The 55,063-nt window shown below is 61.8% G+C and carries 58 protein-coding genes, 5 tRNA genes and 1 pseudogene (2 of these 64 cut by a window edge); 18 read left to right on the top strand and 46 right to left on the bottom strand.

The features are described 5' to 3' along the window. The 24 genes and pseudogenes from HWV67_RS32135 to HWV67_RS16545 all read right to left on the bottom strand — a co-directional run. On the bottom strand, nt 1-505 hold the 5' portion of the coding sequence (locus HWV67_RS32135) for a methyl-accepting chemotaxis protein (protein WP_371929316.1). The gene continues 359 nt to the left of window position 1, outside the view; 505 of the gene's 864 nt are visible here — the first part of the coding sequence; the start codon lies at nt 503-505; its stop codon lies off the left edge, out of view. After that, nucleotides 500-1,264, bottom strand: a pseudogene (locus HWV67_RS32130) (MCP four helix bundle domain-containing protein); the annotation flags it as partial. The pseudogene HWV67_RS32130 and the gene HWV67_RS32135, both read right to left, overlap by 6 nt. A 164-nt stretch (nt 1,265-1,428) precedes the next feature. Continuing rightward, complete coding sequence (locus HWV67_RS16650) at nt 1,429-1,971, bottom strand: cytochrome b (RefSeq protein WP_175652045.1); 543 nt, start codon at nt 1,969-1,971, stop codon at nt 1,429-1,431. Nucleotides 1,972-2,022: 51 nt separating this feature from the next. Next, on the bottom strand, nt 2,023-3,417 hold the full coding sequence (locus HWV67_RS16645; protein ID WP_175652044.1) for a sensor histidine kinase: 1,395 nt from the start codon (nt 3,415-3,417) through the stop codon (nt 2,023-2,025). Then, nucleotides 3,414-4,076: a response regulator gene (locus HWV67_RS16640; RefSeq protein WP_110969620.1), complete on the bottom strand. Its 663-nt coding sequence runs from the start codon at nt 4,074-4,076 to the stop codon at nt 3,414-3,416. Before HWV67_RS16640 ends, HWV67_RS16645 begins: the two co-directional genes overlap by 4 nt. A 2-nt stretch (nt 4,077-4,078) precedes the next feature. Continuing rightward, complete coding sequence (locus HWV67_RS16635; RefSeq protein WP_175652043.1) at nt 4,079-4,720, bottom strand: tetratricopeptide repeat protein; 642 nt, start codon at nt 4,718-4,720, stop codon at nt 4,079-4,081. Continuing rightward, nucleotides 4,717-5,523 carry an SDR family oxidoreductase gene (locus tag HWV67_RS16630; protein ID WP_110969618.1) on the bottom strand — a complete coding sequence of 269 codons (807 nt, stop codon included), beginning with the start codon at nt 5,521-5,523 and terminating at the stop codon, nt 4,717-4,719. Before HWV67_RS16630 ends, HWV67_RS16635 begins: the two co-directional genes overlap by 4 nt. Continuing rightward, nucleotides 5,510-6,190 (bottom strand): TenA family transcriptional regulator, encoded by a 681-nt coding sequence (locus tag HWV67_RS16625; protein ID WP_175652042.1) that lies wholly within the window; start codon nt 6,188-6,190, stop codon nt 5,510-5,512. The genes HWV67_RS16630 and HWV67_RS16625 overlap by 14 nt, the downstream gene beginning before the upstream one ends. A gap of 8 nt (nt 6,191-6,198) precedes the next feature. Continuing rightward, complete coding sequence (locus HWV67_RS16620; protein WP_110969616.1) at nt 6,199-7,662, bottom strand: AMP-binding protein; 1,464 nt, start codon at nt 7,660-7,662, stop codon at nt 6,199-6,201. Then, the gene (locus tag HWV67_RS16615) at nt 7,652-8,329 is read right to left on the bottom strand and encodes a thermostable hemolysin (protein ID WP_110969615.1); all 678 of its coding nucleotides are present in this window, start codon (nt 8,327-8,329) and stop codon (nt 7,652-7,654) included. Before HWV67_RS16615 ends, HWV67_RS16620 begins: the two co-directional genes overlap by 11 nt. Before the next feature lie 401 nt (nt 8,330-8,730). Then, nucleotides 8,731-9,279 (bottom strand): arsinothricin resistance N-acetyltransferase ArsN1 family B, encoded by a 549-nt coding sequence (locus HWV67_RS16610; protein WP_110969614.1) that lies wholly within the window; start codon nt 9,277-9,279, stop codon nt 8,731-8,733. Then, entirely contained in the window at nt 9,272-10,354 is a 1,083-nt protein-coding gene (locus tag HWV67_RS16605) for an ArsO family NAD(P)H-dependent flavin-containing monooxygenase (protein ID WP_110969613.1), read from the bottom strand. Before HWV67_RS16605 ends, HWV67_RS16610 begins: the two co-directional genes overlap by 8 nt. 25 nt (nt 10,355-10,379) lie before the next feature. Then, entirely contained in the window at nt 10,380-10,883 is a 504-nt protein-coding gene (locus HWV67_RS16600) for a phosphatase domain-containing putative toxin (RefSeq protein ID WP_110969612.1), read from the bottom strand. A 4-nt stretch (nt 10,884-10,887) separates the two neighbouring features. Continuing rightward, nucleotides 10,888-11,601 (bottom strand): arsenical resistance protein ArsH, encoded by a 714-nt coding sequence (gene arsH, locus HWV67_RS16595; RefSeq protein WP_110969611.1) that lies wholly within the window; start codon nt 11,599-11,601, stop codon nt 10,888-10,890. A gap of 23 nt (nt 11,602-11,624) precedes the next feature. Beyond that, complete coding sequence (locus tag HWV67_RS16590) at nt 11,625-12,095, bottom strand: arsenate reductase ArsC (protein ID WP_175652041.1); 471 nt, start codon at nt 12,093-12,095, stop codon at nt 11,625-11,627. Nucleotides 12,096-12,109: 14 nt separating this feature from the next. Further along, complete coding sequence (locus HWV67_RS16585; RefSeq protein WP_175652040.1) at nt 12,110-13,393, bottom strand: arsenic transporter; 1,284 nt, start codon at nt 13,391-13,393, stop codon at nt 12,110-12,112. Between the two features lie 29 nt (nt 13,394-13,422). Further along, entirely contained in the window at nt 13,423-13,779 is a 357-nt protein-coding gene (locus tag HWV67_RS16580) for a metalloregulator ArsR/SmtB family transcription factor (RefSeq protein ID WP_110969608.1), read from the bottom strand. 108 nt (nt 13,780-13,887) lie between these two features. Continuing rightward, a complete protein-coding gene (locus HWV67_RS16575) occupies nt 13,888-15,132 on the bottom strand; it encodes a hypothetical protein (protein WP_175652039.1) in 1,245 nt (414 codons plus the stop codon). Between the two features lie 9 nt (nt 15,133-15,141). Further along, nucleotides 15,142-18,273, bottom strand: a complete 3,132-nt coding sequence (locus HWV67_RS16570) for an outer membrane lipoprotein-sorting protein (protein ID WP_175652038.1) — start codon at nt 18,271-18,273, stop codon at nt 15,142-15,144. A gap of 84 nt (nt 18,274-18,357) precedes the next feature. Next, on the bottom strand, nt 18,358-19,926 hold the full coding sequence (locus tag HWV67_RS16565) for an AMP-binding protein (protein ID WP_175652037.1): 1,569 nt from the start codon (nt 19,924-19,926) through the stop codon (nt 18,358-18,360). Between the two features lie 80 nt (nt 19,927-20,006). Continuing rightward, on the bottom strand, nt 20,007-20,858 hold the full coding sequence (locus tag HWV67_RS16560) for a phosphate ABC transporter ATP-binding protein (protein ID WP_175652036.1): 852 nt from the start codon (nt 20,856-20,858) through the stop codon (nt 20,007-20,009). Nucleotides 20,859-20,860: 2 nt separating this feature from the next. Then, on the bottom strand, nt 20,861-21,730 hold the full coding sequence (gene pstA, locus HWV67_RS16555; RefSeq protein ID WP_110969603.1) for a phosphate ABC transporter permease PstA: 870 nt from the start codon (nt 21,728-21,730) through the stop codon (nt 20,861-20,863). Beyond that, nucleotides 21,727-22,620 carry a phosphate ABC transporter permease subunit PstC gene (pstC, locus tag HWV67_RS16550; RefSeq protein ID WP_218585609.1) on the bottom strand — a complete coding sequence of 298 codons (894 nt, stop codon included), beginning with the start codon at nt 22,618-22,620 and terminating at the stop codon, nt 21,727-21,729. Before pstC ends, pstA begins: the two co-directional genes overlap by 4 nt. A 29-nt stretch (nt 22,621-22,649) precedes the next feature. Further along, nucleotides 22,650-23,510, bottom strand: a complete 861-nt coding sequence (locus HWV67_RS16545; RefSeq protein ID WP_110969601.1) for a phosphate ABC transporter substrate-binding protein — start codon at nt 23,508-23,510, stop codon at nt 22,650-22,652. A 181-nt stretch (nt 23,511-23,691) separates the two neighbouring features. Here HWV67_RS16545 and HWV67_RS16540 point away from each other — a divergent pair, with 181 nt between their 5' ends. The 8 genes from HWV67_RS16540 to HWV67_RS16505 all read left to right on the top strand — a co-directional run bounded on the left by HWV67_RS16540 (nt 23,692) and on the right by HWV67_RS16505 (nt 30,057). Next, nucleotides 23,692-24,540, top strand: coding sequence for a ferritin-like fold-containing protein (locus HWV67_RS16540; RefSeq protein WP_157969679.1), 849 nt, complete (start codon nt 23,692-23,694; stop codon nt 24,538-24,540). Nucleotides 24,541-24,580: 40 nt separating this feature from the next. Beyond that, nucleotides 24,581-25,510 (top strand): permease, encoded by a 930-nt coding sequence (locus tag HWV67_RS16535; RefSeq protein ID WP_110969599.1) that lies wholly within the window; start codon nt 24,581-24,583, stop codon nt 25,508-25,510. 24 nt (nt 25,511-25,534) lie between these two features. Continuing rightward, nucleotides 25,535-25,963 (top strand): hypothetical protein, encoded by a 429-nt coding sequence (locus tag HWV67_RS16530; RefSeq protein WP_110969598.1) that lies wholly within the window; start codon nt 25,535-25,537, stop codon nt 25,961-25,963. After that, nucleotides 25,960-26,841: an SDR family oxidoreductase gene (locus HWV67_RS16525; RefSeq protein ID WP_175652035.1), complete on the top strand. Its 882-nt coding sequence runs from the start codon at nt 25,960-25,962 to the stop codon at nt 26,839-26,841. The genes HWV67_RS16530 and HWV67_RS16525 overlap by 4 nt, the downstream gene beginning before the upstream one ends. After that, complete coding sequence (locus HWV67_RS16520; RefSeq protein WP_175652034.1) at nt 26,790-27,164, top strand: hypothetical protein; 375 nt, start codon at nt 26,790-26,792, stop codon at nt 27,162-27,164. The genes HWV67_RS16525 and HWV67_RS16520 overlap by 52 nt, the downstream gene beginning before the upstream one ends. Then, entirely contained in the window at nt 27,151-28,215 is a 1,065-nt protein-coding gene (locus tag HWV67_RS16515; RefSeq protein WP_157969678.1) for a hypothetical protein, read from the top strand. Before HWV67_RS16520 ends, HWV67_RS16515 begins: the two co-directional genes overlap by 14 nt. 116 nt (nt 28,216-28,331) lie before the next feature. Continuing rightward, entirely contained in the window at nt 28,332-29,015 is a 684-nt protein-coding gene (locus HWV67_RS16510) for a response regulator transcription factor (RefSeq protein ID WP_175652033.1), read from the top strand. A 490-nt stretch (nt 29,016-29,505) separates the two neighbouring features. Further along, nucleotides 29,506-30,057: a Panacea domain-containing protein gene (locus HWV67_RS16505; protein ID WP_110969594.1), complete on the top strand. Its 552-nt coding sequence runs from the start codon at nt 29,506-29,508 to the stop codon at nt 30,055-30,057. A gap of 519 nt (nt 30,058-30,576) precedes the next feature. Here HWV67_RS16505 and HWV67_RS16500 read toward each other — a convergent pair. The 4 genes from HWV67_RS16500 to HWV67_RS16485 all read right to left on the bottom strand — a co-directional run bounded on the left by HWV67_RS16500 (nt 30,577) and on the right by HWV67_RS16485 (nt 33,288). Then, entirely contained in the window at nt 30,577-31,689 is a 1,113-nt protein-coding gene (locus HWV67_RS16500; protein ID WP_075804446.1) for a helix-turn-helix domain-containing protein, read from the bottom strand. Beyond that, on the bottom strand, nt 31,686-32,348 hold the full coding sequence (locus tag HWV67_RS16495) for a hypothetical protein (RefSeq protein ID WP_110969593.1): 663 nt from the start codon (nt 32,346-32,348) through the stop codon (nt 31,686-31,688). Before HWV67_RS16495 ends, HWV67_RS16500 begins: the two co-directional genes overlap by 4 nt. Nucleotides 32,349-32,740: 392 nt before the next feature. Next, nucleotides 32,741-32,816 (bottom strand) — tRNA-Thr (locus HWV67_RS16490). 55 nt (nt 32,817-32,871) lie between these two features. After that, the gene (locus tag HWV67_RS16485; protein WP_175652032.1) at nt 32,872-33,288 is read right to left on the bottom strand and encodes a pilin; all 417 of its coding nucleotides are present in this window, start codon (nt 33,286-33,288) and stop codon (nt 32,872-32,874) included. Nucleotides 33,289-33,500: 212 nt separating this feature from the next. Between HWV67_RS16485 and HWV67_RS16480 the strand changes: the two genes are divergently transcribed. Genes HWV67_RS16480 through yacG form a run of 4 tightly spaced genes read left to right on the top strand, consistent with a single transcriptional unit; the run spans nt 33,501 to nt 36,401 of the window. After that, nucleotides 33,501-34,706 (top strand): type II secretion system F family protein, encoded by a 1,206-nt coding sequence (locus tag HWV67_RS16480; protein ID WP_175652031.1) that lies wholly within the window; start codon nt 33,501-33,503, stop codon nt 34,704-34,706. A gap of 2 nt (nt 34,707-34,708) precedes the next feature. Continuing rightward, nucleotides 34,709-35,575: a prepilin peptidase gene (locus HWV67_RS16475; protein ID WP_175652030.1), complete on the top strand. Its 867-nt coding sequence runs from the start codon at nt 34,709-34,711 to the stop codon at nt 35,573-35,575. Beyond that, entirely contained in the window at nt 35,575-36,198 is a 624-nt protein-coding gene (gene coaE, locus HWV67_RS16470) for a dephospho-CoA kinase (protein WP_095154418.1), read from the top strand. Before HWV67_RS16475 ends, coaE begins: the two co-directional genes overlap by 1 nt. Next, the gene (gene yacG, locus HWV67_RS16465; RefSeq protein WP_095154416.1) at nt 36,195-36,401 is read left to right on the top strand and encodes a DNA gyrase inhibitor YacG; all 207 of its coding nucleotides are present in this window, start codon (nt 36,195-36,197) and stop codon (nt 36,399-36,401) included. Before coaE ends, yacG begins: the two co-directional genes overlap by 4 nt. Here yacG and HWV67_RS16460 read toward each other — a convergent pair. Beyond that, nucleotides 36,398-37,087 carry an energy-coupling factor ABC transporter permease gene (locus HWV67_RS16460; protein ID WP_175652029.1) on the bottom strand — a complete coding sequence of 230 codons (690 nt, stop codon included), beginning with the start codon at nt 37,085-37,087 and terminating at the stop codon, nt 36,398-36,400. The two genes, yacG and HWV67_RS16460, sit on opposite strands and share 4 nt — an antisense overlap. Nucleotides 37,088-37,226: 139 nt before the next feature. Between HWV67_RS16460 and HWV67_RS16455 the strand changes: the two genes are divergently transcribed. The 3 genes from HWV67_RS16455 to HWV67_RS16445 all read left to right on the top strand — a co-directional run bounded on the left by HWV67_RS16455 (nt 37,227) and on the right by HWV67_RS16445 (nt 39,577). Then, nucleotides 37,227-37,856: a DUF1780 domain-containing protein gene (locus HWV67_RS16455; RefSeq protein ID WP_095154412.1), complete on the top strand. Its 630-nt coding sequence runs from the start codon at nt 37,227-37,229 to the stop codon at nt 37,854-37,856. A gap of 167 nt (nt 37,857-38,023) precedes the next feature. Continuing rightward, a complete protein-coding gene (locus tag HWV67_RS16450; RefSeq protein WP_175652028.1) occupies nt 38,024-38,197 on the top strand; it encodes a DUF3094 family protein in 174 nt (57 codons plus the stop codon). A gap of 84 nt (nt 38,198-38,281) precedes the next feature. Then, a complete protein-coding gene (locus HWV67_RS16445; protein WP_175652027.1) occupies nt 38,282-39,577 on the top strand; it encodes an NAD(P)/FAD-dependent oxidoreductase in 1,296 nt (431 codons plus the stop codon). 43 nt (nt 39,578-39,620) lie between these two features. Here the strand turns inward: HWV67_RS16445 and HWV67_RS16440 are convergent, their stop codons facing one another. The 8 genes from HWV67_RS16440 to rluD all read right to left on the bottom strand — a co-directional run bounded on the left by HWV67_RS16440 (nt 39,621) and on the right by rluD (nt 47,005). Then, the gene (locus HWV67_RS16440) at nt 39,621-41,660 is read right to left on the bottom strand and encodes a multicopper oxidase family protein (protein ID WP_256680140.1); all 2,040 of its coding nucleotides are present in this window, start codon (nt 41,658-41,660) and stop codon (nt 39,621-39,623) included. Nucleotides 41,661-41,903: 243 nt separating this feature from the next. Then, a tRNA-Pro gene (locus HWV67_RS16435) sits at nt 41,904-41,980 on the bottom strand. A 98-nt stretch (nt 41,981-42,078) separates the two neighbouring features. Beyond that, nucleotides 42,079-42,154: transfer RNA gene (locus tag HWV67_RS16430), tRNA-Lys, on the bottom strand. A gap of 5 nt (nt 42,155-42,159) precedes the next feature. Further along, a tRNA-Pro gene (locus HWV67_RS16425) sits at nt 42,160-42,236 on the bottom strand. A 10-nt stretch (nt 42,237-42,246) separates the two neighbouring features. Then, nucleotides 42,247-42,322, bottom strand: a tRNA-Asn gene (locus tag HWV67_RS16420). A 293-nt stretch (nt 42,323-42,615) separates the two neighbouring features. Further along, on the bottom strand, nt 42,616-45,180 hold the full coding sequence (clpB, locus tag HWV67_RS16415) for an ATP-dependent chaperone ClpB (protein ID WP_175652026.1): 2,565 nt from the start codon (nt 45,178-45,180) through the stop codon (nt 42,616-42,618). A 125-nt stretch (nt 45,181-45,305) separates the two neighbouring features. Further along, complete coding sequence (pgeF, locus tag HWV67_RS16410) at nt 45,306-46,046, bottom strand: peptidoglycan editing factor PgeF (RefSeq protein WP_175652025.1); 741 nt, start codon at nt 46,044-46,046, stop codon at nt 45,306-45,308. Then, entirely contained in the window at nt 46,043-47,005 is a 963-nt protein-coding gene (rluD, locus tag HWV67_RS16405) for a 23S rRNA pseudouridine(1911/1915/1917) synthase RluD (RefSeq protein ID WP_095154402.1), read from the bottom strand. The genes pgeF and rluD overlap by 4 nt, the downstream gene beginning before the upstream one ends. A 149-nt stretch (nt 47,006-47,154) precedes the next feature. Here rluD and HWV67_RS16400 point away from each other — a divergent pair, with 149 nt between their 5' ends. Both HWV67_RS16400 and HWV67_RS16395 read left to right on the top strand, forming a co-directional pair. Next, nucleotides 47,155-48,171, top strand: coding sequence for an outer membrane protein assembly factor BamD (locus tag HWV67_RS16400; RefSeq protein ID WP_095154400.1), 1,017 nt, complete (start codon nt 47,155-47,157; stop codon nt 48,169-48,171). Nucleotides 48,172-48,274: 103 nt separating this feature from the next. Further along, entirely contained in the window at nt 48,275-48,505 is a 231-nt protein-coding gene (locus tag HWV67_RS16395; protein WP_175652024.1) for a PP0621 family protein, read from the top strand. A gap of 19 nt (nt 48,506-48,524) precedes the next feature. Here the strand turns inward: HWV67_RS16395 and thiO are convergent, their stop codons facing one another. From thiO to pilV, 5 genes are read right to left on the bottom strand one after another with little or no spacing between them, the layout of a single operon-like run. Continuing rightward, the gene (thiO, locus tag HWV67_RS16390) at nt 48,525-49,628 is read right to left on the bottom strand and encodes a glycine oxidase ThiO (RefSeq protein WP_175652023.1); all 1,104 of its coding nucleotides are present in this window, start codon (nt 49,626-49,628) and stop codon (nt 48,525-48,527) included. A 56-nt stretch (nt 49,629-49,684) separates the two neighbouring features. Beyond that, nucleotides 49,685-50,095 (bottom strand): type IV pilin protein, encoded by a 411-nt coding sequence (locus HWV67_RS16385; RefSeq protein ID WP_175652022.1) that lies wholly within the window; start codon nt 50,093-50,095, stop codon nt 49,685-49,687. A gap of 8 nt (nt 50,096-50,103) precedes the next feature. Beyond that, nucleotides 50,104-50,619, bottom strand: coding sequence for a pilus assembly PilX family protein (locus tag HWV67_RS16380; protein WP_175652021.1), 516 nt, complete (start codon nt 50,617-50,619; stop codon nt 50,104-50,106). After that, on the bottom strand, nt 50,619-51,266 hold the full coding sequence (locus HWV67_RS16375; RefSeq protein WP_175652020.1) for a PilW family protein: 648 nt from the start codon (nt 51,264-51,266) through the stop codon (nt 50,619-50,621). Before HWV67_RS16375 ends, HWV67_RS16380 begins: the two co-directional genes overlap by 1 nt. After that, nucleotides 51,263-51,625, bottom strand: a complete 363-nt coding sequence (gene pilV, locus HWV67_RS16370) for a type IV pilus modification protein PilV (RefSeq protein ID WP_256680139.1) — start codon at nt 51,623-51,625, stop codon at nt 51,263-51,265. Before pilV ends, HWV67_RS16375 begins: the two co-directional genes overlap by 4 nt. Before the next feature lie 106 nt (nt 51,626-51,731). On the opposite strand from pilV, the gene HWV67_RS16365 reads away from it, so the two are divergent. Further along, the gene (locus HWV67_RS16365) at nt 51,732-52,223 is read left to right on the top strand and encodes a GspH/FimT family pseudopilin (RefSeq protein ID WP_175652018.1); all 492 of its coding nucleotides are present in this window, start codon (nt 51,732-51,734) and stop codon (nt 52,221-52,223) included. 7 nt (nt 52,224-52,230) lie between these two features. Here the strand turns inward: HWV67_RS16365 and ispH are convergent, their stop codons facing one another. The 4 genes in view from ispH to ileS are tightly spaced (at most 14 nt apart) and all read right to left on the bottom strand, a layout consistent with a single transcriptional unit that may run on beyond the window. Further along, nucleotides 52,231-53,178, bottom strand: a complete 948-nt coding sequence (ispH, locus tag HWV67_RS16360; RefSeq protein ID WP_175652017.1) for a 4-hydroxy-3-methylbut-2-enyl diphosphate reductase — start codon at nt 53,176-53,178, stop codon at nt 52,231-52,233. Nucleotides 53,179-53,192: 14 nt separating this feature from the next. Further along, complete coding sequence (gene fkpB / locus HWV67_RS16355; protein ID WP_110969577.1) at nt 53,193-53,630, bottom strand: FKBP-type peptidyl-prolyl cis-trans isomerase; 438 nt, start codon at nt 53,628-53,630, stop codon at nt 53,193-53,195. Further along, the gene (gene lspA, locus HWV67_RS16350; protein ID WP_095154383.1) at nt 53,623-54,138 is read right to left on the bottom strand and encodes a signal peptidase II; all 516 of its coding nucleotides are present in this window, start codon (nt 54,136-54,138) and stop codon (nt 53,623-53,625) included. Before lspA ends, fkpB begins: the two co-directional genes overlap by 8 nt. Further along, nucleotides 54,131-55,063, bottom strand: the end of a protein-coding gene (gene ileS / locus HWV67_RS16345; protein ID WP_175652016.1) for an isoleucine--tRNA ligase. Its footprint extends 1,899 nt past the window's final position; the window shows 933 of its 2,832 coding nt (coding positions 1,900-2,832); its start codon lies beyond the right edge, outside the window; it ends in the stop codon at nt 54,131-54,133. The genes lspA and ileS overlap by 8 nt, the downstream gene beginning before the upstream one ends.

The raw sequence follows: 55,063 nt of genomic DNA, 5'->3' as shown, positions 1-55,063 counted from the left end.
ATTGCTGGGTACGGTGCGCCAGTGCCCTTACCTCATCGGCCACCACCGCAAAGCCGCGTCCCTGCTCTCCGGCGCGAGCCGCTTCGATAGCAGCGTTGAGCGCCAACAGATTGGTCTGTTCGGCAATGGCACGAATGACCGAGAGCACCTGGCTGATGTCACGTACATGATTGGCCAGATGCTCGACACTGCCGGAAGTCTGCGTGACGTCCTCGGCCAGCCGAACAATGGAACTTACCGTCTGGCCAACCTGCTCACGACCATTGCGTGACGTCTGGTCGGCCTGGCGCGAGGCTTCCGAGGTGCTCACGGCATTGCGCGCCACCTCCTCGACGGCGCTGGTCATCTCGTTCACAGCGGTGGCTGCCTGCTCGATTTCCGCATTCTGTTGGTGCAGGCCACGGGTCGAGTCCTCGGTGACCGAATGCAACTGTTCGGAGGCAGAGGCCAACTGGTTGGCGGAGTCGGCAATATGCTGGATGGTGCCACGCAGGCTAACCTGCATGTCCTGCAGGGCACTCAGCAACTGTGCCGGCTCGTCCTTACCCACGATCTCGACATGTCGGGTCAGATCGCCGGACGCCACTACCCGGGCTTGTTCCACCGCTTGCGCGAGGGGGAGGACCAGGCTTCGGGTGAAAGTCATGGCAAGCGCGGCGGTCAACAGCACGGCCACCAGCATGATGAAGATCACCATCTTCATCGAGTCGTTGAACGCGGTATCGCTGGCGGCTGCAGCGCGTTTGGCGCCTTCGTCGTTGACCCGGGTCAATTCGTCTAGAGCCCTGGCAACGTTTTCGGCATAGTCGCCGAGCTTCTGCGCCACCAACTTGCGGGTCGCCTCCAGATCGCCGGAGCGACTGAGTGAAACGGTCAACCTGGACTGCTCCATATAGAGTGCTTTGGCGGATTTGTAAGTCTCGTACAGGGCACGTTCTTCCTTGGACGAAATCAGCGATTCATAAAGGCGCTCGCTCGTTTCCAGGTCGCGTTCGGCCTTTTCCAGGCTAGCCAAGGTACTGTCCCTGGCACTCCCCTCCACCAGCGCATAGCGCAAGGTCATGGCGCGAATGCGCGAACTGGCCGCACTCATGTCGTTGACCGTCATGATCGATGGCAACCAGTTGTCATTGACCTCGTCGCTGTGGCCATCCATCTGGTTCATCTGATAGAGCGAGATAAGCCCCAGCACGATCAACAGAAGCCCTAACGACGAAAATGCCAAGGTCGAGCGCAGGCCAATCCGTATTTGTCTAAACCACATGATGAGTTCCCGAATAGCTACAACAGGTTGATGGGCAACGCACGCCAGGGTTTTGTGGCCCGATCGGCAGACGCCGTCGAGATCATTATTCTATTCAGTGCAAAGGCGGGATTGATGTAGAACAAGGCATGCAGCGGCAGTTGCCACAAGGCATGCTCCTTCGCTCAACGACCAGGCAGCATGCGCCTGAGGGTGTTGTCCTTGAACCAGTAGTGGTGAACAAGACCAGCCAGCGCATGCATGCCGATCAGCCAATAACCAGCGCTACCCAACCATTCATGCCATCCCTTGAGTTGCCGGGCCAAGGCGGGATCGAGAGCGATCAGCGATGGCAGCGAGATATCCCAGTACGGTAGCGGTTTGCCTGCGGCGCTCAACATTAGCCAGGCCAACAAAGGCGTAACGATCATCAGGCCATACAGCGCCAGGTGCATAAGTTTCGCCACCGCGTTCTGCCAAGCCGGTGGTTGCGGCCGTATCGGCGGACGGGGAGGCAGACGGCCCAGCAGGCGAACCCAGACCAGCGCGAAGACTGCCAGGCCCAGCAGACCATGGACGCCCAGCAGTGGTCCCTTCAGGGCATGCCCTTTGGGCAGGGCACCACGCAACTCGATACAGGCATATGTTCCAATGAACAGGATCACCATGCTCCAGTGCATGATGATGGACAGGCGACCGTAACGGTCAGTGCTTGATTCGTGCTTCATATCCTTGGCCCCTCGGAGTGGAACAGACGATGCCAAGGTGCCATCTGAAGCTTAAGGAAGTCTGAAGTCCGTAGCGACCGTGCGCTCGAGCGGGATCGACAGGGTCGCGGCAAGTCCGCCGCCCGATCGGTTTTCAAGCCGCACCTGCCCCCCCATGCGCTCAACGATGGTGGCGACGATAGAGAGTCCGAGGCCGGCGCCATTGGGGCTGTTCCGGCTGTAGAAGCGCTCGAAGACCCGCGACAGGCTGGCCTCGTCGATACCCGGACCTTCGTCTTCGACGGTTAACACGGCCTCACCGTCCAACTGCCTGAGCGACACCGTGACACGCCCTCCCGCCGGCGAGTGCTCCACCGCGTTCGCCACCAGGTTCTGCAAGGCGATGCCCAGCACGCCGGGATCGACAGCCAGATGGTGATCACCCTCGCCGATGTCCAGCGACGGTTCCAGGCCACGGTCGAGAATCCAGGGGGTCAACTCCGCCAGCGTATCGGTGACCACCTGCGCAAGATCGACCGGGGGGCTCGCACGTTGTCCCAGGCGCGGCTCCAGGCGGGCCAGGGTCAACAGCTGGTTGACCACCCGAGCCAGGCGATCGACGCCGCCGATCAGGAAAGTCAGAGCTTTATGCCGCTCGTCCTCGGTGGTGGCCGCCTGGGCGTTCTGCGCATGCAGGCGCAGGATCGCCAGTGGGGTGCGCATCTCATGGGCTGCGTCGGCGATGAAGCGATGCTCGCGACGCAACAGGTCTTCGATCTGCGCCAGTAGACGATTGATCGCCGCCTGCATGGGCTCCAGCTCCGATGGCAATGGCACCAATTGCAACGGCTCCAGGGAGTCGGCATGCCGGGCGCGTATGACATTGGCCATGTTCTGCAAGGGTTGCAGCCCCCACCCGATCGCGGCCCAGACCAGCAGGGCCAGGGCAAGGCTACCGACCAGGAAAGGAAACAAGGTGTGGCGGACAATCCGGTCGATCAGGTCGTATCGGACATCCTCGCGTTCGCCGACCCAGATGACCCAATGCCGTTGCAGCACGGGGAGGACGAAACCACGCCACTGTTCACCATTAACCGGAAAGTCGGCAAAGCCCGAAGAGACTGGAAGCGCCCCCAGGGCCGGGGCGCTGGGGGTGTGAACCAACAGCTTGCCGGTATCATCCCAGACCTGAAAGGCCAGCTTGCTTTCATAGGGATGGCCAACCCTATGCCGTCCAGCTTTGCCCAAGGCGTCGTTGAAGGCCCGGTACAGCTCCTCACGGCTACCGTCCTGCACCGGTATGCTCATTACGCCCTCTAGCAGGCGGGCATTCTGCGCAAGATGGGCATCATAGACTTCGGTGATTTCGCGGCGGCTGTCGTGGTAGTTGTACAGCGCCAACAGGCTGGTCCCCAGCACCAGCAAAAGCATCCCCCGCCATAGCGTCCTCTGGCGCAGCGAGCTCATGCCTTGCCCTCGACCAGATAGCCGATACCACGCACGGTGCGGATCAGGCCGTTGAACAGTTTTTTGCGCAGGTGATAGATGTTCACTTCCAGCGTGTTGCTTTCCGGTTCTTCGTCCCAGCCATAGAGCAGTTGGGTCAGGCGCTCGCGGGTGAAGACCTTGCCCGGCTGGGCCAGCAGTTCGTGTAGCAACACGTATTCCTTGGGCGTGAGTACCACGGGCTCGCCGTTGTAGTGCACTTGCTGGGTGGCTGGGTCAAGGCTGACGCCAGCGTGTTCGATCAGCACCTTGGCCCGCCCCGCACTGCGTCGCAGCAAGGCACGCAGGCGGGCTTTGAGTTCGTTAAGATCGAAGGGTTTGACCAGGTAATCGTCTGCTCCGGCATCGAGGCCGGTGATGCGGTCTTCGGTAGCATCCCGGGCGGTGAGAATGAGCACCGGCAGGCTGTCACCGCCGGCCCTCACCCGCCTCAGCAGTTCGATGCCATCCAGGCGCGGCAGCCCCAGATCGAGGATCGCCAGGTCAAAGGCCTCATGCTGCAACGCATGCAATCCGCTCACACCGTCGCGTAACCAGTCGAGGGTATAGCCCTCCTGGCGCAGACCATCGCAGATCCCCTCGCCCAGCGCGGTATCGTCCTCAACCAGCAGCAGCCGCATAGTCAGTCCTGTTTGTCCTTGATCGCCTTGAGTAAAGCATCGATATCACTACGCCTGCCCTGGTCGGCCAGTTCACGCCCCGGTCGCGGCGGTGCCTGCAAGGCTTTCTCCAGCGCCAGACGGGCTTCGCCATAGCGTTTTTGCCGGAACAGATGATCGGCCCAGAAGTAATTGCTGTCGAAACCGTTGGGGTTGATCTGCAACGCCTTGCGCAACAACGTCTCGGCCTTGTCGCTGTCACCGAAGCCGATCGGCCAGCCGGGCACCTGGTCGTACAGGGTGCCCAGGCTAGTGTAGGCCGAGCCCTGCAGCGCATTGGCATCCAGTTTCAGGGCCTGCTCAAGGCTGGCCTTCGCCGCCTTGACCTTGCCCAGTGCGCCCAACCCACCGATAGCCCCCGCCCAGCTGCTATTGATGATGCCGTCCCAGATCAGCGGCTCGGCCTTGCCGGGATATTGCTGAACGAAGCTGGCGGCATCACCGGCCAGTTTCTCGAAGGCATCGGCACGCTGGTCCTTGGGTGTCTGGTACTGGATCTGTGCCCAGCGTTGCTGCAACTCACCCAGGTGCTGCAGGCCAGCCTGGTCCAGCGCCCAGGTCAGGGGGCTGAATGCCAGCAGGCAGGCTACGAAAAGACGTTTCATTTGATCGACTCCTTGGAGTGACTGCCAATGTGCCGGCGGATCAAGGGTAATTGCTTGCGCAGCGCTCGATCGACCACCCCCGGCAGCATGCCGTTAAGGCGTACGAAGAGCTTTTCCGGCCAGCCCAGGTAAAGCTCGCTGCGCTCGGACTGCACGGCTTCGAGCACCGCCCTAGCAACGTCCGCTGGATCGTCCATACCGACCTTGAGGGCCTGATTAAGGGCGATAGCGGCGCTGCTGTTCATGCTCGTGCGCGTGGCCCTGGGTGCGGCGTACAACACATCAACGTTGGTATCCGCCAGTTCCCGGCGCAGTGCTTCGGAAAATCCGCGCAGGGCAAACTTGCTGGCGCAGTAAGTGGCGTACCCCGGATAGCCGATCGAGCCGTAGGTCGAGCCGACGTTGACCACCAGTGCCCGAGCCTGCGCTCGTAACAAGGGCAGGCAAGCTCGGGTCAATTGCAGCGGCGCCTTAAGGTTGATATCCAGCAACTCGTCGAGCGCATGCTCGTCCAACTGGTCGAGCAAAGCGAAGCGATTGACACCTGCGGCATTGATCAGCACGTTGACCCCGCCGATTTCCCGGGCCCGACCAACTACCAGCTCACGGCCTTCGGCAGTGCGCAGGTCGGCGCTCTGCCAATACAGCCGCTGCGGGTAGCGCTTCAACAGACTGCTCAGTTCGCCCATCTGCCGGCTGACCGCCAGGACCCTGGCGCCGGCGGCACAGAGTTGCTCGGCCAGTTCAAGGCCGATGCCACCACTGGCGCCGGTCAGGATCACCACGGAATCAGACAAGCGCATGGCGCACCTCAGACTGCCCCACCCGTGGCAGGCTCTCGAACATCCCGGTGTACAGGCGGTACACCACCTTGGCGGCATGGATCACGGCCTGCTGGTCTGCCTGGTCGTCCAGGCGATCCATCAGATTGCGATAGGTGACCATGTGGTCCTGGTCCAGGGCGCCGTGGGAACTGAGGTAGCTGAAAGCCTTGTCCGGCAGCTCCAGGGTGCTCTGGATGGTGCCGGCCGCCTGGGTTGCCAGGGCGATGCTGGTTCCCTCGAGCACGTTGACCATGCCGAACAGCCCGACCGGATTGCCACGGGCGATGAGGTCGTAGAGGTAAGCCACCATCAGTTCGATGGGCAATGCCGGCCGGCCGTCCCGCACGCCCTCCCAGTCGCCGCCACAGGCCTTGATGTCGTTGAGAATCCACTGCTCGTGGCCGTACTCCTCCTCGATGTATTCGCAGACCGCGCCGCGCAGCCACTCCAGGCGCGATGGCAGGCGTGCGCCGCAGGCCATCATCAGTGGCACGGTGTGGCGGACATGGTGGTAGGCCTGGCTCAGGAACGCGATGTAGCTGTCCAGGCTGACCTGGCCGGCCAGCGCCTCGCGGATCACCGGAACGGCGAATAGCGCCTGGCGTTCCTGGGCGGTTTGCATTTGCAGGGTGTCGAAAAAGGACATGGTGAACCTCACAACGGAATGTCGGATAACAGGGTGTGGTAACGCTTCAGGATCGCCTCGCGGCGCGGACGACCATTGGCAGTCAGGGTTTCATCACGGCTATCGAGGGGCATTGGCAGGCGCCGCCAGGCATGTACCCTGGCGTAATCCGGCAAGCGTGCGTTGCACTGCTGAACGGCCTGCTCGATGGTGTCGTCACTGGCATTCGGGTCGAGCGGCCAGAGCAAGGCACTGTTGCGCGGCAGGCCCTCGCCATGGACGAAGGCCTGGGCCAGGACTCCGCCCTGGGTCAGTTCGGCTTCCACCCATTCAGGGTTGACGTTGCGTCCAAAGCTGGTGATGAACTGGTGCTTCTTGCGTCCGTTCAGGTACAGGTAGCCCTGCTCGTCGAAGTAGCCAAGATCGCCGGTAGCCCACCACTGTCCATGGAATACTGGCTCCTCCAGGTAACCCAGCAGGGTCGATCCGGCCACCATGACTTCGCCGTCCTCGGCGATGCGGACCTGCACGTGCGGCAACGGCTTGCCGACGCTCCCAGGCCGCACGGCGCCTGGCCGGTTCAAGGCCACCACCGACGCGCACTCGGACAAGCCATAGCCCTCGAATACCGGCAGGCCGACAGCTTCGGCGCGGGCCAACAGGTCAGGGGAAACCCGGGCACCACCAACGGCGACGAAGCGTAGAGGGCCGACCGGCATCAGTCCGCGCTCAATGGCAGTCACCAGCCCCATCAACAGTTGCGGCACCAGAATCAGGCTGTGCGCACCGCTCAGGGCAACGGCACCGAGCAGACGCTTGAAATCCACCTGGCTGGCACCGCCGATGCCCAGTTGCGCCTGCGGATAGAGCAGCACGCAGGCACCGGCCATCAACGCGGCATAGACGCCGAGGTTTTCCAGCAGCACCCCCAGCGGCAGTACCGCCAGGTAGCGCTGGGGAGCGGTTGCCCGACTGGCCGTTTCCAGTTCCCGAGCCACCCGCAGCAGGGTGTCGGCACTCAGGCACACACCTTTGGGTCGGCCAGTGCTACCGGAGGTGTAGGTGATCTTCGCCGTGCCGCCGGGCAGCGCCACCGGCGCCGCGACGGCCCGTCGCCAGAATCCGTCCTGCTGGTTGAAACCCTGCTCGGCGAAGTGATCGCTCCATTGCGCTTCGGCCAACGCCAGCGTGGCACCGCTCTGCTGCAGGCAGTGTTCGAACTGAGCAGCACTGAAAAACGACGGAATGAACACGCACGGCCGCTCGGCGAACAGCGCTGCCAGATCCCAAAGCAACGCCTCGGGGCCGTTGTCCATGGCCAGAACCAGGGCGCCCGGGGCCTGCTGGCGCAAGACCTGGGCACGCCCCTTGATCTCGACGAACAGCTCCATCCAGCTCAAGCGCCGACTGGCCCCCTGTATTGCGATGGCGTCCCCCCGGTCACGGGCATTGATCGTCAGTACCTGCTGAAAACGTTCCAGTTCATGCGGCATGACCGGTCCCCTGGGAGAGCGCCGGCAAGCCAAGGCGCTGGAATACCCCGGCCTGGGTCAAGGCCTCGAAGCCGTAGCCGATGTTGCCGGCAAAGACCTGGGGACGCTGGGCGTAGTAGGTCCCCCACTGGTCCTGCTCGCCGTCCAGGCGCTCAGGATCGGCCACCGCCAGTAAGCTGGGCTGCAGCCCCAGGCGCTGGAAGCTGTTGATCAAGGAAGCTGCACCGGTGAAGGCCACCCATTTCAGGCCGCGAATGGCCAGCAACCAGGTAACCACGATGATGATGATCCGGGCACTGCCGGCGCTCAGCGACGCCAGGTTACCCACCTCGACCAGGCAATCACGCCCCAGCGGACCGCCTGCCAGTCGCGAAACCGCAACCTCGAGGGGTTCGTCCAGATAACGTTCCAGAAACAGCGGACCGGTCTGGGCCGGACGTACCCCGGCCGCTGCGATCATCCTCCCGTTGCGGTCATGCAGGGCCAGCAGTTCCGGCAGATAGTGCTGGACATCGGCCTGGTGCATGCTGGCGAAACACTGATGGATGAACTGCTCCAGTTCCCCGCGACCGCTGTCGTGAGGAAGGTGAAGGGATAGCTGTGCGTGATGCTCGGCATGACTGCCGACAGACAATGGGAGCAGGCTGCTCCATTCAAGCTGGGTCATGAAACTCCCCCCGATTGGGCTCGACGGGGGTGAGTATCTGCGTCGAATCTGAAGGGAGTCTGAAGGACCTGACAAACCCCGGCTTACTGACCTGAGCTGAGAGGTGCGAGCGTGCCCATGCCCTCTAGCTCTACGCAGGTCGGCTTCACGAACAAGGCGTCAGGACCTTGCCCGCTTCTTTCGGGCTGGGGCGGGCTAAAAAGATCGTGGTCGTTTCCGGAGCTGGAACAGAACCTACGAGCAACCATCACGGCCTATCAGATTCGGAGCTAAGCAGAAGGATCAGTAACCGGATAACCCTCTATGAAGCAGTCACTTTCTGAGGCCATCGCAGAAATGGACCAACAGCAAGTTACATCTGAAGCGTCTAAATTCGCCCACCGCAAGCATGACGCCGCGCTTCAGCAGATTGCTTGAACGCGCGCGGGATCAGCAGGACTAAGACCGTCGCCCCCCAGATCAAACCTCCAGTACCCCACGTCATGCCAAGCATCGAGCTTGAACCCGACCTGGGGAAACGTCCCGATGTGCTGGAAACCGAGTCGCTCATGCAGCCCGACACTCCCTTCATTCGGCAAGGCAATGCCGGCATACGCCGAGCGATAGCCCAGACACTTCAGAACCCGCAGCAGCACGTCATAAAGCTGCCGACCAACCCCACTGCGGCGCTGGCCCTCGGCGACATACACCGTCACATCCACCGCCCAGCGATACGCCGCACGCGCCCGGTGCTGACTGGCGTAGGCATAGCCGACTACCCGTCCCTTCTGCACCGCCACCAGATACGGGTAGGTTTGCAGCGTCGTGGCGATCCTCTCCCGCATTTGCTCCACGCTCGGCACTGCCTCTTCGAATGAGATGGCCGTGTTGAGCACGATGGGCGCGTAGATAGCCTGGATCTCTTCTACATCCTCTGATCTGGCAACACGAATCTCGATTCCGCTACGCATCCGGCTGCTCCAAGCTGTTCAGGTATTCGACTACTTCGTTGACGGTGCTGCGCGCGGTACGGGTGACGCCGATCAGCGTCGCCGAGGCCAGGCCGGTCCAGTCGCCATATCCGACCAGCCAGAGGCGAGGCTCACGAATAGAACGCGAACCGTCCACCTCGACCCTGCCGTTGTCATCCAGCATGCCCAGCGCCTGCAAGTGATCCAGCGCCGGCCGGAAGCCGGTACACCAGATCACGGCATCGACCTGAGTTTTCTCACCGTTGGGCCAAGCGACCCCATCCGGCGTGAATGAAGCGAAAGGCCTTACAGCAAGAAGAGCCCCGCGCTCGCGAGCACGAACCACCGAGGGCACCATGACGATATCGCCAAGCCCGCCGACCGGTGCGTCGATAACACGGCCTTCCTGTTGAGCCTTGAGGCGCTCGGTAGCGCGTTCGAACAGCACCCGCCCATCAACGTCATCTGGCAGAAACGCCGGCTCCTCCGTGGTAACCCACGTTGCGTCGGCGACCTCGGATAACTCCGCATAGATTTGCGCCCCCGAGTTGCCACCACCAACGACCAGCACACGCTTTCCTTGGAAAGCCTCTGGCGACTGGTAATGGGCGGAGTGAATCTGCTGCCCTTGGAACAGCTCTATCCCCGGATAGGCCGGAACATAGGGCTTGCTCCAGGTCCCCGTCGCGCTGATGACGGCACGGGCTTCCCAGTCGCGGTCCTTCGAGCGAACACGAAGGCCACGCCCGGTTCGCTCCACCGCCGTGACGCTGACGGGGCGAACGATAGGAAACCCGTAACGTGCCTCGTACTGCTCCAGATAGCTGACCACGTGATCCCTATCGGGATTACCTTCGGTGACTGGCGGCATCGGCCAGCCTGCGATCGAACTCCATGCGGAGGGCGAGAACAGCGTCAGCGAGTCCCAGCCATGGCGCCACGCTCCGCCCGCAGCCTCTTCGGCGTCGAACAGCAGGAACGACAGCTTGGCCCGCTTGAGAAAATAGGCCACCGTCAGCGCGGACTGCCCGCCGCCAATCACGATGACATCGAGTAGTTCGCCTTCGGTGGCCATGGTTTCTCCTGCCTGGCTGCAGCGCTCAGCCTTCGCCGAACAGGTTGATGTAGTTGATGTGCGCCGGCTTCTGAATCGCACGTGGGCGCAGCTCATGCACCCATGCGATCGCCTCGCGGCGCGGCATTCCGGATTCGATCAGCAGACGAGCAGCGAACAGCCCGGTGCGGCCGGAGCCGCCCTTGCAGTGGATTGCCAAGGCCTTGTTGGAAGCGAGCAAAGCGTCCAACTGGTGGCGAATCTCTCCCAACCGAGCCTCGAAGCTTTGATCAGGAGCCTGATCATCCTCGATCGGCAGCTGGTACCACTCCAAGCCATGCTGCCTGGCCGCGACGCCAAGCTCGGCAACGCCGTTTTCCTGAAGTTCTGTATCCGACATCAGTGTCACCAGCGCCACGGCGCCAGCCTGCTTCAGCGTCTCCAGGCTTTCAGCGAGATCGCTGGCCTGGGTACCCGGGCAGGGTGTGAAAATCAGCGCACCCGGGGCATGGGGCAGCGATTTCATCGAGTAGGGATGCGACATGCTCATGACCTCAAATGGACCGCAGATTGACTCGCTTGGACAGCTCTTCCGCCGACTCCTTGCGCTCGGAGTAGCGGTCCACCAGGTAATCCTGGCGATCGCGCAGCAGCAGGGTGAACTTGATCAGCTCTTCCATCACATCGACCAGGCGATCGTAGAAGGAGGACGGTTTCATCCGCCCGGCATCGTCGAACTCCAGGAATGCCTTGGGTACCGAGGACTGGTTGGGGATGGTGAACATCCGCATCCAGCGGCCCAGCACGCGCAATTGGTTCACCACGTTGAACGACTGCGAACCACCGCAGACCTGCAGCACAGCAAGGGTCTTGCCCTGGGTGGGGCGAACGGCGCCCATGGCCAGCGGTACCCAGTCAATCTGCGCCTTGAACACGGCGCTCATCGAGCCATGACGCTCGGGCGAGCACCACACCTGGCCTTCGGACCATTGCATCAGTTCGCGCAGCTCCAGCACCTTCTCGTGGGAGTCCGGAGCGTCATCCGGCAGCGGCAAGCCGGAAGGATCGAAGATACGGGTTTCGGCGCCGAACTCTTCCAGCAGGCGTGCAGCCTCCTGGACCATCAAGCGGCTGAACGAGCGCTCGCGGGTCGATCCGTACAGCAGCAGGATGCGCGGTTTATGCGTGGAAGGATCCTTAGGTTCCAGCCGCTCCAGCGACGGCAGATCAAGCAGTTCTGGCTGGACGTTTGGTAGATGGTCGTTCATTTCGGTCTCCATTGATCCAGGTCCTACAGCGCGCCGATGCGAGCAAGCTCGGCTTTCAGCTGGTCCTGGCTCAGTTGCGGGAAAGGCAGCGCAATGAAGGCGCGCACGCGCTCATCGATCTTCGCCAGCGTGGTCTGGAAGGCTTCTTCGATCTCCGCCTCGCTCCCGCTGACTGCCGAAGGGTCGGCCAGGCCCCAGTGGGCTTTGAGCGATGGGCCGAAGAAGATCGGGCAGGCTTCGCCGGCAGCGCGGTCGCACACGGTGACGACGATGTCGGGAGGAGAGCTCTCGAAGGCGTCCGAGGCCTTGCTCGAAAGGCCAGCGGTGGAGATACCGGCGGCTTCCAGGGTCTTCAGTGCCCGCTCATTGACCTTGCCGCTGGGGAAGCTGCCCGAGCTCACAGCTTCCATGCCCTCGGGGGCCAGGTGATTGAACAGCGCCTCGGACAGGATGCTGCGGCAGCTGTTGTGGGTGCACATGAACAAGACTTTCATCAGGTATCTCCGGTTCAAAAGCTCAGGCGGATGGCCAATGCGGCCAGGGTGGCAAGCAGGATCGGCAGCGTCAGGACGATGCCGGTGCGGAAGTAGTAGCCCCAGGTGATGACGATGTTCTTGCGGGCCAGCACGTGCAGCCACAGCAAGGTGGCCAGGCTGCCGATGGGGGTGATTTTCGGGCCGAGGTCGCAACCGATGACGTTGGCGTAGATCATGGCCTCGCGCACGATGCCGGTGGCCTCGGCGGAGTGGATCGACAGCGCGCCTACCAGCACGGTGGGCATGTTGTTCATGACCGACGACAGGCCAGCGGCGAGCAGCCCCGTTCCGAGGGAAGCGCCCCAGATCCCGTAGCCGGCGAAGACATTCAGGATCTGCGTCAGGTAGTCGGTGAGGCCAGCGTTACGCAGCCCATAGACCACGAGGTACATGCCCAGCGAGAACACCACGACCTGCCAGGGCGCTTCCTTGAGCACCTTTCGGGTGGAAATCACATGCCCGCGAGCGGCGATCAGGTAGAGGATCAGCGCACAGGCGGCAGCGATGGCACTGATCGGAACGCCCAGCGGCTCGATGGCGAAGAAGCCGACCAGCAACAGCGCCAGCACCCACCAACCGGCAACGAACGTCGCCTTGTCGCGGATAGCGGCTTCGGGAGCCTTCAACTGGTCGAGTTCGTAGGTACGCGGCAGGTCCTTGCGGAAGAACCACAGCAGCATGCCCAGGGTGGCGGCGATGCTGACCAGGTTCACTGGCACCATGACCGAGGCGTACTCGCTGAAACCGATGCCGAAGTAGTCGGCAGAGACGATGTTCACCAGGTTGGACACCACCAGCGGCAAGCTCGCGGTATCGGCGATAAAGCCTGCTGCCATGACGAATGCCAGCGTCGCCGCCGGGGAAAAGCGCAGGGCCAGCAGCATGGCGATGACGATAGGAGTCAGGATCAGTGCCGCACCGTCGTTGGCGAACAACGCCGAGACGGCGGCGCCCAGCAGAATGATGAAGGCAAACAGCTTGCGACTGCTGCCCTTGCCCCAGCGCGCCACGTGCAATGCCGCCCACTCGAAGAAGCCCGCCTCATCCAGCAGCAGGCTGATGATGATGACGGCGATAAAGGTAGCGGTAGCGTTCCAGACGATCTGCCAGACCACGGGGATATCGGACAGGCTCACAACGCCCGCCAGCAGCGCCACGACGGCCCCTAGTGCGGCGCTCCAGCCCACGCCCAGGCCTTTGGGCTGCCAGATGACGAGAACGATCGTCACCAGGAAAATCAAAAATGCGATCAGCATGACTACAACTCAATCAGCGAAGGGAGGGATCAAGCACAAGCCGCAGGGCTCTGCGGCCGCTCGCCCATTTCGGCGAGGCGCAGCGCATCGGGGCTCAACCATTCCTGGTTCGCATCGACCACGCCCTTCAGCAGCGCGTCCACCCACTGCGGCAGTTCGGGATGCAGTCGGTAGTACACCCACTGGCCTTTGCGCCGATCCATGAGGATTCCAGCCTCGCGCAACTGGGCCAGATGCCGTGAGATCTTCGGCTGGCTCAGTTCAAGCGCGTGGGTAAGTTCGCAGACACAGAGTTCGCCTTCGCGGGCGATCAGCAGGGTCATCCGGGCCCGGGTGTCGTCAGCCAGGCATTTGAAAACGATGGGGGGAGTCAGGGCTTCCGGCATGTAGCCTCCTGGAGGCCGCCCACCGGGCGGCTGAAATATCTGGAAATCCGAATATATGCCAATTCAAATATATGGACAACCGGATATTTCTCGCGCACCCATCAGGCTTCACCAGAGATAGCTCGCCTCCACGAACGTCAGCGAGTTCGTTCGCAGGTGCCCCAGGAATGAATCCTGCGGCCCCCGAAAAATGTCGAAGCCGGTGCTGACCCGCCATGAATCGGTGATTGCGTACTTCAGGCGGCCCCGGAGCATCCAGTCATTGCGGGGTTCGGTCCACACGGCGAACAGGTCCAGGTCGGCCTTCGAGTCGAACAGTGGCCTGGCATAGCGCAGCGTCAGTCCGTACTGGTCCCGATCCAGTTCGTTGCTGATCAGGGCCTGAGCCGCCTGCACCTGGGCCATCAGGGGATTGTTGGCGATGCTCGATACCGAGCGCAAATGCCGCCAGAAGCCTTGCAGGGAAACGGTCTCGCGATCTCCGATGTACCACTCGGCGCCGCCGATCGCCGAGGTGTAGGGCTGCCGGCGCGCTACCGCCGGATCAGACGACTGTTCGAAGTCCACCCAGGCAATTTCTCCCCGGTAAGTCATTTCGCCGCGAACGATCGTGAAGTCGCCGCCGACCATCCGCATGCGGGTCGCATGCTGGCCGAGGGTCACGCCGGCAGGCGTGGCACTGCGCACCGCGAAGGTGGGAAACAGGTCGTGACCATCGATCACGCTGATCGACCAGTCCGCATCCGAACCCAGTACGTCGTACTTCACCGCCACCGTAGGGCGGGCATCCGGGTCCTGCTCGCGGAAGGTCACGCCAGGCGTTTTCTCCAGCGGCACCTCGTTGAAGCGGAAACGGTCGAGCACATGGACCTGCAGCTTTCCGGCACCGACGGCGCAGTCCAGGTGCAGCCCCCAGTTGCCGGTGCGCTGATCCGTGGTCTCCGGGGTCAGGCGTCTGTAGTTGCTGGGGGATACCTGGTCGGTGGGATTGATCCCGTCGGCCCGGCCCCACATCACCAGTTTCTTGCCCAGTGCCGGAGCGCACAGGGTTTCGCTGCTTTTCACATACAACTCGTTGACCCCGGCATCTTCCCGCCTGCCATCCAGCCGCTCAGGGGACGACAGGGCCCAGACCTCGCTGCTCAAGCTCAGACTCTCGCTGGCTTGCCAGTCCAGTTTGAGCTTGGCGCGATTGGAGGAAATCGTGTGGCGGTCATCCAGCATCCGGTTCGATGACCAAACCCCTGCCGCGACTTCGCCAGTGACTTCAGGCACGTCGGCGACGGCGCCCACCGAGAAAACCAGGGGCACGACCGCGCCAGCCCACCAGCCGGGGGAAAAAGACCCGCTCATGTCCTCTCCTTAGCGCGAAGCCATGTTGTTCGCCGAGAAGAGGCTGTCGCTCAGCGCCTCACCCACCTTGAAGTTGGAGAAGGTGATGGTGGTGGTATGACCGCTCTGCAGGTTCTTGCCCTCGGTCTTCATCGGCTGCCACTTGCCATTGGTGGCATCCACCAGCTGGATATCGCTGAAGGAAAACTGCTTGTACGGCGCCCCGCTGACATCGGCCGCTTCCACATAGGTGGTCGCGAAGTTGTCCTTGCGAATCCAGGTCAGGCGCTTCGCGTAGCCAGAGTTGGTGCGCACGCTGTCCTCGGCGGGCAGCGACTCGATGACGTAGTGTTCGACGCCGTCACGGGTCTCCTGTCTGACCAGGGTGTGCTTCCAGTCGCTGACCTTGTGGCCCATCACGTCGCCGTAGCTGAAGTCGGTGCCGATGAAGCTGTCCTTCTTGTTCGAAGCCACCAGACGGCGCACTCGCTTCATTGCCGGCAGGTAGACCCACATCTCGTCGTCCTGGGCAGTCCGCTCGACCAGCAAGGTGGTGGTTCCACGAATATCCGCAGGTGCCTCGAAGCGCACCAGGCGCATGGTGTCCTGCCCGTTGTCCTGAAGCTTCGAGGCCATGTTGGACTTGCGGGTCCGCTGGCTGCCGTCCTTGGTCTGCAGCACGAACTCGGCATCGGCCTTGGAGGTGCTGAAGCGGGTCACCGCCGCGTTGCGCTCCATGATCTCTTTCGCCTCCAGTTCCGCAGACCAGCCGACCTGCGAATACGTCAGGAAGCCGATTGCCGCCAGGATGATCAGCAGCACGGCGCCACGGTCACCGGAGCGGCGCTGGAAGATGAAGCCGGGCTTGAAGGCCAGGATGGCGCTCGGGATCAGGGTCAGGGTTGCGAGAACGCTCGCCAGCATCGCCAGCACGATAAAGGTAGAAAGCCACATATGAACCTTGTAGTCGTAGGAGAACATGAGGACGGCATAACCCCCGGCCACGGCGGTGGCGACGAACAGGCAGGCCTTGCCGGCGGTTTTCATCGCCATTTCCACGGCCTCGGGCAACGCCTTGCCCTGGGCCGTGTATTCGCTGATGCGGTAGATGAGGTAGATCGCGTAGTCGGCGCCGATACCAACCGCCATGGCCGAAATCAGCGAGTTGGGGATGTTCAGCGGCACGCCGAAGTAGCCCATGACGCCGAACACCAGCGACAGCACCACCAGCAGCGGCGACAGCACCAGCAGGCCGGCGATCACCGAGCGGAACGCGATCACCGACACCGCGAAGATCACCCCGAGGATCTGGGCGATGTTGAGCAGCTTGCTGTGCACCATCACATCGGTGACCGCCAGGGTCTGCGCGACCTCACCGCCGAACGACACGGTGACATTGCCGGGGAAATGCTCGCTCGCGACCTGGCGCAGTTCGTTCACCAGGTGATCGATCTCGGCGTTGCTGTTGGTGCGCAACATGATCGCGATCTTTGCCCGCCGGTACTCGTAATCGACGTGGGCCGAGAAGTCCTCCGGATTCCCTGACATCGAGTAGAGGAACAAGTACTGGGCAATCAGCTCGCGGTCATCGGGAAGTGGCGTCACAGCGCCCGTGTCGCCCGACGCCGCTTCGTGCATGCGCTGGAGGAAGTCGTCGATGGACAGCGTCTTACCCACGATCGGGCGCTTTGCCGCGTCCGCCTGCAGGTAGCGGATCGCATCCAGTACCCGAGGGTCCTTCACCCCGTCCGCTTCACCGGTATCGACCATCACATAGAGCACGTTGGTCCCGCCGGTCTGGCTGTTCAGCAGGTTGTCATCACGCTGCAGGGGCAGCGAATCCGAGAAGAAGCTCTTGCTGGAGTTATCCACATGCACCAGCGGCCAGCCAGCGACCGCCACGACAATCAACACCACGAAACCGCCGAGAATCCAGTGCCGGCTGCGCGGGGTCACCACCAGGTGAGCGATGCGTGCGCTGAGGCGATCCCAGATCCGAGGTTTGGTCTCGGTATCGATCTGCGCCGCCGATGGCGGCTTGAGGCCGGCCCGCACTGCCGGGGTAAAGGTGAATTCCAGCAACACGGCCGCCAGGATGCCGATGCCGGTGAAGATGCCGAATGCCCGCACGGTTTCCAGTTCGAACACCACCAGCGAAAAGAACCCGAGGGCCGCCACACCGCCAGCGATGACCAGTACCGGGCCCACCGCCGCCAGCGACTGGATCGTCGCCAGCCGGTTGGCCACCACAGGGTCCATCTGCTGACCGTTCACCAGCTCGATGAAGCGTTCGTAGTAGCGCTTGAGTAACTGCACCGCGTGTCCCGCCGCCACGGCGAGGATCAGGATCGGCGTCGGCGAGTTGAAGATGTCCATCGGGACCTTCATCAAACCCATGATCCCCACTCCCCAGACTACCGACAGCAGCGCCGTCACCAGCGGCAGGATCAGTCCCTGGCGAGTCCGGAATGCTTCGTAGTGCAGCAGGCCGATAACCAGTACCGCAATCGGGAACAGCCAATTGATCCGGTCGGCGAAGACTTCAGCCTGGTGCAGGAACACCGGGTTGCCGCTCAGGGAGATCTCGATGCCCGGCGTGTTCTCCTGGCTCAGGATCTGGTGGACATCGGACAGCATCGCACCGAAGCCGTTGGGGTTCTCCTTGAGCTCCAGCATGATCGTCGCGGTGCGCCAGTCACTGGAGATCACCGTATCCCGGTACACCGGGTTGGCGTTGATCGCCGCCTTCAGCTCTTCGATCTGCGCCGTGCTGGACGGCAACTGGTCACCCAACAGCGGTCTGGCCTCGAAACCGTCGGCGTTGCCGCGAATGCTCTTGGCCTGCCGCGAGGACAGGCTGAGCAGCGTCTGCTTGGTGACCGACGGCGCCGCATAGAGCTTGTCGGTAATGCGCTTCATCGCCTCCAGCACCTGGGGCTGCAGCGCGTCGCCCTGGGTCGGGGTCAGACCGATCACCACCAGGTACTTCGAGCCGAAGATCTTCTCGATGGTGTTGGTCGCCTTGATGTACGGGTGGCTCTGCGGCACCACGGCAGCCGGATTGATGATGACCTGCTGCTTGGCGGCAAAGAACGCAAAGAACGCCGACAGCGCCAGCACGATGGCGATAACCCACCGCCGATGGTCCACCACCCAGGTCACGTACCGTTCCAGGGGCAGCGAGCTCTTCAGCCCGCTCGTATGAACAGAATCTACCGCTGCGGTTTTCGATATTTGCGTCATGAGTCAGGCATCAGCACGTGAAGGAAGGGTTGGGGCAACATCGCTTTCGTTCTGGGGAGCGATTTGTGTTTTGAGGAGGTGTTTCTGGACCTTCGCCGAGGCGGTGTAGGGGAACGCATCCACGACGGTGCACCGGGTCGGGCACCAGCCCTCGAAGGCTTGCGCCAGGACCGCCTGCAGTTCGGCAACAACGTTGTCGGGCTCGGCATCGGGCGCCGCGACCCAGGCCAGAACGCTGCGACCGCTGCCTGGCTCGCAGATCACCAGCGCCGCATCCGCGACGCCCGGCACCTGTCTGGCCCGGTGTTCGACCAAGGCGGAACTGAGGGGAGCGCCACCGACCAGCAGCGAGTCGCTCAGCCGATCGCTGACATCGAGCCGCGCATCGGCCTGAAGGGTCGCGAAGTCGCCGGTCGCCAGCCAATCGTCCTGCGCGGCACCGACGGCGACCCAGTGCCCCCGCACCATGAGCTCGCCGGCACCCTCGGCCACGCATTCCGCATCGTCACCTCGCACCGCCAACTCGATGCCGAATACCGGCTGGCCATGTCCCAGGGCCGTCGCGCTGCTATCGAACCGTTCAATGGTGGCCAGCGGCGAGGTCTCGGTCATGCCCCAGGCGTGACACACCTCGACGCCCAATCGCTCCTGAATGAAGTACGCCACCTCGAACGGCAGGCGGGTTCCGCCGACAACGGTCCGGCGAAGGGTGCTGAAACGCTGCCCGGTCGCCTGCATGTAGCGAGCAAGCGCCAGCCAATGAGCCGACACCGCACCCAACACGGTGACCTGATGCTCTTCGATCCACTGGAACCATTGAGCCGGATCACGGGTTGGCGGAACCAGGATCAGCTCGGCGCCCACCATCGGGCACACGAACGGAGCGCCCCAGGCGCTGGCATGGAAGTTTTGCATCAGTGGCATGACCCGGTCGGCGCCGGTCAGTCCCATCGCGTCCGGCAATGCGCAAGCCCAGGTGTGCAGCAGCGTCGAGCGGTGCGTGTACTCGACGACCTTCGGCGTGCCGGTGGTGCCGGACGAGTAACAGACGTGGGAAAGGCTGTCCTCCGGAAACTGTGCCGCCACATGGCCCACCGCCCCCTCGGCGTTTCGATGGGTCATCGCGCGAACCGCAGATCCTGGCAGCAGCCCCTGAAACGCCTGAACCGCGCCGGCCGTAGCGGTGTCATGCAGCACCAGCTTCGGACGGATCTGTTGAAGGAAGAGTCCCAGGTCTTCGGGGCGATGCTGGGGGTTGAGCAGGTGGGTGACCACGCCTTGGTCGAGTGCCCCGTAAAGCCAGGCCATCTGATCGAGCGAGCTCAGGCCAAAGCTGACGAGCGCATCGCCTGGCTGGAACCCGAGGGCATGGAGTTGCGCGGCGCAATCACGAGCGGTATCGGCCAGATCCGCGTAGGTCTGACGTTGGACGACGCCATCGAGAGCGATGGAAGTTACTTTCACTGCGGCGTGCACCCTTGCCGCATGCTTGAGCACATCATGGACATGGAGCGGGAGCGTTTTAACTCTCGCGGTCGGGTATTGCACGGGTTTAGCAGAGATAGTGTTCATGCGGCCATGGTAGAAATCGCCGCGCTTTACACACAATGGAACCGATGTACCATGGCGTCCTGCCACGCCAACTGCTCGGTTCAGGCAAATTGCAGATAGGCCTGGGTCAGCTCGTGACGGGGCCTCTCGAAGACCTCTCGCGCCTTGCCGCATTCGATCAGCCGTCCCACGCCATCGACCTTCCAAAACACCGCCACCTGATCGGCAACCCGGCGGGCCTGACTCAGGCTGTGGGTTACCAAGACAATGGTTCGCCGCTGCGACAGGCTTGAGATGAGCGCCTCGATGGTTTGCGTCGAGATAGGGTCGAGGGCACTGCAGGGTTCATCCATCAGCAGCACCTCCGGCCCGAGCACCAGCGCCCTGGCCAGACACAGGCGCTGCTGTTGCCCACCAGACAGCGCCAGCGCCGGGCCGTCGAGGCGATCATGCACCTCATCCCAGAGGCCCACTTCCTTGAGCGACGCCTCGATCCGCGCATCGATCTCGTCCCGCGCCTTGATTCCATGCTGCCGCAGCGCGAATTCAAGATTCTTGCGAATGGAGAAGGGAAACGGGTTGGGCCGCTGGAACAGCATGCCGACCTGGCGGCGCAACTGGGTCGGGTCCTTCAACAGGCGCTTGCCGTCCATCCAGCTGAAGCTGATCGAACCTGATACCGAGCACTCGGGAACCAGGTCGTTGAGGCGGTTCAGGCAGTGCAGCAAGCTGGACTTGCCGCAGCCGGAAGGACCGATCAGGGCCGTGACCAAGTTTCGAGGTACCCGCAGGTTCACCCTCTCGACCACCACCCGCTTGCCGTAGCTCACCGACAGGTCCTCAATCTCGATATACCCTTCGGCCGCGGTATTCAGGTGCGTAACAGTGCCAGCGATGCTGGGCACGGCTCGCAGCGAGGATTCGAGCGTTGCCGCCCCGGTCTTGTTGGTCATGGTCAGTAACTCCCTGTCGTTGTGCCAGTCATGCGCCGCTGCATCCACCGGGTCAGGGCATGCACTGCGAAACTCAGCAGTGCCAGGAGCAGAAGAAGCGCGAGGGCCGATCCATAGGCGTTCGGCGTGCCGCCGGGTACGTTGGTGGCCAGATCGTAGATATGCACCGAGACGCTCCGCCCCGAGTCGAGCAGAGACTCCGGCATCCGGTCCGAGTAACCGCTGGTGAACAGCAACACCGCCGTTTCGGCCAGGGCCCTGGTCAGCGCCAGCACGATCCCGGCGCAAATCCCCGGTAGCGCCACCGGCACCATCACCCGCAACAGCACGGCCTGCCGCGACAACCCCAGTGCCGCACCACCCGCGCGATGAGCCGTGGCCGCCGCTTCCAGCGAAAACGCCAGCGAGCGGGCCAGGGTCGGAAGGATCATGCAGGCCAGGGTCAGGCCACCGGCCAGGATGGAATAACCCAACCCCAACTGACGACAGAACAGGCTGAGACCGAAGAGCCCGAACACCACGGACGGTACGCCGGCCAGGATGTCGAGGCTGCAGCGCACAACCGTTGCAGGCCAGCCACCGGGTTTGAATCCTTCGGTCAGCATCACCGCCACTCCGAACGACAGTGGCAACGCGGCCGCCAGACTGACCAACACGATGCCCAGCGTCGAAACCAGGATCGGCGCGATACCGCCGCCACGACCGGCATCGACCGGACTGGACGACAGGAACTCCCAGCTCAACACCTGGAGCCCGTTGCCGAACACCGTGAGCAACGGCCACAGCAGCATCGCGATCGCCCCGAGGGCCAGGCCGTAGAGCAATGCCGTCCAGGCCAACTCCTTGAGTTGGGCCAAGCAGATCCGCTTCATACGCCCATCTCCCGCTGACGCCGGCCAACCCATTCGCCAGCAGCCACCAGCACGCTGACCAGCAGCAACATCAGCAAGCCAGCCACGAACAGCGAGGCCCGGTGATCGCCCATGGCGTAGGGCATCTCCAGCGCGATGTTGGCCGTTAGCGCCCGAACGGGCTCGAACAACGAAGTGGGGACCTGCACGATATTGCCGCAGACCATCAGGACCACCATGGTTTCCCCAATGGCCCTGGCCGCGCCGAGCACCATGGCGGAGAAAATGCCTTGCCTCGCCGCCGGCACGACAATGCGCAGCAGGGTCTGATTCTCGGAAACACCCAGTGCTGCAGCGCCCTGTACATAGGCGACCGGGACCGTCTGGAGGGCTGACTGGGTCAGGACGGTAATGGTCGGGATGATCATCAGGGCCACCACCAGAACACCCGCCAGCAGGCTGGCTCCCGGAGGGCTCCACAGGTTGATGGTCGGCACGATGGCACTCACGCCCCAGAGGCCGTAGACCACCGTCGGCACAGCCGCACTGAGCTCCACCAGATTGCGCATCAACCGCGCCAGCCCGGTGGGTGCCTTGAACGTGGTGACCAGCGATATCGCCAGGCTCAACGGCGTCGCCACCAGCAGCGCCCCGACCGTCAGGTAGAGGCTGGCCAGGACCATCGGCGTCATATTGAAACTGGCATCCCTCGGCCACCAGCCTTCGTCGGTGAAGAACCGGGTGAAGCCTCCCTTGCTGATCAGCGGGAGCGCCTCACCCAGGAGAAATACGACGATCAGGAACACGATCGCCGCCCCGAGCAAGGCCAGCATGGTCATTGCCGACCAGAACGCCCAACCGCGCAACGCCGACGGCGGCGGTGAGATCGACTCAACGATAGGTAGTGTCATGAAGCGGCCCTGGCCAGCAACGCCGGTCGTTATTTCACGACCGGGATGAAGTACATCCGCGTGACGAAGTCCTCGGCCTGCTTCGATTGCGCGTAGGCCACGAAGTCCTGGACCTGCTCATTCAGCGGCGTCTTGTAGACCAGGTTCAGGTCACGGCTGATCGCATACTGCCCCGAGGCCACGGAAGCGGTCGAAGGCACTTGGTCGCCCATGGGGATCAGGCGAATCGCCGCGCCTTGCCCGGCTTCGTATTCCGCCGAGCCGATGGAGACGTAGCCCACAGCGGCAGGCGATCCGGCGACGGTCTGAATCCCCTGCTGGTTGTCGCCGATGATGACGTGGGCCTTGATGTCCTTGTAGGGAATGCCGAAGAAGCTGCTGAAGATCTCCAGCGTGGAGCGGCCTTCGGCCTTGCTCACCACGGTGATCGGCGCATCTTCGCCGCCTACTTCCTTCCAGTTGGTGATCTGGCCGGTGTAGATCCCGATGACCTGCTCCTTGCTCAGCCCGGCAACCGGGTTGCTCTTGTTGACGATCATGCCGATGCCGTCCTTGGCGATCAGTGCATGCTCAAGATCCTGCTCATCGGGCTTGAGATCGCGAGAGACCATGCCAAGCACGGCGGTACCGCTGCGCACATCCATGATGCCGCGTGCACTTCCGCCTGCCTGCACCTCGATGCGAACGCCCGGATGCTCCTGCTCATAGGCCTTGGCCAGCTCGCTGATCAGTGGCGCGATAGTGCTGGCACCGACGACGCTGACGCGCATCGACTTGGTGTCAGCCTTCGGTTCTACTTCGCGGTTACAGCCAGACAGGCAGAACAACGCCCCCAGCATCCACAGCGCAGGCACACCAACGTGCCGGGCCGCCCAGGTTCTTGTTTTCATCGTGTTCCCCAGCTTCTTCCATGAAACGCACCGAGTGACCGATGCGTCGTGATCTGACTCATGGTAGGGGGTAGGGACCTGGGCTTTGAATAGAAGCTATGTACTATGGCCCGGCGCCAGCAGCCTCCCGACAATTGTCGCGGCAAGGGAATGCCCTTGAAGCCTAATGGGAGGACAAGAAATGCAAGAAGCATCTGTCGGCACTCAGCCAACGTCACACGCCCCGATCGACCTGCGCTCCGTCAGCCGCCGCGAAGTGCTCGGCACCGAGCACAACAAGAGCGACGGCTACTTCAACCTGCTGGCCTACATCGCCTCGAACGCGATCGCAGGCGAGATCATGGCGGTGGAAAACTACTCGGAAATGGTCCCACTGATGCCGGACACCGAGAGCAAGATCGAGACCGTCAAGCAGGCTCACGAAGAGTCCAAGCACATCCAGATGCTGGCCAGCCTGGGCAAGCGCCACGACTACAACGTCATGCGCGAGATCGTCGAACCGCAGTGGTTCAACATCCGCCGGCACTTCAGCACCGCCGTGCAGAACAAGGACCTGGCGGCCTGCCTGGTGATCCAGGACCTGATGACCGAAACCATGGCCATCGTGCTGTACCGCACCCTGGTACGTCAGGGCGACCCAGACACCGCAGCACTGGCCAACAAGATCCTCGACGACGAGCTGGAGCACCTGGAAATCGGCCTGGCGCGCATCCGCAGCCTGATCGCCCAGGATCCGGAAGGCGTCCACGAGAGCCTGAAATGGGCTCACCACCGCGTCATGCCTGAGCTGTTCAGCATGGTCAGCACCGGCTGCCACTTCCTCTGCGACCGCCTGAACATCGATTGCGCTTCCCTGTCGCTGGGCGACCTGAAGACCGACATCGACGAAATCCGCATCGAGGCGCTGGATACCTACGTCGAGACCCTCGACAAGGCCGACTTCGACCCGGTGGTAACTGCCGCCTTGATCGAGTCGATGCAGACCTACGGCGGTACCCCGTCCTTGAACGCAGGGCTGGCCAACGCCTGAGCGTTGTTCCAGCCCGCCCATCAGTAACGGCGGAGCTTGTATGTCCGATAACACGACCTTAGCGCAGGGTGTTCGCGCCTTCTTCGAGTTCCTGCTCATGGATGGTGCCCTGCTCATTGGGCTTTTCCTGCTGGTCACCTGGTCCGTGGTGATGCTGCAGCAGAAGATGCCCTTTCAGGCGACCCAAGGCTCGCTGCTTGGCTCATCTGGCTGGCGTTCGGCCTTTGCTGCCAGCGTGGGCGGCGTGATTACCCCGTTCTGCTCGTGCTCAACCATTCCCGTGCTGAGCGGCATGCTCAGGGCGGGGGTGGGTTTCGTTCCGAGCTTCGCCTTTCTGGTGGCGTCCCCGGTGGTCAACGAAGGCGTCTTCATCCTGCTGTTCCTGACCGTCGGTTTCATCCCCGGGGCGGTGTTCATCATCGCTGGCCTTGCCCTGACCTCGGCTGCCGGCGTGATCGCAGGCCGCCTGGGCATGGCCAGGCACGTCACCATCACCCCGGCGCCACAGAGCAGCGCAACCTTCCTGGGGCAGAAAGTCGCCGCCTGGCCGGGCTGGCAACCGGCAAGCCGCTTCGCCTGGCTGGCCGCCAAACAGGAACTGCGCACCGTCGCACCGTACCTGCTGGTCGGCCTGCTGATCGGCGGCCTGATCTACGGCGCCGTGCCCAACGACATGCTCATGGGCCTCGTCGATCGCTTGCCGGCCGCCTGGCTCTATCTGGCTTGCGCACTGGTCGGCGTGCCGCTCTACATCTCGCCCATCGCAGCACTGCCCATCGGCTTCGCGTTGATCGAGAAGGGCTTCCCGGTCGGACCGCTGGTGACCTTCCTCGTGGCCGCGATCGGCACCAGCCCGCCCGAGGTGATGCTGCTGTTCAGGCTTTTCAGACTCCCGTTGGTGATAGCCCACACCCTGACCGTCGTTCTCTGCGCCCTGGCGCTGGGCCTGGCCGTCGCTCTCGTGCTGTAACCACTCAATCAAGAGGGACAAGACATGTTTGGTTTCTTCAACAAGGCCTCGGACGCAGATATCGCCCAGGTCAAACGCGCGCTGGGCAACGATGCCGTAGTGGTGCTCTCCGCCAGTTGCTGCATGCCCGGTACCAACGAAGTCGATGAGCAGATCGAGAAAGCTGCGCAGGCGGCTCTGGCTGCTGCCAAGCTCGACTGGCCGGTGCTGACCGTCACCGTGACCACGGCACAAACCATCCTGCCGAAGATCACCTCTGAGCTGAATGCAGCCGAAGGCGCACTGGCCCAGCAGGTGTCCGAACTGTTTATGGCCCATGGCCTGAGCGCATTCCCGATTGTCATCGTCGATCAGAAACTGCTGTCCTACGGCGGCGTACCCGACCAGGCGATGATCCAGGGCGCGTTGCCCACTACCACGGCGCCCAACGTGGCAAGCGGAGGAGCCCGATGAACACGCCTCTCCAGACCGCACGCCATGGAGGGCGTGTCTTCCTCACTGGTGGTACCGGTTTCCTGGGAGCCTTGATGGCCGCCCAGATGCTCAGCGATGGCTGGGCGGATCATCTGGTTCTGCCGTCCCGCCGTGAAGTGGAAACCGGCAGCATTCCCGAGGAGGTCCAGCGCGAGCTGTTCGCCCTGGGCAAAAAACCGGACGACGTTGCCGGACAGATCACCACGGTTCACTGGCAAGGCGCCGAAACCGCCACGGTCGAACTGCTGGAAAACACCCTGCGCGCGGGCAAGGTGGACACCATCGTTCACTGCGCCGGGTGCCTGGACTACTTCGACAACGACGCCCTGCAGGCAATGAACGTCGATTTCACCGAAAGACTGACCATCGCGGCAAAGCGTGCCGGGGTGAGCTTCTTCATTTTTGTATCCACTGCCTACTCGGCGGGTTACTCCGGTGCACCAGTGCCCGAAACCGCTCTGAGCGAGCCGCCGAAAGACCCGACCAACTACACCCTGACCAAGCGCGCTGCGGAGCGAGTGGTTGCCGAGTGTGGCATCCCGTTCCTGGTGGTCCGGCCGTCGATCGTCATCGGCAGCTCGGTGGACGGACGCTACAGCGGCAAGCGCTATGGCCTGTATCAGCAATGGATGGGCATCGAACGGCTGCTGTCGGACCGGCACCACGCCGAGCTGCACACCGTTGCCACTGACCAGGCGCTCAACCTGCTGCATCAGGACGTGTTCCAGGCCAGTATCGCCAGCATCTTCCGCTGGGTGCCGGCGGGGGAATATGTGAACCTGGTGGTGGCCGACCAGCCCAGCCCATGCGCGACCTGTGGCGAGTCTTCTGCGAAGTCACCCGCCCCAACACGGTGATCTTCTACGACAGCCTGCAGGACGTGGACCTCAAGGCCATCAACATCCGCCAGCGCGGCTACCTGACCTTCGCCCAGACCAACCTGGAGATCGGTGCTTACCCATGGGCGTTCGATCGCCAATGGCTGCGAACCTTGCGTGAGCATGGACTGCACTTCACCGAAACCACGATGGAAACGCTGAAGGTGTGCCAGGACCGGTTCGTTCGCTCCTCCCAACCCATTCAGCGCTACCTCGAACGCTTTGCTGCGGATCTGCCGGCACGTACCGAGTTCCGCCACCACCTGGACACCCTGGACCTCGCCGCCAATGAACATGCTTGATACCGCAGCCACAAGGCTGGAACCCTGGCAGCGGGAGCTGATGCACATCGCGTCCGTGGTGGGTGACGACCTCGACCGCGAGGCCAATGGCACCGACTCACCGCGCACGCTCTGGTGGGGCGGCGCGTACTCCGACCTGCTCGCCATGTGCGCCGATGCCTTCCGTGGCGAACTCCTTATCGCAGACCACGAGCCGCGCTCCCTGCGCAAGAGCACGGCGCTGGTCGGCAAGGCCCGGGCCGTTCGACTCATGGCGCTGCCAGACCTATCCCGCGATGCCGGCGTGATCGAGACGCTGCTCCAACGCGCGGTGCTGCGCGACATCGACGGCTACCTCGCCCTGGAGGAAAAGCTGCGCTTCGGGATCGAGCGTTCTCCTGCCGTAGCGACAGGCTGGGCCAGCCGGATCGTCATGGACTTCACCCTGAACCGGGTCAGCGCCGAAGCCGAGCAGCAACTGCTGGCCGAGGCCTTCCGAGCACTCAGCCTGACCGGCGCCGTTATCTGCGGGGTACTGGTGAGCGACGAGCCATTGGCGTCCCTGCACAACGTCCGCTCCGCGCCGGCCGGTGCACCGCTCAGGATTCTATCCGAGACCGCCGTCATTGCTGCCTTCGAACGCGCGGGTTTCCACGGGATAACCCTGCATTGGTCGGCGACGGCCCACGAAGCCATCGACAGGATCGGTGATGCTGAAGTCCGGATGTGCACGGTGCAGGCCTACAAGGGCAAGCAAGGACCTTGCTGGGAGCTGGGCCAGGCCGTCATGTACCGGGGGCCGTGGCGCGAAGTCCGTGACGACGATGGTCACGTGTATCGGCGCGGGGAGCGCGTCGCGGTGTGTGCCAAGACCTACGACCTCATGATGCGGGCACCCTATGAAGGTTCGTTCCTCGGACTGCGCAGCGTGAACGAGCCGCCACTGGCCGAAGCGGTGCTGTTCGACTGCAATACGCCGGCATTGAGAGACCCGAAGGTGACCAAGGGGTTGGCACCGTTTGAAGGGGCTCAAGCGGCAGCTTGCTGCTCGGGTTCAACTGGATGCTGCTGACGCCCTGTCAGTAGCGATTGTCGCGAGGGGCCGTCTGGGCCATATAATCCCCAACCGGCCTCTCATACGCACCCACCAAGCGCTGACGGGGTCACAATCAGCAGGGAGTGCGGACTATGGAACATGTCGAAAACACCTGGCAGGGGCTTGAGGACTTTCTCCAGACAGCCCCGGCTCGGGATCTGGACATCGACTGTACGGCCGTAGGTATCGCCTCCGTCAAAGGGCCCACGGTCCACTTCAAGGAAATCCTCTTCCTCGAAGGAGAGATTCACGAAGACCCTGAAACCCTGCAAAGCCACTGCGCTTCGCTTGTTGCACTCTGGGCTGCGGTCAAGGCCCCCTCCCTCATCGACCTCGGCCAGTGCTCCTGCATCGGTCGCCGCCTGCTCCTTCAGGAGCCGACCCTGGGCAGACGCTTCGCCATTCACGCTACCGAGATAAACGACAGTACCCTGCTGTTTGCAGTCATTAGCTCGACCAAGCGCTGGAAGGATGTCGAGACGGTCAAATGCCTGATAACGGAGCTGGTGGCGCTTGCCGATCATGTCAGTGACAAGAACCACTTGAGAGCCGAAGAGACCGAGGCCCAGCAGGACACCGGTCTGAACTGGTATCAGTTCACAAGTCGCGAAGTAGAAATCCTGAAGCTGGTTGCCGCTGGGAACAGTAACAAGCAGATCGCCCGCGAACTGGGCTCAAGCCCTAACACTGTGCGGAACCAGATTCATGCGCTGTTCAGGAAGGCGGAGGTGACTAATAGGACTGAGTTGGCGTTGAGGGTTGCTGCGGCAACCTAATGTTGCGCGCCTCAGGACGGGGTCAGGCGGGCCGTCACCCAAAAGCCTGGTGAGGCGTGCGACTTAACACGACCCTTTCGTCATCTGCGTCTCGCCTGAGTACATCAGGGCCTGTGATCTGAGATAACGAGAGCGGCCCGCACTTCGGAACCAGTTCGGCACCACGCAGAATGTGATGAAAACCGGATCACCACAGGATGCCTGTATGGACCGGACACATGGTGCCCTAATGCGTCCTATTTTTCTCACTGTGCAATCGGTTTGCCATCATGTCGTCGCTTGCTTGCTTGCGCACTCAAAAAGCGTGCTATACCCAGATCAAGGATCGTGGTACTCAGCCGATAGAGGATGTATCAGGAGGGGCGTAGCTCGACCGCTCGTCAGCTACTTTGGGACGCCCCACTGGTTCTATTGACTAAAGGATACATGCGCCCATAATTTCGCGCCCGCGAACCCGTAATGCCCATGGATGGCGCAAGAGAGGTGACTCTTGATTTTTTCCGAACAAAAAGTAGCCCACATGGCGGCTTTCTTTTTGGCTCGCCGCGAGGGCCCAATGGCCCACATCAAGCTGATGAAGCTGCTCTATTTGGCTGATCGCTTGAGCATGGAACGTTATGACGCTCCTATGTCAGATGATGCCCAGTGCAACATGAAAAACGGTCCAGTTCTGTCTGCAACCTTCGACCTGATGAAAGGCACCCGCAGAAGTGAAGCATGGAGCTCGTTCATTTCCCCAATCGACGATAACGAAGTGACTCTGCAGAGAGACTTTGCATGGGATGAGCTTGATGAGTTGTCTCGGGCCGATTTGAAAATTCTCGACGAAGTGTTCGTCAAGTTCGGTCACATGAAGCGCTGGGACCTAGTGGAGTATGTCCATACTCTTCCTGAATGGGAGAACCCAGGCGACACCAGCAAGCCGATCGACACTGAAGTAACCTTCAAATCCTTTGGGCTCAACGAGATGCAAGCTCATGAAAAGGTGGGGATGCTTCGAAGCCGCAAGTTGCTTGGTTTGAAACTCGCTGAGATGAAGTAATGCCGCCAAGGACTGTCTTTCAGCAGGGAACGCTCTTCATCCTCACTGGCCCTACACACCACCTGCACGTCGTTATGAACGATCCGGTTCACTGCGGAGAGTTGAATGATATGAGCGTGCTGGTGGTGAATTTCTCAACTGTTCAGCCCGGAGCCTTTCATGATCCTGCATGCGTGCTCCAGGCAGGCTGCCATCCGTTCATCACTCGCGAGAGCTTTGTCGTCTATAGAGGGGCCACTGTGCTGAGAGTCCCGCGCCTGGAAGACCAGATTATCGCAGGGCATGTACGACCCGACTCGCCTGTCAGCCAGAACGTATACAACCAAGTCCGAGCCGGCTTCGATGTGTCAGACTTGGTTGCAGCTAAAATCTCTCGCTATCTACGCAGACACGGCATCTAGGTATCTGCGATCAGGTCCGGAAGGTGACTTGGCGGGACGGTTGCGTCTAGAAGCTAGTGTTTTGTGCCAACAAAGCCGCCTGTGATGGCGGCTTTTTGGTGTAAAGGTCTTACGAGGGTCAAGTTTTAACCAATCGTAGATTGGGCTTCTTTCTTGGTACGGTAACCGGTTGAGCTGCCAAGTCTCCGCTTATGGCAACGGGAGCCATACTGAACAGGATCGGAATCAGGTCATCGACCGCGACATCCAACTCTCTTGCAATTCCGCTCAAGGAGCGACCAGTATCTCTAGCGAGCCCCAAGACTTTTTGAAGCACCTGTGACGTTTCTCTCTGAGAACTCTCCGGCTCCTGAGTTCTGGCCCCCATCGTGGAAAGCTCGATACAGATACTTCTATAGATCCACTCCGAGAGGACGCTGGTTTTGTGAAGGCGGTAGGCCAACGCCATCGCCGAGACATTCCAGAGCTTTTTGGCGCGCACAATGTCCTTTACAGAGCGAATGTTCCAGCCGTGAGCGAGGATGCTTTGATAGGGCATGAGAAAGGCTGACGCGAAAGCATTCGCCTCGTTCTCCACCTCTTTACCCTTGTTGCTGCCATGTCTGTGCAACACCAAGTGCCCGAGCTCATGGGCGGCATCAAACCGACTCGCCTCTGCAGACTTCTGGGTATTCAGGAAAACGAACGGCGTGGTGCCTTTTCTCCAACAAGAAAATGCGTTGACCTGATTGGTTTCTTCGGCCAAGGAAAAAACTCTGACGCCCTTCAGCTCAAGAAGGTGTACCAGATTTCTAATGGGTAGCTGACCTAAACCCCACTCAACACGTACCGCCTCTGCAGCGGCCTCGGGATCCATACCGGAACAGTCCGGAACCATAGGGCTCGGCAAGTTAAATCGCGAATCGATCCAGTCGCTTAGCATGTACGCAATACCACCGGCGGCAAGAGCTGCATCACGCTGGCCAGCAGTCATTCGTGAAAAAGAACGGAAGCTCGCATTTTCTTCCGTTGGGGCCTCTACATCGCGACCACTAAAAAACGTAATCGGGAAGCCAAGGGCCTGGGCAATGTTGCCCAAGCTCTCTTCTGTTGGGAGTTGATCCCCACTCTCGTACAAAGAAATCGTCTTGCTGCTGAGCAATGTTGCGTCCGCAAGCGATTTCTTGGTCCATCCACGGCGTTGACGAGCTAGCACCAAACGGGCCGGATTGAAATCGCTTATGTCGTTCATGTTCTCGGTGTCACAGGAATATCGATAGAGGGACTGGTGTCCGACCCACCGAAATCTTCGGGGGCATTAAGGTTCAGGGGCGGCATGATAAAGCGCGGCTGCCATCCGTCAACCTTGCCGTTGTCGGCCATGTTCATCGGCCTAGAGAGCTCGTAATGCACAGTTTGATTTTCCACATCTACGTAGAAAAGCAGCATCCAAAGGATCTGCTCAGCAGTCGTGTCCAGTGGGAGTCGTTGCCTATCGCTGAGTTCCACCGGGAACATGTCCAACTGGCGAACATTGTAGTGAACGCTGCGACTGGTCCGGTTGCCTCTCTTGTTACGTGTAAGCGGTATGGCATAGGGGTTGCCCGTATTCTCATCACCGCAACACAGCGTGATCGCATGCTTGTTATCCGGGGAAACAATCCGTGGCTGATTGCTAGGATCCGTGGGCTTCCAGCCTTTGGGAATGGTCAACGCACGAAGCGCCTCCGTGCCGTAGATCCAAGCCAATGTGCCCCTAGAGCCTTTCGGCTGCAGCGGGCCGGCATTCGAGGCTACGCGGTAGCACTGGAGAGCAATAGTGCGTAGCTCTTCAGCGGTAATGCCCAGCAGACGCTCAATCGCTTGCTCAGGTGGCAAGCTCTCGACTTGATCCAGAAAATCCATGGCCATATGGGGAACTCTCTTGTCGGGTTCCGATTTTTATACATCATTCGATGTAGAAAAAAAAGAAGCGCACTAAGAGTCACTTCGGACGCCTACTGGCGAGTTTGAGAGAAAAATGGGGCGGATAGAATCGCCAGCCCAACGCCGAATCAAGTGACCTCCGCCTCCAATGACTCGCAAGTAACTTGCGGTCGGCCATTGATCCGATCACTCCAGCCAGATGAGGAATCTGAAGCAAAAAGGGGCAGAAATCCTAATGTTTCCCAGCATGTAAACCAGCCGGAGAGTCGGATCCAAGCTCGAACTCTTTCGAAATTCAGATTCTCCATCTTGCTAGCCCTGCGCTAGCCCGCCCCAAAAATAAAAAAGGCCTGCATCGCTGCAAGCCTTGATTTTACTGGTGCCGGAGACAGGAATCGAACCTGCGACCTTCGCGTTACGAGTGCGCTGCTCTACCGACTGAGCTACACCGGCGTGGCGCCAACGCTACCACTGCCGTGAGCCTTGCGCAATTCACTGTTTAATAAGGCTATTGATCCTTCGCCTCGCAACCTTTCGGCGCTTGGTCAGTACCGATGTCGGTGCTACAGCTCCAGCCGGTGGCCGAACGGGTCAGGGTCAAGGTTTTGCCAAGCACCGGCGCCGGTGCGTCCACCAAGGTACAGGCGATACTGCCGGTGCCGTTGGCGGCTACCGCCGTGGCGCTGATGGTGCAGTTCGCGGTGCGTTCCTGGCCGCCAATCTGGGTGACATTGGCAATGTCCGCGCCCTGGGTCAGTCGAACCTCGAAACCGGTCTTCAACGCACTGATTTCGGCAAGGCCGGCAGTCGCCTTGGCCTGTGCCTGATGGTTGGTGTAGAGCGGCATGGCGATGGTCGCCAGCAGGCCAATGATCGCCACAACGATCATCAGCTCGATCAATGTAATACCGCGTTGCCCCTTCATGGATGCATTCCCCAATTACTGAAACTTCAAGTCATATCGGTCGGTTGTGCCGACAAGCGCGCCAGTAGGCCCGAGCCGACACCTTTTGTCACCCTGCCAGGCAGGACCGCCAGGGCAGCTCGACTACTCTAGTGCGGGCCGGGAAGCACTGCCGGCTGGAGCTGTTACGGGAATTGTGTTTGGCCAATTGCTACAAGGACGTCGCCATAACCATGAAAACCAGAACCTACAACTGGCAGGGAGTCGATCGGAACGGCGCCCGGGTCAGCGGCCGCAGCGATGGGCAAAGCCCGGCGCTGATCAAGGCCATGCTGCGCAAACGCGGCATCCATACCACTCGCATCCACCATTCGCGCCGCGTCTCGACGCTGAAGTTCTCGCGGCAGATCAGCGCGGCGCAACTCACCCAGTTGAGCCGCCACCTGGCGACCCTGTTCCAGGCAGGCATTCCTCTGCTGCACGGCCTGGACATAATCGCCGAAGGCAGCAAGAACACCCGCATGATCACGCTGCTGCACACCCTCAAGCGCGATATCAGCGCCGGCCACAGCCTGGCCGAAGCCCTGCGCAAGCACCCGCGCTACTTCGACACGCTTTACTGCAATCTGGTGGCGGTCGGCGAAGCCTCCGGGCGCCTGGATACCCTGCTGGAGCAACTGGCAACCTTCCAGGAAAAACGCGCCACCCTGCGGGCGCGGATGAAGAAGGCGATGATCTACCCGCTGCTGGTGCTGATGGTGGGCCTGGGGGTGTCGAGCCTGCTGTTGCTCCAGGTGGTGCCGCAGTTCGAAGTGCTGTTTGCCGGCATGGGCGCGGAGTTACCGGCGTTCACCTTGATGGTGATTGGCCTGGCCGACTGGCTGTCCAATCACATCCTGCTGATGGCGGCCTTGTTGCTGGCTGGAGGCATCACGGTGCAACAGGCCTTTCGCCGCCACCTTAAATTCCACCTGTGGCTGCTGCGCCTCGGTCATCGCCTGCCCTTGATCCGCACCCTGCTGCAACACGCAGCGCTGGCCCGCTTCGCGCGGACCTTGTGCACCTGCTTCGCGGCGGGCATCCCCTTGGTCGAGGCCCTCGGACCGGTGGCCAGAGCCTGCGGCAACGCGCTATATGAACAGGCAATTCTTCGCCTGCGCCACGACCTCGGCAATGGCCTCTCGATGAGCGCGGCGATGCGCGCCAACCCACTGTTCCCCAACCTCTGCGTACAGATGTGCGGTATCGGAGAGACATCCGGCACGCTGGACGATATGCTCGAACGCATCGCCAACCACCACGAACAGGCCATTGATCAATTGATCGAAAACCTCACCAGCCTGCTCGAACCAGTGATCGTGCTGATACTGGGGCTTCTGATCGGAAGCCTGGTGATTGCCATGTACTTGCCGATCTTCCAGTTGGGTGACGTGATCTGAACATGAACCTGTGGGACACCCTCGCCAGCCAGCCGCTGGCCTATCTGGGGAGCGCCCTGCTGCTGGGCCTGATCGTCGGCAGCTTCCTCAATGTGCTGATCCATCGCCTGCCGCTGATGCTCGAACGCCAATGGCGCGACGACGCCCGCCAGGCACTGACGCTGCCGATGCAGCCGAGCGAGCGTTTCGACCTGTTTCTCCCGCCTTCGCGCTGCCCGCATTGCCAGCAGCGCATCCGTCCCTGGCAAAACATACCGCTGATCAGCTATCTGTTCTTGCGGGGTCGCTGCTCCGGCTGCAAAGCGCACATCAGTCTCCGCTATCCCCTGACCGAACTGGCCAGCGCCGGCCTGACCCTGTTCGCCGCCTGGCACTTCGGTTTCAGCGCCAGCGCGGCGGCGTTCATGCTGTTGAGTTGGGGACTGCTTGCGCTGAGCCTGATCGACATCGAACACCAACTGCTGCCCGATGCGCTGGTTTTGCCGTTGTTGTGGCTGGGGCTGATCTTCAATGCGTTCGGGCTGTTCGTGCCGTTGGAACAGGCGCTATGGGGCGCGGTGATCGGGTATGTCAGCCTGTGGTCGGTGTACTGGCTGTTCAAACTGATCACCGGCAAGGAAGGCATGGGCTATGGCGACTTCAAGCTGTTGGCACTGCTCGGCGCCTGGGGCGGTTGGCAAATTCTGCCGTTCATCCTGTTCTTTTCGTCGTTGCTGGGGGCCATTATTGGCCTGATCCTGCTGCGCCTGGCCGGTAAACGCGCCAGTACGCCGATACCTTTCGGCCCCTATATGGCCCTGACAGGCTGGATCGCACTGCTCTGGGGTGGTCAAATAACCACTTCCTATCTGCATCTCGCTGGATTTTGATGACAACGCCCGCTTTCACCCCCTGGATTCTCGGCCTCACCGGAGGCATCGGCAGCGGCAAAAGCGCAGCCGCGCAACGCTTCGTCGAGCTGGGCGTGCACCTGGTGGACGCCGACCAGGCCGCCCGCTGGGTGGTCGAACCCGGTCGCCCGGCGCTGGCCAGCATTGTCGAACGCTTCGGACCCGGCGTACTGCTGGAAGACGGCCAGCTCAATCGCGCCGCGCTGCGCGAGCTGATCTTCGCCGACCCGGAACAACGCCGCTGGCTGGAAGCCCTGCTGCATCCGCTGATCGGCCAGGAGATTTTCAGCTACCTGGCCAAGGCCGAATCCCCTTACGCCGTGTTCGTCTCGCCATTGATGGTCGAGTCGGGCCAGTACCAGCGCACCGACCGCCTGTTGGTGATCGACGCGCCGCAAAACTTGCAGATCGAACGCACCCTGCTGCGCGACCAGACCAGCCCGGAGCAGGTCCAGGCCATCCTCAAGGCCCAGGCCAGCCGCGAAGAGCGCCTGCGCCATGCCCATGATGTGCTGGTCAATGACCGCGACCTGGCCTGGCTGCATTCGGAAGTCGACCGCCTGCACCACTTTTACCTGACTTTGCGAGGAGGCCGAGCATGAGCCAGCCGCTGAACGTTGATTGCCCAACCTGTGGCGCCCCTGTCGAATGGAGCGCTACCAGCCCGAACCGACCGTTTTGTTCCGATCGCTGCAAACTGATCGACCTGGGCGCGTGGGCCGCCGAGGAGCACAAGATTCCAGTCGCGCCGGATGCTGAGGACGAATTGTTCTCCGGCGAATTCGACCCGCGCGAGCCGCATTAAGGCTCCGGTCCGTCATCCTTCCACGGGGCCTGCAAATAGCGGGTCCTGTTGAACGTCTCCAGCCATTCCGGGCAGAACACCACCAGCGCGCTGACCACCATCCCGTTGATAAAGGCCTCAGGGAAGAGCACCAGCCACAGGTAGCCGATAAAGTCCTCCAGCCACACTGGCATCACGAAGCGCCCATCCAGCCACAGCACGCCCAGGCTTGCCAGCAGGCACACCAACGCCGACAGCGCCGCGGCAAAGAATCCCGAACAGAAGATATAAACGAACAGATTGCGTGGTTGTGCCCGCTCCACAAGCATCGCGCAGACCTCGGTGACCAGCACCGGAAGCCCGATCAACAACACGCCATTGACGCCCATCGCCGCCAGATCCGGGCGCCCCAGCAACACCAGGCCGTTCTGCGCCATGACCGCACCGAGCACGGCCAATGGCCAGTCCAGCAGCAGGGTCACGGCGGTCATGCCGATGAAGTGATAGGACAGGCCGGTCTCGAAATCCCGCCGTACCAGCCAGAGCGCGAACAACGCGAACACCGTGCCTAGAAACAGGTGCTGGCGCCGGCTGTCGGTGAACAGCTCGACCCAACGGGTACTCGCCACGGCCCAGGCCAGCAGCGGCACGAAGATGATCCAGCCGAGGGTCAGGCTCAGATCCGACAGCAGTTGTGCACCAATCACGGCAGGCAGCCCTTCTTCACGGGGGATTCTGGCAGTCTACACCCGGCTCGCCGGCGTTCCCTGCGCTGGCGCAGCTAAAACCGACCAGAATCAGCCACTTGCTCCCTCAAAGCGGAATTGGGCGCTAAGCTTGTTTCCTATGGATGACTCAGACTACCTGCGCCTGCTCACCATTCAGGCCGAACAAGCCAATGCGTTTCTCTCCAATGCCCGCAAATGGGAGCGCGAGCGTTGGGTCTGCCAACGCCTGCTGCAAGGCTTGAACATTCCCTACCGTAGCGAGGATTTCACCGCCGCCGGCCAGGAGCCGCCTGACGTTTTGTTCCGCGACGCGGCGTTCGAGGTGTTTTTCGTGCTGGACGAGGGCCGTCGCCTGAACGACGAATGGCGCGAAGAGCTGCAGCGTCGGCGCAGCGCGTTCTCGTTGTCGCAACTGGTCCGTCGCGAAGCTCGCCCACGACGCATCGGCGCGCCCGAGTTGCTCCAACGGCTGGCCCCCACCCTGCGCAAAAAAGCCCATAACTACCGCGAACGCGGGCTGGACCTGGGTGAGCTGGACATCATTGCCTTCGCCAGCCTCAAGCGCGAAACCCTCGACCTCAACAGCCACTTCCCGCCGCCCACCGAGTACCTGCGCCAGGGCTGGCGCTCCCTGTCGCTGGTCGGCCCGACCTTCGCCCGGGTGATCTTCGCTCACCCTGACGCGCCCGATTTTTTGCGCGGAAACCTGGGGCGCAGCATTGTCTTCGACGTTGGCATCAGCCTCTGATCCGTCCTCCTGCTAAAGCGGGATGGCATAAATCCGGCGCCGGTGATACAAAGCGCAATCATTCGCTATTGATGCGAGCTTTTGCCGGCAGGTACGCCAGTGGCAAGCGACTACAGTGAACCCTGTAGCTTTCCCACAACTCCAAGCGTCTACCTGCCGAGGCCATCATGACCAGCCGCCTGACCCCCGAAGACCAGCGACGTGTCGATCAGTACCTGCAAGCCCCCCAACACCAAGTCGAGCGCAAGCCTTTCCGGCCCTGGCTGCTCCTTGCGTTGGTCGTGGGCGTGACCGTGATACTGGGGCTGTTGAGCCGCCTCCTGAGTTTGTTGGTGCTATGAGCTGCCTTGCGCTCGCCCACTTCGCCCGCCCCACGCGGCCGACCCGTCAGGACCCGAATTCCGTAAACCTTATGAGATATCTCCATGACTCACCGTATCGTGATTGTCGGCGGCGGCGCCGGCGGCCTGGAACTGGCGACCCGCCTGGGCAAGACCCTGGGTAAAAAGGGCACGGCCAGTATTACCCTGGTCGACGCCAACCTGACCCACATCTGGAAACCGTTGCTGCACGAAGTCGCAGCAGGCTCGCTGAATTCCTCCGAGGACGAACTGAACTACGTGGCCCAGGCCAAGTGGAATCACTTCCAGTTCCAGCTCGGGCGCATGAGCGGGCTTGATCGCTCCATCAAGCAGATCCAGTTAGCCGCCACCCTCGACGAAGATGGCCGCGAGCTGCTGCCCGCGCGCACCCTGGGTTACGACACCCTGGTCATCGCCGTCGGCAGCAACACCAACGATTTCGGCACCTTGGGCGCCGCCCAGCACTGTCTGTTCCTCGACACCCGCAAGCAGGCCGAGCGCTTCCACCAGCAACTGCTGAATCACTACCTGCGCGCCCACGCTGGCGATCAGGCCAAGGAAAAGATCAGCGTCGCCATCGTCGGTGCCGGCGCCACCGGCGTCGAGCTGGCCGCCGAGCTGCACCACGCCGCCCATGAGCTGGCAGCCTATGGCCTGGACCGGATCAAGCCGGAAGACATGCACATCACCATCATCGAGGCCGGGCCGCGAGTTCTGCCGGCGCTGCCAGAGCGCATCAGCGTGCCGGTGCACAAGACCCTGGAAAAACTCGGCATCACGGTCATGACCAACGCCTCGGTCAGCGAAGTCAACGCCGACTGCCTGAAGACCGCCAATGGCGATGTCATCGAAGCCAGCCTGAAAGTCTGGGCTGCAGGCATCCGCGCCCCCGCCTTCCTCAAGGACATCGATGGCCTGGAAACCAACCGGATCAATCAACTGGTAGTACGTCCTACCCTGCAAACCACTCTGGACGACAACATTTTCGCCTTCGGTGACTGCGCCGCCTGCCCACAGCCGGGCAGCGCCCGCAATGTACCGCCACGGGCACAGGCCGCTCACCAGCAAGCATCGCTGCTGGCAAAGAGCCTCAAGGCTCGTCTGGAAGGGAAACCGCTGGCGACCTACACCTACCTCGACTACGGCTCGCTGGTGTCGCTGTCGCGCTTCTCGGCGGTGGGGAACCTGATGGGCAACCTGACCGGCAGCGTCATGCTGGAAGGCTGGTTGGCGCGGATGTTCTATGTGTCGCTGTACCGCATGCACCAGATGGCGCTGTACGGGACGTTCCGGACCTTGATGCTGATGCTCGGTAGTCGCATTGGCCGGGGAACCGAGCCGCGCCTGAAGTTGCACTGATCCGCATTTTGGGGCTGCAATGCAGCCCCAAAATCGTTAGACGCTAGTGATGCGCACCATGCGCGTCACCCGGCGTCCCATCCAGCGAAATCCGCACGTTCTGCATCATGCCCTGGTCCTCATGATCGAGGATGTGGCAGTGCAGCACGTACTCACCGATGTAGCGCTGGTAGCGGGTATTCACATAGAGGGTGTAGTACTTGCCATCCTCAGTCATGGGTTTGACGAACAGCGTGTCCTTCCACACGCCCTTGAGACCGGCGTACTGCGCGTCGGGATTATCCTTGTCGAGGTTATCCACAACGCCTGGATCACTGAGATCGGTCACGCCGTCTGGCGCGATGATCTTCTGGATCTGGAACGGGTTGACGTGGATGTGGAACGGATGGCCCGCCACGGCTGATTGCAACACCCACTTCTGCGCATCACCCAGCTTCAGCTCGCGATTGACCACGGCCGGGTCGTACGGCTGGGCATTCTCCGCCGTAGTGCCGATGGCGAACTCGGTGACGCCCTTTTTGTTCTTGCCAATCTTGAACACCAGTTGCTGCACGTCCTTCACCAGCTCGCTTTCTTCGATGGTGCGATGAGGCACGAAGCTGGTCAGCAGAAGGTCTTTCTTCAGGTCGGCCACCACTTGCTCGCGAACCGGGCCTTCCGGCATGTTCGCCTGGGCAGCAGCGATCAGCACGTTGCTGATGTGGTTTTTCTTGTCAGTCACGGCCTGGCCGGCCTCGGCATCGACGAAGCCCAGCAATTGGTGATCGCTGGTGAGCTGGGTCACGTTACCCGCAGGTGCTTCGGAACGATCGATCACGCAGTAGCGACCTTTCTCCGGGAAGGCAATCAACAGGTCGTTGCGATAGCCGGGTTGCAGGGTCAGCAGCTCCTTGCTCTGGGCCTTGGCCATGGTCAGGCCGTCTGCGGCGATGACCTGGTACGGCACCACTTCGCCATTACAGTTCTGCTCAATGAACTTCTGCGAGTCGGCCGCCGCCACACCCGCCAGGCTCTGGGACGCAGCGCTGTCCTTGAGTTTGACGAACTGCAGAGTCACGGTTTCGCGGATACCGGCGTGCACCAGACGCCAGCGTTGCACTTCCCCGGTACGCGCCTCGAACGTAGGCTGGACCATGCCATTCACGCTGGTGTAACGACCCGACTTACCCCACTCGCCCGGCCCGAATGCGTCGTACGACTCCACCACGCCCGTTTCGCCGGAGCTACAGCTCCAATCCACATCACCGTCTTTGGTTCGCTTGGTTTTGCCGTCCTTTCCGAGGCAGACGTAAGGAATTTGCTGAAGCACCACCAGGCGCTCGACAAAATCCTGGCCCTGGATCGGCTTGAGCAGGGTATCGATATCGCCGTTGGACTCCGAGGTGGGCAAACGATCGCCACGAATCACCAACGCCCCTGCCATGCCGCTGCCGACTTGCAGCGCCGTCGAGCCGTGCAGGTGCGGGTGATACCAGAAGGTGCCGGCCGGGTGATCCGCCGGGATGTTGTATTCGTACTGGAATTTCTGCTTCGGCTTGATCTTCAACAGCACGTTGTCACTGTTGCCTGCCGGGCTTACCCACAGGCCGTGAGAGTGCAGGTTGGTGCCGTTGAAGCAGTGCGGCTTGTTGATTGGCAGATCGCTGGCGGTGCAACTGTCTTCCGGTGGAAGACGGTTATCCAGGTTGATCCGCACGGTGTCGCCTGGCGTGACATTGATGGTTGGCGCCACAAACGGGGTGCGTGGGTCGACGCCGGTGCCTTTGTAGCTGCGCAGATGGACCGGCACAGAGTTCTGGGTGGCCGGGTCATAAATGGTGCTGTCGGTGTAGTCGATCACCAGATTCAGCAGACGCTCTTTACCGGCGTGAGGATTGACCACCGCGCCAGCCGGCGCTTCGGCTTTCATCAGCAAGGTGCCGCGGGCGGTCTTGAGCGTCGGTGCGACCTGCTCGATGGAAGGTGGGTTGGCAAAGGTCCGGGCTTGTTGCTCTGCCTGTACCGCTGCGGCGCTGCACATCAGTGCCAATGCGCTCAGGCCAAACGGCCAGCCGTGCCGGCGGCGCGCGTGAAATCCTGTCATGCCAATGCTCCTGCAATATTTTGTCGGGAAACGACAATAAAGCGGACATGAGCAGACTCCCCGCCTGCCACGGCCGCTGTTGGCGCAGGGAAAAGCCCGAGCGGTGAGCTCGACGAGAAGAATTAATGGCTTAGTGCTATCCCTGCCCGCACACCCTAGGGAAAACAGGGGCGTGAGCGCAACAGGAAAAGGTTGAGGCACAAACGAAAAAGGGCACCCTTGCGGGTGCCCTTCTTCTGAATATGGTCGGGGTAAGGGGATTCGAACTCCTGACATCCTGCTCCCAAAGCAGGCGCGCTACCGGACTGCGCTATACCCCGGTAAAAAAAAGGCACCGGTTAAGGCGCCTTTTTCGTGGCTGGACGCTAATGGCGTTCCAACCTTTTAAGATCCAAACCCAGCGAACCGGACTCGAAAATGGTGGGTCGTGTAGGATTCGAACCTACGACCAATTGGTTAAAAGCCAACTGCTCTACCAACTGAGCTAACGACCCAAAAATGGTCGGGGTAAGGGGATTCGAACTCCTGACATCCTGCTCCCAAAGCAGGCGCGCTACCGGACTGCGCTATACCCCGGCTTGAAATTTGGCTCCGCGACCTGGACTCGAACCAGGGACCCAATGATTAACAGTCATTTGCTCTACCGACTGAGCTATCGCGGAACTATCAATTTCAGTACTGCAATTTCGAATGCTGTATCACTACCGCCTCGAACTCTTCGACCTTGTGCATCGCTGCGTTCATGTCTCTGAGGCGCGTCATTCTACAACCTTCAAAACCTTTGTCAACCCCTCAATTTGCATTCAACTTACTGATTTGCAACTTGTTTTCAGATTTCTTCTACCACCGGAAATCTGGGGTGACATACAGCGGGGCGCACTTTACAAGCACTCGAAAGAAAATGCAAAGAAAAAAGGCCTCGAATTTCGAGGCCTTCTCTCAACCCGCCGAAAAATCAGGCGAAAACGATCTCGTCGCCGTCCACCGTGGCGGTAATCGACGTGCCTGGCAGGAAACGCCCGGCAAGGATCGATTGCGCCAGCGGGTTCTCGATCCAGCGCTGGATCGCCCGTTTCAGTGGTCGTGCGCCATAGACCGGGTCGTAGCCGACGGCAATCAGCTTGTCGATGGCTTCCGGGCTCAGCTCCAGGTTCAACTCGCGCTCGGCCAGGCGGCTGCGCAGGCGGCCGAGCTGGATCTGCGTGATACCGGCGATCTGATCGCGGCCCAAAGGCTCGAAGACCACCACCTCGTCGATCCGGTTGACGAACTCGGGCCGGAAGTGCGCGCCCACCGCATCCATCACCGCGGCACGTTGCGCCTCGCGATCACCGACCAGATCCTGGATCTGTGCTGAGCCCAGGTTGGACGTCATGACGATCACCGTATTGCGGAAGTCCACCGTGCGTCCGTGGCTGTCGGTCAGACGACCGTCTTCCAGCACTTGCAGCAACACGTTGAACACGTCCGGATGGGCCTTCTCGACCTCATCGAGCAACACCACCGAATACGGCTTGCGACGCACCGCCTCGGTCAGGTAACCGCCCTCCTCGTAACCGACATAGCCTGGCGGGGCACCAATCAGGCGAGCCACGGAGTGTTTCTCCATGAACTCGGACATATCGATGCGGACCATCGCCTCTTCAGTATCAAAGAGGAACTCCGCCAACGCCTTGCACAGCTCGGTTTTACCGACACCGGTCGGGCCGAGGAACAGGAACGAACCACTTGGCCGGTTCGGATCGGACAGACCGGCGCGGGAACGACGCACGGCGTTGGCCACCGCCACCACCGCCTCATCCTGGCCAATCACCCGCTCGTGCAGCAGGCCTTCCATCTTCAGCAGTTTTTCCCGCTCGCCTTCGAGCATCTTGGCCACCGGAATACCGGTCCACTTCGAGACCACTTCGGCGATTTCTTCCTCGGTCACCTTGTTGCGCAGCAGCTGGTTCTCGGACTTGCCGTGTTGATCGACCATCTGCAGGCTGCGCTCCAGATCCGGTATCACCCCGTACTGCAGCTCGGCCATGCGGCTCAGGTCACCTTTGCGCCGTGCCGATTCCAGCTCCTGACGCGACTGTTCGATTTTCTGCTGGATCTGCGCCGAGCCCTGTACTTCGGCTTTCTCCGACGTCCAGATCTCCTCCAGGTCGGAGTATTCACGCTCGAGCCGGGCAATTTCCTCGGTCAGTTTTTCCAGGCGCTTGATCGCCGCTTCGTCGTCTTCTTTCTTCAGTGCCTGGGATTCCACCTTCAACTGAATCAGACGGCGCTCCAGACGGTCCAGCACTTCGGGCTTGGAGTCGATCTCCATGCGGATGCGGCTGGCGGCTTCGTCGATCAGGTCGATGGCCTTGTCCGGCAACTGACGATCCGTGATGTAGCGATGGCTGAGCTTGGCCGCGGCAATGATCGCGCCGTCGGTGATCGCCACCTTGTGGTGCACTTCATAGCGTTCTTTAAGGCCGCGGAGGATGGCAATGGTGTCTTCCTCGCTCGGCTCTTCCACCAGCACCTTCTGGAAACGTCGCTCCAGCGCCGCATCCTTCTCGATGTATTGGCGATATTCGTTCAGCGTGGTCGCACCGACGCAATGCAGCTCACCGCGGGCCAATGCCGGTTTGAGCATGTTGCCTGCGTCCATGGAGCCTTCGCCTTTGCCGGCGCCGACCATGGTGTGCAGTTCGTCGATGAACAGGATGATCTGCCCTTCCTGCTTGGACAGCTCGTTAAGCAGCGATTTGAGCCGCTCTTCGAACTCGCCGCGGAATTTGGCGCCAGCAATCAGCGCGCCCATGTCCAGCGACAGCAGGCGCTTGCCTTTCAGGCCGTCCGGCACTTCGCCATTGATGATGCGCTGGGCCAGACCTTCGGCGATGGCGGTTTTACCCACGCCAGGCTCACCGATCAGCACCGGGTTATTTTTGGTTCGGCGCTGCAGGACCTGGATAGTGCGGCGGATTTCGTCGTCACGACCGATAACAGGGTCCAGTTTGCCTTCTTCGGCCCGCTTGGTCAGGTCGACGGTGTACTTGTCCAGCGCCTGACGGGACTCTTCGGCGTTGGGGTCATTCACCGCATCGCCGCCGCGCAGGTTGCTGATGGCATTCTCCAGGGCTTTCTTGGTCACGCCCTGGCCGAGCAACAATTTGCCCAGTTTGCTGTTCTCGTCCATTGCCGCCAGCAGCACCAGCTCGCTGGAAATGAACTGGTCGCCTTTCTGTTGGGCAAGGCGGTCAGCCTGATTGAGCAGGCGCGCCAGATCCTGCGACATGTTCACGTCGCCAGTCGGATTCTGGATTTTCGGCAGTTGGTCGAGCTCTTTGCTCAACGCGGTACGCAGGCTGGGCACGTCGAAACCGACCTGCATCAGCAGTGGTTTGATCGAACCGCCCTGCTGATCAATGAGGGCCTGCAACAAGTGCGCGGGCTCGATGGCAGGATGGTCCATACCCACAGCCAAGGATTGGGAATCGGATAACGCCAGCTGTAATTTGCTGGTCAAACGGTCTATTCGCATAAGTTACCTTCCTTAATAGGGCAGGCCGGAGCGATGGACACACCTGATGAAGAGAAGCCTGCCTGAGATACCACTGTAGATGTGGATCATTTTGGAAGATTCAAGGCTGACGCCGTTGACTCAGGTCAGTTGGGTTCGAGCCAGACCAGCGAGGCGAAGCGACCCGTGTGCGGATTGCGTCGATAAGAGAAGAAGCGCGAATCGGTCACTGTGCAGTAACCACCGCCATACACAGCCTCGACACCCCGCGCAGCCAGGCGAATGCGCGCCAGGGCATAGATGTCGGCCATGAACTTGCCTGGCTGGGCGCCAGGCACGAAAGCCGAAGCGGCTTGAGGGTGAATGGCCATGAACGCCTCGCGAACCTCGGCGCCCACTTCGAAGGCCTGCGGCCCGATGGCCGGACCCAGCCAGACCAGAACGTCCTTGGGATCCACCGCCAGGGTGTCCAGCGTGGCTTCCAGCACACCGCCCGCCAGACCGCGCCAGCCGGCATGTGCTGCGGCGACCCGGGTGCCCGCGCGATCACAGAACAGCGCGGGCAGACAGTCGGCGGTCATCACCGTGCAGGCGATACCGGGAATATCTGTCCAACTGGCATCGGCTTCAGCAATCACCTGCGGATTGGCATAAGCCACAGCAAGGCCATGCACCTGCTTGAGCCAGGCTGGACGAACGGTACATTCTTCGGTCAGGCGTCGACGGTTTTCGGCCACCGCTGCCGGCGCATCGCCAACATGGTCACCGAGGTTGAGCGTGTCGTAAGGCACCTGGCTGGTCCCGCCCGCGCGCGTTGTCACGCACGCCCTGACCCGGGCTGGCGCTGGCCAGTCCGGAATCAGCAGGCTGGGAGCCAGGAGGCTCATCCGACGAACGCCTCGCGGTCTTGCTTGAGCAGCGACAGCATCCAGACGAAATCATCCGGCAGCGGCGATTCCCACTTCATGCGCTGACCGGTGGTCGGATGTGCGAGTTCCAGGAAGCGCGCGTGCAGGGCCTGACGCGGGAAGGTCTTGAGTGCGTCAACCATGGTGGGGTTGGCGGCTGGCGGAATGCGGAAACGCCCGCCATACACCGGATCACCTACCAGCGGGAAGTTGACGTGAGCCATGTGCACCCGAATCTGGTGGGTACGCCCGGTCTCCAGCTTGACCCGCACATGCGTGTGGGAACGGAAGCGTTCCAGAACACGGTAGTGGCTGATGGCCGGCTTGCCGCTGTCCATCACCGCCATGCGCTGGCGTTGCGAACCGTGGCGACCGATAGGGGCGTTGATCTTGCCACCAGCAGTCACCACGCCCACCACGATGCACTCATAGATGCGGCTGACCGTGCGACTCTGCAACTGCGCGACCAGATTGGTCTGCGCTTCCAGGGTCTTGGCCACCACCATCAGGCCGGTGGTGTCCTTGTCCAGCCGATGGACGATGCCGGCACGCGGCACATTGATGATGTCCGGGACGTGGTGCAACAGGGCATTGAGCAGGGTGCCGTCGGCATGACCGGCAGCCGGGTGAACCACAAGGCCGGTCGGCTTGTTGATCACCAGGATCTGGTCGTCTTCGTAGACGATGTCCAGCGCGATGTCCTGGGCGATCCACTCGCCCTGGGCTTCCTGCTCGGCCTCGAGGGCCAGGATGGCACCGCCATGGACGATGTCACGCGGGCGCACGACATTGCCATCGACGGTCAGTAGGCCCTCTTTGATCCAGGCGGATAGGCGCGAGCGCGAGTGCTCAGCGAATAATTGGGCGGCGACTTGGTCGAGGCGTTGACCGCCCAATTCGGACGGCACCTCTGCGCTAAGTTGAATGATCTCGGACATGCTCGAATCAGGCGACGGCACAGCCTTTGGTTTCGGCTGCGCGCTTGTGGTTAAATACGGCGTCTTTTGCCCCGAGGGTTCCACGGGGCGCTCATCATAACAGGACGGCCACGCCCAAGACAGCGGCCGTCATAGGGACGCAAGCCGCCATGCAAGTGAAACACCTGCTGCTGATCGCCATCCTCGGACTGACCGCTGCTTGTTCTTCGAAGGAAGTCGTCGACGAAAACCTGAGCGAAGCCGAGTTGTACCAGCAGGCGCAAGCTGACCTGGACAACCACAGCTATACCAGCGCCACCGCGAAACTGAAGGCACTGGAGTCGCGTTATCCGTTCGGTCGCTACGCCGACCAGGCGCAACTTGAGCTGATCTTCGCGAACTACAAGAACGCCGAGCCTGAAGCGGCCAAGTCCGCGGCAGAGCGTTTCATTCGCCTGCACCCCCAGCACCCGAACGTCGACTACGCCTACTACCTGAAGGGCCTGACGTCTTTCGACCAGGACCGTGGCCTGCTGGCGCGCTTCCTGCCGCTGGACATGACCAAGCGTGACCCGGGTGCCGCCCGCGACTCGTACAACGAGTTTGCCCAACTGACCAGCCGCTACCCCAACAGCCGCTACGCGCCTGATGCCAAGCAGCGGATGATCTACCTGCGCAACCTGCTGGCTTCCTACGAAATCCACGTTGCCGACTACTACCTGACCCGTCAGGCCTACGTGGCCGCCGCCAACCGCGGTCGCTATGTGGTCGAGAACTTCCAGGAAACCCCATCGGTCGGCGACGGCCTGGCCGTGATGGTCGAGGCCTACCAGCGCCTGCACCTGGACGACCTGGCTGCCACCAGCCTGGAAACCCTGAAGCTCAACTACCCTGATCATCCGAGCCTGGTTGACGGTCAGTTCGTGCCGCGTCAGGAAGAAGCCGACAACCGCGGCTGGCTGTCCAAGGCAACGCTGGGCCTGATCGAAACCGCCGCGCCGCTGCCGCCGGGTGAAACCCGCGCCAACCAGGACGTGATCAAGCAATACGAAGATGCCAAGGAAGCGATTCCGGAAGATCTGCTGCCTAAAGACGGTGATGTGATGCAGGAAGAGCATCACGAAGCCGAAGGCAACAATGATGACCGTTCGTGGTTCAGCTACATGACCTTCGGCGTGTTTGACTGATCGCAACGAAATGAAAAAAGGGAGGCTTGGGCCTCCCTTTTTTATTGGCCGCCGTCAGCAGCTCTTCTAAACTGGCGCATCTTCACTGAATAAGCTGGACACCATGGTTCGCCTACTTTTCTGGATTGCCCTGATTGCCGCCGCGTTCTGGCTGTGGCGCAAGTTCAAGGCAGGCAGTACCGCCTCAACCTCCACGCCTCTGGACGCCCCGCTGAAGATGGTGCGCTGCTCTCACTGCGGCGTGCACCTGCCAAACGACCGCGCCCTGCATCGCGGCAACGAGTGGTATTGCAGCACGGCACATCTGGAACAAGGCCCCAGCGACAAACGCTGAGGCCAACGGCTGCCGCCGGTCAGAGCGCTTCCAGGCGCCCGTGAGGCGCATAAGGTGCCGGATCGATGATCGGCTCGCGTCCGCTCAGCAGGTCGCTGAACAGTTGGCAGGAAGCTGGCGCCAGCACCAGACCGTTACGGTAATGCCCGCAGTTCAGCCACAGCCCCTCGCAGCCCGGCACCCGGCCAATGTACGGCACCCCTTCAGGAGAGCCGGGGCGCAATCCCGCCCAATGCCCTACCGGCGTCGCATTCGCCAGCGCCGGCAGCAACTCGATCGCCGAAGCCCGCAGGCTTTGCAGCGCGTCCGGGGTCGGGGTCTTGTCGTAACCGGCATGTTCCAGCGTACTGCCCACCAGAATGTGGCCATCACGGCGCGGGATCGCATAGCGCCCCTTGGCCAGAACCATGCTGGGCAAGAAGTCCTCGGCGCACTTGAACAGAATCATCTGTCCCTTGACCGGCTCCACCGGCAGAGAGAAACCTAGCAGCCGCAGAAGGTCACCACTCCAGGCCCCGGCCGTAAGCACCACCTCATCCGCCTCGATAGTCCCCGCAGTGGTCTGGACGCCGGCAATGCGCTCGCCTTCGCGGATGAAACCGGTGATTTCGCAATGCTCCTGGAGGGTAACGTTGGGCAGCGCCTGCAATGCCGCCTTGAGCGACTTCAACAAGCGCGGATTACGGACGTTGGCAACACCGGCCATGTACACCGCACTGCTGAAGCCCGGCCCGAGCACAGGCACGGCGGCATACGCCTCGGACACCGCGACCTTGCTCAACGGACGCCCTTCCCGCTTCGCCCAGGCCAGCGCCTCGGCTTCGTCATCCAGATCAAGCCAGTACAGGCCGGTCACATGAACCTGCGGGTCAACGGCGGTGCTGCTGAACAGATGTTCGCCAAGCTGTGGGTAGAAAACCTGGGACCAGTGCGCCAAAGCAGTCACCGCCGGGCTGTAGCGCCAGGGATAAAGCGGCGAAACGATACCGCCGCCCGCCCAGGACGACTCACCGCCCAACTCGCCCTTGTCGCACACCACCACCCGCTCGACGTCCTTGGCCAGGTTGAACGCCGTCAGCAGGCCGATCACACCGCCACCCACAATCACTACTTGCTTGGTCATCTGTAGATCCAGTACCCGAAATGAACCGCGGCGCCAGCCCGGCGCCATGAATGACTTCAACCGCCCCAGCAGCCCAGGCCCGCGTCTTCGCCGCGCGAAGGATTGGACCGCACGCCTCGATGATCAAGCTCGAAATCGCCGCAGGCGTCAGAAGCCATGGCCGCGTCGACCCGCCGTCTGGCAGTCAGGACGTAACTATCGGCTTCGCGCTTGGCATACAGGCTGTAGTGGGCGTTTCCGTCCGGCAGTCGGGCCGTTCCCGCTTCGGAGTCGGTATAGCGACCGGTGCGGGAGTGGTGCTGCTCCAGGTGCTGCGCGCTTTCGAACAAGATCCCGGCTATTTCCGTGCGCGCGGCCTTTTTGACCATTTCGCTGTAGCTGGGGTAGGCAATGCTCGCCAGCATGCCGACCAGTGCGACGACAATCAACAGTTCAATGAGGCTCAGGCCCTTCTCGGTTCGCTGCATGAATACTCCTAGAATATTTGCCGCCAGGCGATACGCCGGGCAGGCACATCACCTGGCAGCTCCGGCCACGCAAAGGTGCTTTCAAGGACGACCCGGGATTCACCCTCCAGGCCGATGGCGGTAATACGGAACAGCGTGACTGACAGCTCTTCCGGCATGCCACGCGCGCGATTGCTTGGTCCCAGGTTCTGGATCAGGTACAGACCAGCGTCCCCACCCTGCCAGACAAGTCCGGAGCCACCGCCTCCATGATGGGCACCAGCCGCCTGCACCCACTCGGCTTCCGGGGGCGGCAGGCAGACACCACAAGGACCGATGACGGCCCCTGGCAGACGCGCCTCCCCCACCCGCAACAGGCGCTCCGCCGACTCGAACGCCCGCATCGAAGCCAGCAGATTACTGGCCATGCGTTGCTGCTGGATCGCACCCTGCATGGCCGACAGCCCCAGCAAGCCCAACAACATCAATAGCGTCATGCACAGCAGCAGAACGTTTCCATGCTGCCTTGCCGCACGCCGACGCATCAGGGCCACCCGTTGCGAAGCGCGACCGCCAGATGGTAGGTCTGCGCCCGTACTCGCCGTTGCGGATCGTCCAGGGTGAGGCGGAGTTTCAGGAGGTCCGTCTCCTGCTCGACGTCCAGCCGGCTGATATTTCCAATCAGCACCGCATTGCTGCCACCACTGCTGAGCAACAGGTCGGCGGCGTTCAACCGATACACCTGGCGACGCAGCGGTACCGTGAAGGTGCCTGCGCGAGGAGGCGCAACGCCTTCAACGACATCGGCAGTGGTCCGGCAATCCGTGATCAGCGTCCAGTCCGGCGCACCGCCCAATTCCCCAGCCTGGGCACTGATCAAGGTGAGGCTGTGCAACGTGCCGTCACCCGTGCGCTCCAGACTGACAGAGCGGGAGAATGCCTGCGCGGTAGCCGGACTTGTGAAGGTCATGGCCTCGGGCCGCAGGCAGCCGAACATTCCCGCCATCCGGATATCCCGCGCCAGCCGCTGCAGAACAAAACGCGCATCTTCCTGTAATCCGGCGGCAACCTCCTGCGCCTGCCAGCTCTGCAAGGCAGCGATAAAAACCCGGCTGCCGGCCATGACCACCAGCAAACCGAGGCTCAGCGCCAGCAACACCTCGACCAGGCTGAAACCTGCTGCCGCCCTCATCGCACACCGCCCAGCTCATGGAGCCGCTGCCCACCGCCAGTCCGCTCCTCGCTCCAACCAATGCTCACACGAACCTGGCCGGCGTCCTCCCGAACCTTTCCTTGCCCTGCCCTCCCGACAAACGCCTCGACCGACTGCTGAAACTCAAGCCGGTCTGCGGCATCGATACCGCCCGCCGAGCGCGCCCGCTCCAACATCCCCTGCGCAAGCCAGGCAACCTGGCTGGTGATCCGGGCGCCATCGGAACCCTGCAATGCGCGCCCTTGCAACGCCGCCATCGCCAACAGCCCTGACGACAACAGCACCAGCGCAACCATCACTTCAATCAGGGTCAATCCCTGCTGTGGCTTCCTTGCCATGCACACCTCCGCGAATATTCCTCGGCAAACTGCAAACCTGGCTGACTCGACGCCATCCGGTTCGCGGTCGAACCTACAGAGAAGCACTTCCAGGGAGGAACGCACGGTGAAGCAAAAGGGCGTAACACTGATTCAAATGATGTTCGCGCTGGCGCTGGTCGCTTTGCTGACCCAGCTCGGAACAACGACCTACAGCAAGATGAGCAGTGACCTGCAACAGCAAGCCGCAGCGAAACACCTCGCCCAGGCACTGAGAGCCGCGCGCAGCGAGGCCTTGCTGCGAAATCGGGTGATCACGCTTCAAGCAATGGAGGGAGGCTGGGGCAACGGCTGGCGCATGCTGCTCGAACACAGCGATACACCCTTGTTACGAGAGTATTCAGCGAAGGGGCACGTGAGGATTATCGGCAATCAGCCGGTCGCCCAACAGGTACGCTTCAGCGGGTTGGGGGTGCCGTTGCGGCATGGAGGTGCTTTCCTGTCCGGGTCCCTGCAGGTGTGCGGGGAGCCCAGGCAGGAAAACCTGTACCAGATCGTGCTATCACGCAGCGGGCGTATCAGCCTGCTGCATGAGCCGACCAACAAGCCCTTGTGCTAAACGAAGCTCAGTTGATCGAGCGAACCCGCAGTTCCTTGGGCATCGAGAAGGTGACGTTCTCCTCGCGACCGTCCAGTTCCTGCGCCCCGGTGGCGCCCCAATCGCGTAGCTGCTGAATCACGCCGCGCACCAGCACTTCCGGTGCGGAGGCGCCTGCGGTGATGCCGATCCGCTCGACGCCATCGAACCAGCTGCGTTGCAGGTCTTCGGCGCCATCGATCAGGTAGGCCGGCGTCGACATCCGCTCCGCCAGCTCGCGCAGGCGGTTGGAGTTGGAGCTGTTCGGGCTGCCGACCACCAGTACCACATCGGACTCGGCGGCCAGTTGCTTGACCGCATCCTGGCGGTTTTGCGTGGCGTAACAGATGTCGTCCTTGCGCGGCCCACCGATGCTGGGGAAGCGCGTGCGCAGCGCATCGATAACGCGACTGGTGTCATCCATCGACAGCGTGGTCTGAGTCACGAAGGCCAGTTGCTCGGGGTTGCGCACCTCGAGCTGGGCGACATCTTCTTCATCCTCGACCAGGTAGATGGAGCCGCCATTGGCGGTGTCGTACTGACCCATGGTGCCTTCGACTTCCGGGTGACCGGCATGGCCGATGAGGATGCACTCCTTACCGTCGCGGCTGTAGCGCGCCACTTCGATATGCACCTTGGTCACCAGCGGGCACGTGGCGTCGAAGACTTTCAGGCCACGTCCGGCCGCTTCCTGGCGCACGGCCTGGGAAACGCCATGGGCACTGAAAATCACGATGACGTCGTCCGGCACCTGATCCAGCTCTTCGACGAAGATCGCACCACGGGCGCGCAGGTCTTCGACGACGAACTTGTTGTGCACGACTTCGTGACGGACGTAGATCGGCGGCCCGAAGACCTCCAGCGCCCGATTGACGATTTCGATCGCCCGGTCCACGCCGGCACAGAAGCCACGGGGGTTGGCGAGTTTGATCTGCATGAGGGACTCCAGGCTCAGAGGGCCTTCACCTCGAGGATTTCCACCTCGAAGTTCAGGGTCTTGCCAGCCAGGGGATGGTTGAAGTCGACGGTCACCTGAGCGTCGTCGAATGCCTTCACTACACCTGGCAGTTCCGCGTTGGCCGCGTCGTTGAAGATGACCAGCAAGCCCTCGGACAGCTCCATGTCCTGGAACTGCGAGCGCGGCATGATCTGTACGTTCTGCGGGTTAGGCTGGCCAAAGGCGTTCTCGGGGGCAACGGCTACGCTGCGCTTGTCGCCCGCCTTGAAGCCAAAGATGGCTGCCTCGAAGCCGGGCAACAGGTTGCCGTCGCCCACTTTGAATACCGCCGGCGCCTTGTCGAACGTGCTGTCGACGGTATCGCCGTTTTCCAGATGCAGTGCGAAGTGCAGGGTGACTTCGGTGTTCTGGCCGATACGGGTTTCAGTCATGGACGGGTTCTCCGGACTTTTTGCTCTTGAACATATCCAGCGCCAGCATCACCGCACCTGCGGTAATGGCGCTGTCGGCCAGGTTGAAGGCCGGGAAGTACCAGCGGTTCTGCCAGTGCACCAGAATGAAGTCGACCACATGGCCCAGCACGATACGGTCGTACAGGTTGCCGAGGGCACCACCGAGCACCAACGCCAGCGCGACTGCCAGCCAGGTCTCGTTGCGCCCAAGACGCTTGAGCCAGACCACCAGCACCGCACTGACCACTACCGCGATCAGGGCGAACAGCCAGCGCTGCCAGCCGGAGCTGTCAGCCAGGAAGCTGAAGGCAGCACCGGTGTTGTAGGCCAGGGTCCAGCTGAAGTAGTCGGGAATGACCACGATCTGCTGGTACAGGCTCAATGCACCTTCGAAGTAAAACTTGCTGGCCTGGTCAAGGACCAGGACCAGCACGCTCAGCCAGAGCCAGGCAAGGCGTCCGAAACGCCCCGCAGCCACATTAGGCATAGTGACGCACCTCACCGCTGCCGCTGATGTTGTCGACGCAACGACCACAGATTTCCGGGTGCGCAGGGTTGATCCCGACGTCAGCGCGGAAGTGCCAGCAACGGCCGCACTTGGCGTGACCGGACTTGACCACTTTCAGCTTCAGGCCGGCGACATCGGTAACCACGGCATCGGCCGGCGCTTCGACGAACGGCGCGACGCTGGCAGCGGACGTGATCAGTACGAAGCGCAGTTCGTTGCCCAGCTTGACCAGGTCGTTGCCCAGGGATTCGTCGGCGAACAGGGTCACTTCGGCCTGCAGGTTGCCACCGATGGCCTTGGCCGAACGCTGGTTCTCCAGTTCCTTGTTGACTGCTGCCTTCACCGCCATCACGCGGTCCCAGTAGGCGCGATCCAGTTCGATGCCTTCCGGCAGTTCGCTCAGGCCCTGGTACCAGGTGTTGAGCATGACCGACTCGTTACGCTCGCCTGGCAAGTACTGCCACAGCTCGTCGGCGGTGAACGCCAGGATCGGCGCGATCCAGCGCACCAGCGCTTCGGAGATGTGGTACAGCGCGGTCTGGCAGGAACGACGGGCAACGCTGTTGGTGCCAGTGGTGTACTGACGGTCCTTGATGATGTCCAGGTAGAAACCACCCAGCTCCTGCACGCAGAAGTTGTGGATCTTCGAGTAGACGTTCCAGAAACGGTATTCGCTGTAGTGCTCTTCCAGCTCGCGTTGCAGCAGCAGGGTACGGTCAACCGCCCAGCGATCCAGCGCCAGCATGTCTTCGGCCGGCAGCAGGTCGCGGGCCGGGTCGAAGCCGGACAGGTTGGAGAGCAGGAAGCGCGCGGTGTTGCGGATGCGGCGATAGGCATCGGCGCTGCGCTGCAGGATCTGGTCGGAAACCGCCATCTCGCCGGAGTAGTCGGTGGCCGAAACCCA

This window comes from Pseudomonas sp. Marseille-P9899 (assembly GCF_903166565.1).
GTDB lineage: Bacteria > Pseudomonadota > Gammaproteobacteria > Pseudomonadales > Pseudomonadaceae > Aquipseudomonas > Aquipseudomonas huaxiensis.
The sequence above is the reverse complement of the archived record's forward strand: the minus strand, read 5'-3'. Positions and strand labels throughout refer to the sequence as shown.

Excerpts from the sequence above, each read along its gene's own strand:
- HWV67_RS16610 (WP_110969614.1), bottom strand. The coding sequence starts at position 9,279 with ATGCGTAGCGGAATCGAGATTCGTGTTGCCAGATCAGAGGATGTAGAA.
- pilV (WP_256680139.1), bottom strand. The coding sequence starts at position 51,625 with ATGGCAAGGAAGCCACAGCAGGGATTGACCCTGATTGAAGTGATGGTT.
- HWV67_RS16495 (WP_110969593.1), bottom strand. The coding sequence starts at position 32,348 with ATGGCCATGGATTTTCTGGATCAAGTCGAGAGCTTGCCACCTGAGCAA.
- coaE (WP_095154418.1), top strand. The coding sequence starts at position 35,575 with ATGACAACGCCCGCTTTCACCCCCTGGATTCTCGGCCTCACCGGAGGC.
- HWV67_RS16590 (WP_175652041.1), bottom strand. The coding sequence starts at position 12,095 with ATGAAAGTCTTGTTCATGTGCACCCACAACAGCTGCCGCAGCATCCTG.
- HWV67_RS16635 (WP_175652043.1), bottom strand. The coding sequence starts at position 4,720 with ATGAAACGTCTTTTCGTAGCCTGCCTGCTGGCATTCAGCCCCCTGACC.
- HWV67_RS16650 (WP_175652045.1), bottom strand. The coding sequence starts at position 1,971 with ATGAAGCACGAATCAAGCACTGACCGTTACGGTCGCCTGTCCATCATC.
- thiO (WP_175652023.1), bottom strand. The coding sequence starts at position 49,628 with ATGACCAAGCAAGTAGTGATTGTGGGTGGCGGTGTGATCGGCCTGCTG.
- HWV67_RS16605 (WP_110969613.1), bottom strand. The coding sequence starts at position 10,354 with ATGGCCACCGAAGGCGAACTACTCGATGTCATCGTGATTGGCGGCGGG.
- HWV67_RS16615 (WP_110969615.1), bottom strand. The coding sequence starts at position 8,329 with ATGACCCAGCTTGAATGGAGCAGCCTGCTCCCATTGTCTGTCGGCAGT.
- HWV67_RS16525 (WP_175652035.1), top strand. The coding sequence starts at position 25,960 with ATGAACACGCCTCTCCAGACCGCACGCCATGGAGGGCGTGTCTTCCTC.
- HWV67_RS16475 (WP_175652030.1), top strand. The coding sequence starts at position 34,709 with ATGAACCTGTGGGACACCCTCGCCAGCCAGCCGCTGGCCTATCTGGGG.
- HWV67_RS16530 (WP_110969598.1), top strand. The coding sequence starts at position 25,535 with ATGTTTGGTTTCTTCAACAAGGCCTCGGACGCAGATATCGCCCAGGTC.
- HWV67_RS16645 (WP_175652044.1), bottom strand. The coding sequence starts at position 3,417 with ATGAGCTCGCTGCGCCAGAGGACGCTATGGCGGGGGATGCTTTTGCTG.
- HWV67_RS16620 (WP_110969616.1), bottom strand. The coding sequence starts at position 7,662 with ATGCCGCATGAACTGGAACGTTTTCAGCAGGTACTGACGATCAATGCC.
- HWV67_RS16575 (WP_175652039.1), bottom strand. The coding sequence starts at position 15,132 with ATGAGCGGGTCTTTTTCCCCCGGCTGGTGGGCTGGCGCGGTCGTGCCC.
- HWV67_RS16630 (WP_110969618.1), bottom strand. The coding sequence starts at position 5,523 with ATGCGCTTGTCTGATTCCGTGGTGATCCTGACCGGCGCCAGTGGTGGC.
- HWV67_RS16585 (WP_175652040.1), bottom strand. The coding sequence starts at position 13,393 with ATGCTGATCGCATTTTTGATTTTCCTGGTGACGATCGTTCTCGTCATC.
- HWV67_RS16540 (WP_157969679.1), top strand. The coding sequence starts at position 23,692 with ATGCAAGAAGCATCTGTCGGCACTCAGCCAACGTCACACGCCCCGATC.
- HWV67_RS16455 (WP_095154412.1), top strand. The coding sequence starts at position 37,227 with ATGGATGACTCAGACTACCTGCGCCTGCTCACCATTCAGGCCGAACAA.
- HWV67_RS16545 (WP_110969601.1), bottom strand. The coding sequence starts at position 23,510 with ATGAAAACAAGAACCTGGGCGGCCCGGCACGTTGGTGTGCCTGCGCTG.
- HWV67_RS16375 (WP_175652020.1), bottom strand. The coding sequence starts at position 51,266 with ATGAGGGCGGCAGCAGGTTTCAGCCTGGTCGAGGTGTTGCTGGCGCTG.
- HWV67_RS16485 (WP_175652032.1), bottom strand. The coding sequence starts at position 33,288 with ATGAAGGGGCAACGCGGTATTACATTGATCGAGCTGATGATCGTTGTG.
- HWV67_RS16520 (WP_175652034.1), top strand. The coding sequence starts at position 26,790 with ATGCGCGACCTGTGGCGAGTCTTCTGCGAAGTCACCCGCCCCAACACG.
- pstA (WP_110969603.1), bottom strand. The coding sequence starts at position 21,730 with ATGAAGCGGATCTGCTTGGCCCAACTCAAGGAGTTGGCCTGGACGGCA.
- HWV67_RS16515 (WP_157969678.1), top strand. The coding sequence starts at position 27,151 with ATGAACATGCTTGATACCGCAGCCACAAGGCTGGAACCCTGGCAGCGG.
- HWV67_RS16480 (WP_175652031.1), top strand. The coding sequence starts at position 33,501 with ATGAAAACCAGAACCTACAACTGGCAGGGAGTCGATCGGAACGGCGCC.
- HWV67_RS16395 (WP_175652024.1), top strand. The coding sequence starts at position 48,275 with ATGGTTCGCCTACTTTTCTGGATTGCCCTGATTGCCGCCGCGTTCTGG.
- HWV67_RS16535 (WP_110969599.1), top strand. The coding sequence starts at position 24,581 with ATGTCCGATAACACGACCTTAGCGCAGGGTGTTCGCGCCTTCTTCGAG.
- fkpB (WP_110969577.1), bottom strand. The coding sequence starts at position 53,630 with ATGACTGAAACCCGTATCGGCCAGAACACCGAAGTCACCCTGCACTTC.
- HWV67_RS16445 (WP_175652027.1), top strand. The coding sequence starts at position 38,282 with ATGACTCACCGTATCGTGATTGTCGGCGGCGGCGCCGGCGGCCTGGAA.
- HWV67_RS16510 (WP_175652033.1), top strand. The coding sequence starts at position 28,332 with ATGGAACATGTCGAAAACACCTGGCAGGGGCTTGAGGACTTTCTCCAG.
- arsH (WP_110969611.1), bottom strand. The coding sequence starts at position 11,601 with ATGAACGACCATCTACCAAACGTCCAGCCAGAACTGCTTGATCTGCCG.
- lspA (WP_095154383.1), bottom strand. The coding sequence starts at position 54,138 with ATGCCTAATGTGGCTGCGGGGCGTTTCGGACGCCTTGCCTGGCTCTGG.
- HWV67_RS16600 (WP_110969612.1), bottom strand. The coding sequence starts at position 10,883 with ATGAGCATGTCGCATCCCTACTCGATGAAATCGCTGCCCCATGCCCCG.
- rluD (WP_095154402.1), bottom strand. The coding sequence starts at position 47,005 with ATGTCCGAGATCATTCAACTTAGCGCAGAGGTGCCGTCCGAATTGGGC.
- HWV67_RS16640 (WP_110969620.1), bottom strand. The coding sequence starts at position 4,076 with ATGCGGCTGCTGCTGGTTGAGGACGATACCGCGCTGGGCGAGGGGATC.
- HWV67_RS16580 (WP_110969608.1), bottom strand. The coding sequence starts at position 13,779 with ATGCCGGAAGCCCTGACTCCCCCCATCGTTTTCAAATGCCTGGCTGAC.
- HWV67_RS16440 (WP_256680140.1), bottom strand. The coding sequence starts at position 41,660 with ATGACAGGATTTCACGCGCGCCGCCGGCACGGCTGGCCGTTTGGCCTG.
- HWV67_RS16500 (WP_075804446.1), bottom strand. The coding sequence starts at position 31,689 with ATGAACGACATAAGCGATTTCAATCCGGCCCGTTTGGTGCTAGCTCGT.
- HWV67_RS16400 (WP_095154400.1), top strand. The coding sequence starts at position 47,155 with ATGCAAGTGAAACACCTGCTGCTGATCGCCATCCTCGGACTGACCGCT.
- HWV67_RS16560 (WP_175652036.1), bottom strand. The coding sequence starts at position 20,858 with ATGACCAACAAGACCGGGGCGGCAACGCTCGAATCCTCGCTGCGAGCC.
- yacG (WP_095154416.1), top strand. The coding sequence starts at position 36,195 with ATGAGCCAGCCGCTGAACGTTGATTGCCCAACCTGTGGCGCCCCTGTC.
- pgeF (WP_175652025.1), bottom strand. The coding sequence starts at position 46,046 with ATGAGCCTCCTGGCTCCCAGCCTGCTGATTCCGGACTGGCCAGCGCCA.
- pstC (WP_218585609.1), bottom strand. The coding sequence starts at position 22,620 with ATGACACTACCTATCGTTGAGTCGATCTCACCGCCGCCGTCGGCGTTG.
- HWV67_RS16385 (WP_175652022.1), bottom strand. The coding sequence starts at position 50,095 with ATGCAGCGAACCGAGAAGGGCCTGAGCCTCATTGAACTGTTGATTGTC.
- HWV67_RS16625 (WP_175652042.1), bottom strand. The coding sequence starts at position 6,190 with ATGTCCTTTTTCGACACCCTGCAAATGCAAACCGCCCAGGAACGCCAG.
- HWV67_RS16565 (WP_175652037.1), bottom strand. The coding sequence starts at position 19,926 with ATGAACACTATCTCTGCTAAACCCGTGCAATACCCGACCGCGAGAGTT.
- clpB (WP_175652026.1), bottom strand. The coding sequence starts at position 45,180 with ATGCGAATAGACCGTTTGACCAGCAAATTACAGCTGGCGTTATCCGAT.
- ispH (WP_175652017.1), bottom strand. The coding sequence starts at position 53,178 with ATGCAGATCAAACTCGCCAACCCCCGTGGCTTCTGTGCCGGCGTGGAC.
- HWV67_RS16450 (WP_175652028.1), top strand. The coding sequence starts at position 38,024 with ATGACCAGCCGCCTGACCCCCGAAGACCAGCGACGTGTCGATCAGTAC.
- HWV67_RS16380 (WP_175652021.1), bottom strand. The coding sequence starts at position 50,619 with ATGCGTCGGCGTGCGGCAAGGCAGCATGGAAACGTTCTGCTGCTGTGC.